At 45.1% G+C, this 57,671-nt stretch carries 39 protein-coding genes (2 of these 39 cut by a window edge); 15 read left to right on the plus strand and 24 right to left on the minus strand.

Features of this window, described 5'->3' with window-relative positions:
• Positions 1–1,982, minus strand: the 5' portion of a protein-coding gene (locus tag DN752_RS05245) for a glycoside hydrolase family 2 TIM barrel-domain containing protein (RefSeq protein ID WP_245949466.1). Its footprint begins 574 nt before the window's first position; 1,982 of the gene's 2,556 nt are visible here — the first part of the coding sequence; its start codon is at positions 1,980–1,982; its stop codon lies off the left edge, out of view.
• 5 nt (positions 1,983–1,987) lie between these two features.
• Entirely contained in the window at positions 1,988–4,519 is a 2,532-nt protein-coding gene (locus tag DN752_RS05250; RefSeq protein ID WP_112782978.1) for a glycoside hydrolase family 2 TIM barrel-domain containing protein, read from the minus strand.
• A 39-nt stretch (positions 4,520–4,558) separates the two neighbouring features.
• Here DN752_RS05250 and DN752_RS25125 point away from each other — a divergent pair, with 39 nt between their 5' ends.
• Positions 4,559–4,693, plus strand: a complete 135-nt coding sequence (locus DN752_RS25125) for a hypothetical protein (protein WP_262511694.1) — start codon at positions 4,559–4,561, stop codon at positions 4,691–4,693.
• A gap of 151 nt (positions 4,694–4,844) precedes the next feature.
• Here the strand turns inward: DN752_RS25125 and DN752_RS05255 are convergent, their stop codons facing one another.
• The 7 genes from DN752_RS05255 to DN752_RS05285 all read right to left on the minus strand — a co-directional run bounded on the left by DN752_RS05255 (position 4,845) and on the right by DN752_RS05285 (position 15,727).
• On the minus strand, positions 4,845–6,620 hold the full coding sequence (locus DN752_RS05255) for an arylsulfatase (protein WP_245949467.1): 1,776 nt from the start codon (positions 6,618–6,620) through the stop codon (positions 4,845–4,847).
• Positions 6,621–6,627: 7 nt separating this feature from the next.
• Positions 6,628–9,111 (minus strand): beta-galactosidase GalB, encoded by a 2,484-nt coding sequence (galB, locus tag DN752_RS05260; protein ID WP_112782980.1) that lies wholly within the window; start codon positions 9,109–9,111, stop codon positions 6,628–6,630.
• A 178-nt stretch (positions 9,112–9,289) separates the two neighbouring features.
• A complete protein-coding gene (locus DN752_RS05265; protein ID WP_211324140.1) occupies positions 9,290–10,279 on the minus strand; it encodes a LamG domain-containing protein in 990 nt (329 codons plus the stop codon).
• Between the two features lie 562 nt (positions 10,280–10,841).
• The gene (locus DN752_RS24395; RefSeq protein ID WP_162633122.1) at positions 10,842–11,123 is read right to left on the minus strand and encodes a hypothetical protein; all 282 of its coding nucleotides are present in this window, start codon (positions 11,121–11,123) and stop codon (positions 10,842–10,844) included.
• Positions 11,124–11,457: 334 nt separating this feature from the next.
• Positions 11,458–13,755 (minus strand): FdhF/YdeP family oxidoreductase, encoded by a 2,298-nt coding sequence (locus tag DN752_RS05275; RefSeq protein ID WP_112782982.1) that lies wholly within the window; start codon positions 13,753–13,755, stop codon positions 11,458–11,460.
• A 26-nt stretch (positions 13,756–13,781) separates the two neighbouring features.
• Entirely contained in the window at positions 13,782–14,609 is an 828-nt protein-coding gene (locus tag DN752_RS05280; RefSeq protein ID WP_317048522.1) for an alpha/beta hydrolase, read from the minus strand.
• Positions 14,606–15,727 carry a Zn-dependent alcohol dehydrogenase gene (locus DN752_RS05285; protein ID WP_112782984.1) on the minus strand — a complete coding sequence of 374 codons (1,122 nt, stop codon included), beginning with the start codon at positions 15,725–15,727 and terminating at the stop codon, positions 14,606–14,608. The genes DN752_RS05280 and DN752_RS05285 overlap by 4 nt, the downstream gene beginning before the upstream one ends.
• Positions 15,728–15,920: 193 nt before the next feature.
• On the opposite strand from DN752_RS05285, the gene DN752_RS05290 reads away from it, so the two are divergent.
• A complete protein-coding gene (locus DN752_RS05290) occupies positions 15,921–16,763 on the plus strand; it encodes an AraC family transcriptional regulator (protein ID WP_112782985.1) in 843 nt (280 codons plus the stop codon).
• A gap of 55 nt (positions 16,764–16,818) precedes the next feature.
• Here the strand turns inward: DN752_RS05290 and DN752_RS05295 are convergent, their stop codons facing one another.
• On the minus strand, positions 16,819–17,151 hold the full coding sequence (locus DN752_RS05295) for a hypothetical protein (RefSeq protein ID WP_162633123.1): 333 nt from the start codon (positions 17,149–17,151) through the stop codon (positions 16,819–16,821).
• A gap of 795 nt (positions 17,152–17,946) precedes the next feature.
• Between DN752_RS05295 and DN752_RS25130 the strand changes: the two genes are divergently transcribed.
• From DN752_RS25130 to DN752_RS05310, 4 genes are all read left to right on the plus strand, one after another.
• Positions 17,947–18,747 (plus strand): cytochrome P450, encoded by an 801-nt coding sequence (locus DN752_RS25130; RefSeq protein ID WP_211324142.1) that lies wholly within the window; start codon positions 17,947–17,949, stop codon positions 18,745–18,747.
• A 5-nt stretch (positions 18,748–18,752) separates the two neighbouring features.
• On the plus strand, positions 18,753–19,097 hold the full coding sequence (locus tag DN752_RS25135; RefSeq protein WP_211324144.1) for a cytochrome P450: 345 nt from the start codon (positions 18,753–18,755) through the stop codon (positions 19,095–19,097).
• 115 nt (positions 19,098–19,212) lie between these two features.
• A complete protein-coding gene (locus DN752_RS05305; protein WP_112782987.1) occupies positions 19,213–19,521 on the plus strand; it encodes a 2Fe-2S iron-sulfur cluster-binding protein in 309 nt (102 codons plus the stop codon).
• 8 nt (positions 19,522–19,529) lie between these two features.
• The gene (locus DN752_RS05310; protein WP_112782988.1) at positions 19,530–20,753 is read left to right on the plus strand and encodes an NAD(P)/FAD-dependent oxidoreductase; all 1,224 of its coding nucleotides are present in this window, start codon (positions 19,530–19,532) and stop codon (positions 20,751–20,753) included.
• 11 nt (positions 20,754–20,764) lie between these two features.
• Here DN752_RS05310 and DN752_RS05315 read toward each other — a convergent pair whose 3' ends face one another.
• From DN752_RS05315 to DN752_RS05335, 5 genes are all read right to left on the minus strand, one after another.
• Positions 20,765–22,543 carry an arylsulfatase gene (locus DN752_RS05315; RefSeq protein WP_112782989.1) on the minus strand — a complete coding sequence of 593 codons (1,779 nt, stop codon included), beginning with the start codon at positions 22,541–22,543 and terminating at the stop codon, positions 20,765–20,767.
• Positions 22,544–22,546: 3 nt separating this feature from the next.
• Entirely contained in the window at positions 22,547–24,364 is a 1,818-nt protein-coding gene (locus DN752_RS05320; RefSeq protein ID WP_112782990.1) for a sulfatase-like hydrolase/transferase, read from the minus strand.
• Positions 24,365–24,481: 117 nt separating this feature from the next.
• Positions 24,482–26,581 carry a T9SS type A sorting domain-containing protein gene (locus DN752_RS05325; protein ID WP_162633124.1) on the minus strand — a complete coding sequence of 700 codons (2,100 nt, stop codon included), beginning with the start codon at positions 26,579–26,581 and terminating at the stop codon, positions 24,482–24,484.
• 169 nt (positions 26,582–26,750) lie between these two features.
• On the minus strand, positions 26,751–29,537 hold the full coding sequence (locus DN752_RS05330) for a VPS10 domain-containing protein (protein WP_112782991.1): 2,787 nt from the start codon (positions 29,535–29,537) through the stop codon (positions 26,751–26,753).
• 130 nt (positions 29,538–29,667) lie between these two features.
• Positions 29,668–30,537, minus strand: a complete 870-nt coding sequence (locus DN752_RS05335) for an AraC family transcriptional regulator (RefSeq protein WP_112782992.1) — start codon at positions 30,535–30,537, stop codon at positions 29,668–29,670.
• Between the two features lie 168 nt (positions 30,538–30,705).
• Between DN752_RS05335 and DN752_RS05340 the strand changes: the two genes are divergently transcribed.
• The 9 genes from DN752_RS05340 to DN752_RS05380 are packed head-to-tail and all read left to right on the plus strand — an operon-like array spanning position 30,706 to position 41,418.
• On the plus strand, positions 30,706–31,788 hold the full coding sequence (locus DN752_RS05340; RefSeq protein ID WP_112782993.1) for a mandelate racemase/muconate lactonizing enzyme family protein: 1,083 nt from the start codon (positions 30,706–30,708) through the stop codon (positions 31,786–31,788).
• Positions 31,785–32,546 (plus strand): SDR family NAD(P)-dependent oxidoreductase, encoded by a 762-nt coding sequence (locus tag DN752_RS05345; protein ID WP_211324146.1) that lies wholly within the window; start codon positions 31,785–31,787, stop codon positions 32,544–32,546. Before DN752_RS05340 ends, DN752_RS05345 begins: the two co-directional genes overlap by 4 nt.
• A gap of 4 nt (positions 32,547–32,550) precedes the next feature.
• Positions 32,551–33,486 carry an aldo/keto reductase gene (locus DN752_RS05350; protein ID WP_112782995.1) on the plus strand — a complete coding sequence of 312 codons (936 nt, stop codon included), beginning with the start codon at positions 32,551–32,553 and terminating at the stop codon, positions 33,484–33,486.
• Positions 33,483–34,505: a zinc-binding alcohol dehydrogenase family protein gene (locus DN752_RS05355; RefSeq protein ID WP_112782996.1), complete on the plus strand. Its 1,023-nt coding sequence runs from the start codon at positions 33,483–33,485 to the stop codon at positions 34,503–34,505. Before DN752_RS05350 ends, DN752_RS05355 begins: the two co-directional genes overlap by 4 nt.
• Positions 34,506–34,521: 16 nt before the next feature.
• Positions 34,522–35,784: an L-fucose:H+ symporter permease gene (fucP, locus tag DN752_RS05360; protein WP_112782997.1), complete on the plus strand. Its 1,263-nt coding sequence runs from the start codon at positions 34,522–34,524 to the stop codon at positions 35,782–35,784.
• A gap of 2 nt (positions 35,785–35,786) precedes the next feature.
• Positions 35,787–36,479 carry an L-rhamnose mutarotase gene (locus DN752_RS05365; protein WP_112782998.1) on the plus strand — a complete coding sequence of 231 codons (693 nt, stop codon included), beginning with the start codon at positions 35,787–35,789 and terminating at the stop codon, positions 36,477–36,479.
• Positions 36,480–36,484: 5 nt separating this feature from the next.
• On the plus strand, positions 36,485–38,008 hold the full coding sequence (locus DN752_RS05370) for an alpha-L-fucosidase (protein ID WP_162633125.1): 1,524 nt from the start codon (positions 36,485–36,487) through the stop codon (positions 38,006–38,008).
• A gap of 33 nt (positions 38,009–38,041) precedes the next feature.
• Positions 38,042–39,589 carry an alpha-L-fucosidase gene (locus DN752_RS05375; protein WP_112783000.1) on the plus strand — a complete coding sequence of 516 codons (1,548 nt, stop codon included), beginning with the start codon at positions 38,042–38,044 and terminating at the stop codon, positions 39,587–39,589.
• 11 nt (positions 39,590–39,600) lie between these two features.
• A complete protein-coding gene (locus DN752_RS05380) occupies positions 39,601–41,418 on the plus strand; it encodes an arylsulfatase (RefSeq protein ID WP_112783001.1) in 1,818 nt (605 codons plus the stop codon).
• Between the two features lie 404 nt (positions 41,419–41,822).
• Here DN752_RS05380 and DN752_RS05385 read toward each other — a convergent pair whose 3' ends face one another.
• From DN752_RS05385 to DN752_RS05425, 9 genes are all read right to left on the minus strand, one after another.
• Positions 41,823–42,617 carry a glycoside hydrolase family 16 protein gene (locus DN752_RS05385; RefSeq protein WP_211324149.1) on the minus strand — a complete coding sequence of 265 codons (795 nt, stop codon included), beginning with the start codon at positions 42,615–42,617 and terminating at the stop codon, positions 41,823–41,825.
• Between the two features lie 194 nt (positions 42,618–42,811).
• Positions 42,812–45,976 carry a glycoside hydrolase family 2 TIM barrel-domain containing protein gene (locus DN752_RS05390; RefSeq protein WP_112783003.1) on the minus strand — a complete coding sequence of 1,055 codons (3,165 nt, stop codon included), beginning with the start codon at positions 45,974–45,976 and terminating at the stop codon, positions 42,812–42,814.
• A 243-nt stretch (positions 45,977–46,219) separates the two neighbouring features.
• Positions 46,220–47,500, minus strand: coding sequence for a glycoside hydrolase family 117 protein (locus DN752_RS05395; RefSeq protein ID WP_112783004.1), 1,281 nt, complete (start codon positions 47,498–47,500; stop codon positions 46,220–46,222).
• Entirely contained in the window at positions 47,497–49,818 is a 2,322-nt protein-coding gene (locus DN752_RS24730) for a family 43 glycosylhydrolase (RefSeq protein ID WP_211324151.1), read from the minus strand. The genes DN752_RS05395 and DN752_RS24730 overlap by 4 nt, the downstream gene beginning before the upstream one ends.
• Positions 49,819–49,877: 59 nt before the next feature.
• Complete coding sequence (locus tag DN752_RS05405; protein ID WP_211324153.1) at positions 49,878–51,647, minus strand: glycoside hydrolase family 2 protein; 1,770 nt, start codon at positions 51,645–51,647, stop codon at positions 49,878–49,880.
• Positions 51,648–51,672: 25 nt separating this feature from the next.
• Positions 51,673–52,803 carry a glycoside hydrolase family protein gene (locus tag DN752_RS05410; protein ID WP_211324155.1) on the minus strand — a complete coding sequence of 377 codons (1,131 nt, stop codon included), beginning with the start codon at positions 52,801–52,803 and terminating at the stop codon, positions 51,673–51,675.
• 60 nt (positions 52,804–52,863) lie between these two features.
• Positions 52,864–54,360: a sulfatase family protein gene (locus DN752_RS05415; protein ID WP_211324157.1), complete on the minus strand. Its 1,497-nt coding sequence runs from the start codon at positions 54,358–54,360 to the stop codon at positions 52,864–52,866.
• A gap of 54 nt (positions 54,361–54,414) precedes the next feature.
• Positions 54,415–55,872 carry a RagB/SusD family nutrient uptake outer membrane protein gene (locus DN752_RS05420; RefSeq protein WP_112783005.1) on the minus strand — a complete coding sequence of 486 codons (1,458 nt, stop codon included), beginning with the start codon at positions 55,870–55,872 and terminating at the stop codon, positions 54,415–54,417.
• 17 nt (positions 55,873–55,889) lie between these two features.
• Positions 55,890–57,671, minus strand: partial view of a SusC/RagA family TonB-linked outer membrane protein gene (locus DN752_RS05425; protein WP_112783006.1) — the 3' portion only. The gene runs 1,338 nt beyond the window's last position; 1,782 of the gene's 3,120 nt are visible here — the last part of the coding sequence; its start codon lies off the right edge, out of view; the stop codon is at positions 55,890–55,892.

Genomic DNA, 57,671 nt, shown 5'->3' on the forward strand with positions numbered 1-57,671 from the left:
TACCATATTGCGTGCTTCCAAGCACCAGGCTTCTTTTCTACTACCTTCTTTTCGTTTACGTCATACCTAAAAGTAGATTTATCCATCGTTTGGGTGACGATATGGATGACTGGCTCTTCGGTCCACAGGGATTTCATCATATAGTAAGCCCGCTTTTTGAAGCCTGCATAGTCCAGCAGTCCGCTTCTCGCGCCACGGATACGGGCTGCTGTACTCCCTTCACGGTGGTGCCCCTCGCCCATATAGTCCACTCCAGTCCACAGAAATAGCCCTGAAATAAACGGCCTTTCCATCACTGCTTTCCACTCATGCCACTGAGGCAGGTTTTCAGTTCCCATGATGGGCAAATCAGGGAAATTCTTGTGGCCATAATCATACATTACCCGTCTATAACTGAACCCAATGACATCCAAGGCATCGGCATAGCCGGTCACATAACTGGCCGAAGGCAATATACAGTTGGCCGTCACCACCCTTGTGGTATCCAGCTCCTTGGTCCAAGCAGAGAGCTTCTGCGCAGTAGCTCCAATAGTATGGTCCTTTGCAGGAAGTGAATCATAGCGGGCCTTGATTTGCTCAGGACTAAGTCGGGTAGGATTCCAAAAATAATTCCCTCCTGCATCGGCATCCCAGAATCCCGTAGCGAGCTTATTTCGGGGATAGGTCCATTCGATTTCATTCCCTATGGACCACTGAAAGATACTGGGGTGATTTCGATGTGCCCGGACGGTAGCTTTGAGGTCTTTTTCTGCATTTTCCTGAAAGTACGCTGCCGAGCCCCTGCTGATATAGTCGTCATGCTGCTCATTCATGTTCAGCCGCTTGTCTTTTGGATAATCCCACTCATCGTAAAATTCATCCTGCACCAAAAACCCCATTTCATCACATAAGTCCAATAACTCTTCAGCAGCGGGGTTATGGGAAATCCTAACAGCATTACACCCCGCCTCTTTCAGATAGGCCAGTCGTCGTCTCCATACATCTTTAGGCACTGCCGAGCCTACCAATCCACCATCATGATGCAGGCAAACCCCCTTTATCTTCATATTCTCGCCGTTGAGGTAAAACCCGGTAGCTGCATCAAAGTAAAACTCCCTAATACCAAAACTGGTAGCATACTCATCTTGCTTTTCCCCATCTACACTCACCGTAAGCGACAACTGATATAAATTAGGTTGGTCGATCCCCCATCTTTTTATATCGTGCAGTGTGATTTTCTTTTGATGGGTCTCCTTGCTTCCGCTGCTTTGGCTAATGCTCCATGATTCCTTCTTCACCACTTCGCCACTGGGGCCAGCTATTTCCAAAAGTAGCCTTGCTTCTTTCGTTTGGGGATGGTCATTTTTCAATTGATATTGCACCGCCAAGCTGGCTGTGTCACCATCGATCTCCGGTGTAGTGACAAAGACACCCCAAACGGGAATATGGAATTTTCCTGTCTGGATCATTTTGACGTTCCTATAAATTCCAGCCCCGGGGTACCAGCGGCTATCTGCATAGCGACTGCGGTCCACCTTTACAGTCAGGGTATTTTTTTGGCCAGGAGGATTTAGATAGGGACTTATGTCAAAATAAAACGGACTGTATCCATAGGCCTGATACCCCAGCAGCTGACCGTTGATGTAGGTCTTGCTGTGGTTATAGACACCATCAAAAAGCAAATACGAATTGATCTCATCTCCTTGTTCGGGAGAATAGAACTCCTTCTTATACCAGCCTATCCCGCCTGGCAAATAGCCCGTAGCCCCTTCTAAATGAAGGGTGTCGTAAGCTTGACCGATACTCCAGTCATGCGGCAAGCGAACAGCCTGCCAATCTTCGGATATTGGTTTTGATAGCATGTCCTCTTCGGACAATTTGAAGAACCAACCTTCGTTAAAGTCCATTTCCCTTTTTCCTTGGCCTTGGACAGGTCCCGCAAACCATATCCACAATACAGCCACTATCGAGCAGGCTAAGAAAATGTTGTTTTTAATTGTCATGGTTTTCATTTTTGGATAGTATACTTTTCTAGGTTTATCGTGAGGGGTTCACTTTCCATCCCTTCTGCAGTTACTTTTATTTGGACCGGCTGGTCTTCCCCATTCGGGGCAATGATCCCAAGAGCTCTTCCCTTGTAGGTATATAATGTCGGCTTATAGTGATCCTGGACGTTCTTTTCCCAACCATTATCAACCGCTACCAATGCTGCCCCTCCAGATACATGAAAGGTGATGGGCAAGGACAAATCCCTGATTTCATTACCATTACTGTCCAATATTTTAGCGGCAATATGAGCACGATCCTCCATGCCTCTCCCTAAATTTGCTACATCAGACTCCAGCACGATGCTTGTAGGAGGGGAATTGGTGGTCAAGTCAAACCGGGTCTCCTCCTTTCCTTCATCGTAACCAATGGCCTTTAGCTCTCCAGCCATGTAGGGGACTTTCCATTTTAGGATATGATCATCCAGGTTATTCGCCAAAGCTTGTTTCCCTAGGCTCTGGTCATTTAAAAAAAGCTCCACTTCTTCACAATTCGTATATACCTGAACGATTACCGTATCTCCAGCCGAATAATTCCAATGCTCATTTACAGGATACCACTCCCATTTTCGGAGCTCACTCCATACTGGTGGTGGCGTTTTTTGCATTTCAAAATCCCAATTGCCTTGGTTATCCACCGAGAACTCAGCATCCTCCTGCTTGGTGGTCACGGCATACACCTTTGGTGCTGGCTTCCATAATGTTTCGAAGAAATGCCCTCGGGGTGTTTTGAAGCCTGCAAAATCAAAAAATGATAGATTTAGGCCTTTTCTCGGCCAAGGCCCAGCTTCTCCCATATAAGCAAATCCCGTCCACGCAAATATCCCCATGATGTAGGGTTTATCCTCCACACTTTTCCACTCTTCATATGTCCCCCAGTTCTCCGAACCAATCAGGGGTTTGGTTGGGTAAGTGGCATGTGCAGGTGCATAGCACATCGCCCTATAATTAAGCCCCAACACATCCACTGCATCGCCATATCCGCTCACCATCGAGATCGAGGGACGGACACTCCCACAGGTCACCGCCCTGGTGGTATCCACTTCTTTTACCCATCGGCTAAGCTGCTGAGCTACGTAAGCAAGTGAATCAAATCCCCCTGTCACTTCATCAAAGGCTTCTTTTACCTTTGATGGCTCAAACACCGGCACTTGGGTATGCACATCCAGCTCGGGATTGAGTTGGTTAAACACCTCTGTGTATGCAGGAAAAGTCCACTCTATCTCATTGCCAATACTCCACATGACCACAGATGGGTGGTTATAATCCCGATGAATAAGGTCTTTAAGGTCCCTTTCTGCCCATTCCCAGAAGTGGTCGGAATATCCCGAAGCTATTTCTCCCTTAGCGGCATTGTCACCGAGATAAACCAGGCTCTTGCCTTTTGGTCGCTGCCATTCATCAAAAAACTCGCCCATCACCAACAATCCCATTTCGTCACATAAGTCCAACAACTCCGGACTATGGGGATTATGTGCCAGACGAATGGCATTCACACCAACCTCCTGGAGTCTGCTAAGCCGGTATTTCCAAGTATCCTTGGTCACCGCAGCCCCTAGTGCTCCTGCATCATGGTGGATGTTAACACCTTTTATTTTGACAGGTTTTCCATTTAGGACAAACCCCTTATCGGCATCCATGACTACCGACCGGATACCGAAGATGGTGCTGGTCTGGTCTACGATCTCTCCATTTTGTTTTACCTTGGCCACAAGCTCATAAAGATGGGGGCTCTCTATAGACCATAACAGCGGACTGCCCAACCTGGTCTTTGCATCATAGCTGCCTTTGTTGGGGGCACTTGAAAACTTCGAGATGGATTTTCCGGATGGATCAATAAGTTCGTAAAACACCTCTGTCAAGGAGTCTTTGTGTCGGATACCCTCCACCTTGGTGGCGACATAGATGTCTGCAGCACCATCCTTGAGTATGTCAGTAGTGACTTTATTACCCCATTGGGTGATGTGTATCGGGTGTTTTTTTACGAGACGGACGTTGCGGTAAATCCCCGAACCTGTGTACCACCTGGCATCTACATAGGAAGAATGGTCCACCCTGACCAAGAGCTCATTGGTTGCTTTTATATAAGGTGTCAGGTCGTAAGAAAAAGAGCTGTAGCCGTTTGGTCTATAGCCAAGTAAATGACCATTTATCCATACTGACGAATTGCAATACACCCCATCAAACTCAATGGAAATAGCCTTTCCCCTGTCTTCTTCAGTTACTTGAAACGCCTTCTTATACCAGCCTATCCCTCCGGGCACAAAACCTGTACTCGCCGCAGTATTGGATACCGAATACCCTTTTCGGATACTCCAGTCGTGGGGCAACGTGACCGATTGCCAGTTTTGCTCGGGAGGGTTTTCCATGTCACCCATCGCAAAAAGCCACGACTGATTAAAACGGATGGTTTCTCTATGGTGCTGCGCCTTGGACACAAAACATAAGCATAAAAAAAATGTCACCAACAGGAAACGACTTCTAGTATTAGGCATTTTGGTTCATTTTTTAGGGTTAATTAGGGTTTGGGTACTATGGCTTGGCAACTATCCCATGGGTCATTGAACCCAGAATATGCGCTAGCCGATCTACACCACGACGCACAGGTAGTGCGGCCTGAAATTGCTTCAGGCCACTACGAAGCGCCCAATGCAGATGGCGGATGGTAGCATTTACTTATTACCGGAGCCAAGTACAATATTGCTCAAAATGAATGGGATATGCTTTGCTTATTTTAACATAAAACTATGCTATCATGTACCTGATTATTATCCAATCTTTATTTTTAGAACAATAAAGGATAAAACACCGACTATAGCGCTACCTTATTTTTTCAAAGTACAAGTAATAAGCGGGGTAGAATTTTCCTGCTTTATCGATCAAGCGTGCTTCTAGGTCATATTTCCCTGGACTTAGGTCAGTGGTGAATACCACTTCCTTTGCATTAGTTGGAATAGCGGCCGTCTCTCTAAAACTTGCAAGGGACAGGTAGGCTTCTGAAAAATCATCTTTTGTACTGGCTGGTGGTGCTTTCTGAATTCGCCTTTGGTCTTCCGCTTGGGGAAAAGTGGCATTGATCGCCAAATCAGCCTCTTCAGCAAATCTCCTTAATTTGATTTGATAAGTTCCTTTTTCCATGACCTCCACTTTCCATACCCCTGCTGCCGGGCTAGGCTCAATGGCTCCAAACTGGTGCCAGGCCAAGCCCAAATCCCCCGTCAATATATCATGGGACATTAGCCGAACGGGGTTTTCATAAGGTGTCCCTACTTTGATATAGGCGTATTTTTCATCGGATTTTTCGGCAATTATCGACTCCCACCATTTTTCGTAGCCCAAGGCCAATCTCTCGGCCACTTCAGGATGATGGTCGATCACATTGGTAGTTTGCTTTAGATCTGTGCCCATATCATACAGGGCATCCCCGTTCACCAATCTCCACTTTTCGTCCATCACTGCATAATCCTTGTATTTGGTAAGGTTAACTTTCCGCTGCGTATCCACATAGAGCACCCGATTGGGCCATTCCGGTTTTTCGTCGGTCATCAGGGGCTCCAGGCTCTTTCCGTCCAATTTCTTGGAGGGAGTGTAGTTAAGATCAAGTAAGTCCACTAAGGTCGGAAGGACATCAAAATGCGCGGTCAACTGTCCGACGTCCTTTCCGCCTTGGATGCCTTTGGCTGGCCATTTTATGTAAAAGGGCACACGGTGTCCGCCTTCCATCACAGATCCTTTGGCTCCGCTCATGCCTGCATCATAGACCTTGTTTCCACCTGCAGTACCGTTGTCTGACATGAATATCAAAATGGTGTTTTCACTTAGCCCCAACAGGTCCAACTTGTCCCGTAATCGTTTAAAATTATCATCGATATTGGAAATCATCCCATAAAACCGCTGATGATTTTCTGAAAGCCCCGCTACGTCCTTATACATATCGAGATAGTCCTCTGGGCAATTGAGAGGGCCATGGGGAGCATTCGTGGAAATGTAGCAAAAGAAAGGGCTGTCCTTGTTTTCTTCAATAAATCGAAGCGCTTCCGAAAAGAAGACATCGGTGCAGTATCCTTCATATTCGGTCGGTACCCCATTATGCCAATAAGTATCATCAAAATAATCATTGCCCCAATAATCCGGCCCTTGGGTAATCCCTCCTCCCCCATGCCTCACTACTTCCTGAAACCCTCGGTCCATTGGCCTGAAAGGATAATTATCGCCTAGATGCCATTTTCCAAAATGCCCATTTACATAACCGTTCTGTGCCAAAACTTGGGGCAAGATCTCCTCGTCTTCAAACAGCAGGGACCTGCCTGAAATGGTATGGTAGACATTCAAGCGATTGGTATGTCTTCCTGTCATCAAGGCTCCTCTGGATGGCGCACAGGTGGTGGATACATGGAAATTGATCAGCCTTACGGACTCCTCATAAAACTGGTCGATAGAAGGGGTTTTCACTATTGGATTTCCTTCACAGCCAAGGTCGTTCTTGCCTTGGTCATCGGTAATGACGACAATAATATTGGGCTGCTTATCGGCTTTTTGGGCAAAAACAACCGTCGTAAAAAGGCTCAGTAAAAGGCACAGGGCAATTGGTCTCATGATCATACTATTTGGAGGATTGGGGCTTGGTAGAAATAGTTACTTGGGCTTTTTTCAAGGACTTGGAAGTAGCCGTCAGCTCGATATTTCCCGGTTTCTCTGTGGCCCGGATGATCGCTAAGCACATCCCATTAAAGGCCTTTCTGTAATCCGCCTGAAAAGGGGAAACAGACGTGGGGTCTCCATTATCCACCGCGATAAGCTCTCCTTCTCCCTTCACTTCAAACTCCACCAGGTTATCCGCTATAGGACAGGTATTGCCATCTTTGTCGGTCACCTTTACAGTCACATAAGCTAAGTCCCTGCCGTCAGCATCGATCTCTGTCCTATCCACATTCAGAGAGATACTGGCGGGTTTTCCGGCCGTATTGATCGTCTTTTCCTGAATTGCTTTTCCCTCCTTATAGCCCACTACTTTCAACTCACCCGCTTGGTACGGCACATCCCAGCTCAGTCGATATGGGGAAGCAAAGGTCTTGGGCTCATATCGTAAAAAGTCCACTATTATCGGTGTCTTGTCCTTTCCTTTTACCTTCTTGCCCAGTGATTCACCGTTCAAGAACAACTCTGCCTCATCGCAGTTGGTATAGCAATACACAGGGATAGTCTCGTCTTCCATTCCTTCCCAGTTCCAGTGGGGCAATAAATGGATCATGGGTTCTTCCGTCCATTGGCTTTGGTACAAATAAAACCGGTCTTTTGGGAACCCACATAGGTCCACCGCACCGAAATAGGAACTCCTTGCAGGCCAATCATCATTCCAATAACCATTGGTCGAATTATCCTTTCCTCCGTAAGGAGTCGGCTCACCCAAATAATCAAAACCTGTCCACATAAACTCGCCCATTACATAGGGGTTTTGCTCCTGAAAGTGAAACTCTATATCTGGTGGATAAGCCCAAGGTGGTCCTATCAAATCATAACTGGTCACCTGTTTGGAATCATGGGTAGTGTATTTTTTTATCGGCAGGTGATACACCCCTCTACTACTGGTCACACTGGACGTTTCGGAGCCATAAATGGGTAATTGCGGATAATTGCCCCTTATTTCGCTATATTTTGATGGTTTGTAATTTATCCCGGTAATGTCCACTTGCTGGGCCAGATTATGATCATAGGGGGCGGGGTAATAATTGAGACCAATAGTGGATGGACGGGTAGGATCGGTCTCCGCACACACTTCATGCAGCATTTTGGCCACCTTCCAGCCATTTTTGGCATCCCGCTGTTCTATGATTTCATTACCAATACTCCACATGATCACGGAAGGGTGATTCCTGTCACGCAAAATCATATCCCTCATATCAGTAGCTCCCCACTCGTCAAAGAATTTATTATAGCCATTGGCCACTTTTTCCATTTTCCATACGTCGAAGGCCTCATCCAACACCAACAGCCCCATTTCATCACATAATTCCAGCAGTTCCCTTGAAGGAGGATTATGGCTCGTCCTGATGGCATTTACTCCCATTGATTTCATGATCTGGAGTTTTCGTTCATCAGCCCTACGGTAAACCGCCGCTCCCAAGGCTCCATTGTCATGGTGCAGGCAGACACCGTTAAACCTTACTTTCCTTCCATTAAGGTAGAATGCATCTTTGTCAAATTTGATGGTCCGTATGCCGAAAGCAGTGCTGTATTCATCCATCACACGGCCGTTTTTATCCAGCACCGTAGTGATGGCTTTATAAAGATGGGGAGTAGCTAAATCCCACCTTTCCGGTGATGGAATATCAGCATATACCGCGGAGGATCCGGATGAATTTGCTGCGATGGTCACTTCCTCACTTACTTCCCCCACTTGATTTCCACTGGGATCAAAATAGGTCTGTTTCACGACTACTTCGGCAGGATCGCCAGAATCATTTTGGATAACCGTTTCATGCTGTACTACTGCTTTTTTATCAGTTACTGTAGGAGTGGTGATGTAGGTACCCCACTGTCCCACGTGGATTTTTTCGTCTACCTTTAGCCATACGGAGCGGTATATGCCAGCTCCGGGATACCATCTGGATGACAAGTCTTCTGGGCTTAGCCTGACTGCGATGACATTATCACTTCCATCATATTTCAGGTATTTGCTGATATCAAATTCAAAACCGATATAGCCAAAAGGACGATTACCGACCAATTCGCCATTAACCCAAACATGGGCATTGTACATAGCTCCTTCAAACTCCAGCCTTACCGCTTTGCCCTTGGATGCTTCCGGCATGGAAAAGTGCTTTCTATACCAACCAGTACCGTGAAAGGGCAATCCTCCGGCACGTGCATTGTACTGTTCATCAAATGGCCCTTCTATCGCCCAGTCATGGGGCAAATCCAACTTTCTCCACTCGTCATCATCAAAATCTGCTCGGGAGGCAGTTGCTGCATTGCCTTTATAAAACTTCCAATCTTTATTAAACAAAATATCCTTCGCCTGAAGGCGGTCCAACATAAAAAAGCTCAGAATAAAACTAAGTAGAGCTGTAGTAAATAGGTATTTCATAGTGATAAGGTTATATTGAAAAATGCAGACAGTCCAAAGGGCCTGCCCGCACTTTTGCTGAGGTAAAATAAGGTGGTTTGGTTTTCCACACGCTTAATTTTTTATCGAAAGCTAAAGCCTATCCTCCGTAAAACAGTCTCTGGAAAGTCACGCAGATAGGTCGGTCCCTGCATCAGGTTTAGGGCGCATCGTTCAGCTTCCAAGTTCTGATCCACTCATATTGGGTTTTCCTGTCGGAAACCGGTGCGCTGGCAACTGCCCCACCATTTGCTGGTACCGGATTCCAATCATACGTTTCTATGGCCATTTGCAAAAAGGCGGGCATGTCCCAGTCCACTTCTGGATGTATTGAATACACGTATTTCCCATCCAAAAAAAACTGGATTTCATCTTTGGACTTCCACCAAGCAGCATAAACGAAATACCTTTGGTGGTTTTCGGTAAAGGGCTTGACAGAATTCTGCAACTGTAACTTGTCCACACAGGTCGTCTGTCTATGAATGCAGTTGGAATGGAATATCCGGTCCCAGCCAGTGGCCCACTGGTCTGCATCTGGGCTGACCACTCCCACGCACTCCTGAATATCCAGCTCGAGCTTTTTATGGCAGTCATATTTGGTCATCAACCAAAACGTCGAAGACATCTCCGTCTTGTTGGCTTTCATTTTGGTTTCATAATACCAGCCCACCTGCCCGGGGTTTTTGGACCGAACGATGGCTCCTTTGTACTTAAATTCTTTACCGTTGATAGTTTGGGGCTGATCGAGCACCCCAACGGTCACCGTCATCTTCCCATTTTCAATAGAGACATTTTCTGGCTGGAACAGCCCAGGAGGCCTGCCTATCCAGTTCCATCCATTACCGACTGGCTCTAATTGCCATTTGGCGGTATCAATAGTGGCGGTCGAAAATTCGTCAGACATGTTGTCCACTGACTCCCACACTTTGCCAGAAGGGGTAATGTCTTCCCCTGACTGAAAATATGGCCCAGTGGCCATGGTCATGCTAACGACATCCTCTTCGTTGTCATGACCGTGCATTTCCTCCCCTGTAGAGGTACAGCCTACCAAACTTCCAATAATGGATGCCGAAAAAACGAAAGAAAGGATAGATTTGACCCGTCCACCGAAGACGGGTACACCAATGGGTAGTTTAATAGTGTTTTCCATGTTGTTTTGGGTTATTTATTAGGGTTTTTAATTTTCCAATACCAAAAAATGGATCAAGATTCACGCTTTAAATTTTCTGGATACAGACAATATTCAGGTACTAAAAAACTCGGACTGCACTTCAGTGCAAATTTTCCGAAATTCATCATACAGGTATCCAAAAAGGTCAAAATCGATTGGTAGTTTAACATGCTCATCTTTAGGTTATAATGTGTTGGGAATTATTGTAGCTTAAAATTCAGGTTAATTTCCCCTTTCCTTTACTTCAAATGTTCTTAGTATTAGATCAAATGTTCAGGCATTGTTTTTTCGGGTGTTTTTTTGACCCTAATTCCACTGCATCGAAAAAAGTAACATAAAGTAACTGACTTATTTGGCAACCACATTAAGCACATAGGAGGGCACAATAAGGAAAGTGTCCAAGAGCATTCCCCTCATGCAGGTTGTAAGTCCAGTTCAACACCTCCCTCTCTCTACCCATACAAAACCCACGATATAAAGGCTTTCCGAAGTTAGAGGAGATCATTGCCGTTTAGTTAAGAGTATCCCCGCTTTTATGTACCTATGTCGCCCTTTTTTGATTGACTTTGGCTGGGGAAACCTGATCATCTTGGTTTATTTTATCCTTTTCCTTTTTTCCATTGATGAAAAAAGAAAGAAAAAAATCTAGGCCGGTGGTATGCCTTTTAAAATGGGACATGGATTTCCCTTGCGACGATGACCCCTCACCCATTTTAATTTCCATCCGGTGGCTACGACCTAAAAGTGAGTGGGTCTCGCTGTTCCACGACGCGAGCCAACTCCCTTTCCTAACGGCCTCCACCACCTTCTGAAAAACAGACATACCAAGGGCCGTAATAAGGAAGCGATACCTTTTTGGGACTTATTAACTGAATCCGCCTTGCAGGTATTGGGCGTTAAGAAATTAAAAAGCGGGTGGGCAAAAAGGCAGGCTTGTTTGACGAAATACTAGTCAAAAAGAATGTTGGCTGCTAGAAGAGGAGGAGTTTGCCTGCATGAGGGAAGGTTTTAATTTTAGGCCAATAGATGCACAGCGGCGGGGTTTTTTGGTCACTTTTTTGACCTGCAGCAAAAAAGTGACAAAGGTGATGAGATGAATATCACGCTGGCAGTGCACAAACAACGTAAACGCTACCCACTGTAAATCATATATAACCTTACTTTTTTATAATATCCACCTCGATTGACTTACTGATTGGGGTATTGCTTTTATCAGCAAAATGTGCATTCGGCACCAGGATATTCGTTTCTGGGAAATAAGCAGCCAAATTGCCCCTAGGTATGTCATAAGGCACCACCAAGAAATTTTCCGCCTTTCGGACCTGACCATCGTATCGGCTTACCAAATCGACCCGGTCCATTTTCTCCAAGCCCTCCCTTTTGGCATCGCCATGATTCATAAAAAGTACCCGCCGCTCTCCAAACACTCCTCTATAGCGGTCGTTAAGGGCATAGATGGTGGTGTTAAATTGATCATGGGACCTAATGGTCATCAATAAATACTTAGCTGAGGTCAATTGATGGTTGGGAAGTTTGCAGATGCTAAACGATGCTTTCCCATTTGGAAGGCCTGAAAAATCTCCTTCCCTTGCGTTATTGGGCAAGTCAAAACCGCCTTGGGCAGACCTAGATGAATAGCCAGAAAAACCATCAAATACCGCAGCTATTTTTTCTCTGATCAATCCATAATCGGCTCCCAACTCCTTCCAGTCTATCGCCGTTTTGGTGCCAAAAAAAGCAGCCCCGATTCCGGCTATTATTTCCGGTTCACTTTTTAGCATTGATGATGAAGGAGCTAAACTCCCTCGGGAGCGATGAACCCTTCCCATGCTATTTTCCACGGTAACATACCTCTTCTTGTCTCCCTTTTGGTCCATTTCCGTACGTCCCAGGGTAGGTAGGATGAGTGCCGTCTTTCCCGTTACCAAGTGGCTCCTGTTTAGTTTGGTGCTGACCTGAACCGTTAAATCACAGTTTTGTAGGGCTTGTGCCGTATACTCCGTGTCGCTTGCTGCGGACACAAAATTGCCTCCCAAGGCAATAAAAACCTTGGCCTTGTTTTCGTACATGGCCTTGATCGAGTGCACCACATCCAATCCCTCTTTTGTCGGTGGATCAAAACCAAACACACGCTTGTACGCCGCATTAAGCTTAGTGGATACGTGATGGGTAATGCCCACCGTGCGGTCTCCTTGGACATTACTATGGCCACGTACAGGACATGTCCCCGCGCCAGGCTTACCGATACTTCCTTTTAGCAACAATAAGTTCACACATTCTTGAATATTATCCACTCCGTTTTTATGCTGTGTCAGACCCATTGCCCAACAGACAATCACCCTTTTTCCATTTGCCAACCATTCCACGGCTTGGTCTACCTCGGCCTCGGCCACTCCGCACAGCTCCAAAAGGTCTTCCTGAGCATACCTGTTCAGGTCTACCAACATTTCCTCTAGGCCATGCGTATTCTTCCTGATAAATTCCCAATCAAAAACGGCCCTTTGCTCCTCATCGAGGATGGCTAATTTTTTAATGATCAGCTTTAACAAGGCCACGTCTTGGTTGATCCTGACCTGAAGGTACAGGTCTGCCAGTCCCGTGCCTTTTCCGAGCAGTCCAGCCATGTTTTGGGGATTCTTGAACCGTAACAGCCCTGCTTCTTTAAGGGGGTTTACCGCTATGATCTTCCCACCATTTTCCTTGCATTTTTCCAGTGCAGATAGCATCCGAGGGTGATTGGTGCCGGGGTTTTGTCCCAATATCATGATGACCTCGGCATGGTACATGTCTTCTAATGTCACGGACCCCTTCCCTATACCCAGTGTCTCTGTCAATGCCACACCAGATGATTCATGACACATATTGGAGCAGTCGGGCATATTATTGGTGCCAAAAGCCCTTATAAAAAGTCCATACAAAAAAGCTGCCTCATTACTCGAACGCCCCGAGGTATAAAATATGGCCTCATCGGGATGGTCCAGTTTTTTAAGGTGATCGGTAATTACGGTAAATGCCTCTTCCCAGGAGATGGTGCTATAATGGGAACTTCCTGGCTTCAGGATCATGGGATGGGTGAGCCTTCCGCTTTTGCCAATTTTATAATCTGACCATTGGGACATTTCCTCTACCGAAAACTGCTCTAGAAATTCCCTTCCCACTCTTTCGGTGGTGGCTTCCTCAGCAATGGCCTTTACACCGTTTTCGCAAAATTCACCAAGCTTACTTCTCTTTTCTGGGTCTGGCCAGGCACACCCGGGACAGTCTATGCCTTCCTTTTGGTTCAATTGGATAAGCGTAGAGGACGTCCGGGCAAGGCCCATCTCCTTCAGCGCATGCTCCAAGGCTACTTTAATGGCCGGCACACCCGCCGCAAACTCCTTAGGGGCACTGACATCCCCTCCATCAGGCTCCACGGGTCCTGTAATAGATACTTGTCGATATGGGCCTGGCTTCATTGACTCTTGGTATTTTGAATGGTAATTTAGTATTCTCTTGGCGCTTCTGATGCGCGGCTTAGTAGCGTATCAAAAAACAATAATGTATCCCTTAAATGGCTGTTCCAATAGGACCATTCATGCCCCCCCGAAAACTCCTGGTAATCATGCTTGACCCCAAGCTCATCCAGTTGCCGATGGAGTAACCTATTCGCCGATAACAATTCATCATCCACTCCACAATCAAACCGCAAAGGAGGAAGGGTATCCCTGTTCTGCTGCATCAATTTAAACACATTTCCTTCACCAGCCAAGGAATTTCTGTCTGTCCAGCTTTCCTCGGCAAACAGGGTCATTTGATCAATATCCGTTATGGAACTATGACCTGATATCCCGCTGTACCGCTCACCGTACCTCGCTCCTATATTCATGGCGCCAAAGCCACCCATGGAAAGCCCGGCGATAAAACGGGGAGAATGAGGCGAAAAGCATTCGAAATTTTCTATGGCCGCCAGAGGTACTTCCTCCGAAATCCATTTGTCGAAACTTTTGCCATGGTGTGTCAAATAAGCCGATCCATCCCCCCACAAACCATCCGAAGGCATTACCAGTCCCATAGGAGCTATTTGGTTTTGCTGGATCAATTCCTCCAGCACCAAATGAGCACCAGCCTTAAGCGCCCAGACCCAAGCGCTCCCATAGACACCATGGAGCAAGGTGACCATCGGAAGGTCAGTGTACTTCCCCTCGGGCACATACAAACAGATGTCGGCCCTTCCTTCTAGATTTTGGCTCTTTACCGTCAAAAAACGAAGGCCATCCATCGAATAGGCATCGGAATTTTCGGTTGTTCTAAATTGTGATTTTTTCATCATTCAAAAGTTACCACACCTTTTGCATTTTTCCCTTCTATCATATCAGCCATTGCTTGGTCCAGCGCTGAAAGCGGATAGGTATTGGTGATCATTTCGTCTAGCATCAGGTCACCTTTGGTATATAAGCTAAACAATTTTGGGAAATCGATGGCTGGCCTGCATTTCCCATAAAGAGGATTGATATAGATCTTGTCCCATTCAAAAAGCCGCATATCTATGGTAATCTCCTCCTCGATCCCACTTACTTGTACAGCCGTACCCGCATTTCTTATCATCGCCAAGGGAGCCGCTCCCAAGGCTGGAATGGCGGTGCATTCAAATGCATAATCAGCACCTCTTCCCCCAAACAGTTGCTTTACCTCTTTCGCCACTTGGGTCAACCCTTGGTCTTCTTTTGAAGCTTGGATGGTATCCGTTGCGCCAAACTCCCGGGCCATCTGAAGGCGCTGGGGATTGATATCCACCGCCACAATATGAGAGGCTCCAGCGATCTTACATGCTTGGATGACATTCAGACCAACCCCTCCGGTACCCAAAACCACCGCCGAACTCCCGGCCTGAAACCTTGCGGAATTCACCACAGAACCATAGCCCGTCATCACGCCACAGCTCAGGATACTCGCCGAAGTAAATGGAATCGATTTGTCCATTTTTACACATGCGCTGGATTTTACCAACGTGTATTCCGACAAGGTTCCGATATTAAATGACCTCTCTATCGCTTGCCCCTTCCAGGTAGTGGAAGAAAGTGTGGCATGTCCAGGAGTGTATCCATTTCCCCCCGCTGTCACGGGAGAGTTGTTCTCACAGATGTGTTGATTACCTTCTTGGCATTGAAAGCAGTGCATACAAGGAGTGGCCCAGTTGAGCAGTACCGGATCCCCCTTTTTGAGGCCCGTCACACCTTCTCCACAGGCCACTACCTCTCCAGCTCCCTCATGGCCCATGACTATGGGTTTTCCCCAAGTAAGGGAATCATAATCAGTATGGCACAATCCTGCCGCTTTCATCTTTACCAATACCTCATCAGCCCCTGGTGCTCCCACTTGGATATCACTGATTATAAACGCTCCATCTCCTGTGGCTATTGCTGCCTTGGACATTATACTGTTGTTCATCTATCACACTGTTTTTAGTTCCTGTTTTACTTGAGCCAAATCGGAGTGTTGGCCTTACGCTGCTTCTCGATTGAGCAATACAAACTTGCCATCTATACACGGCATAATCTTCCCTTATTTTGACCATATTATACACTATTATGTTACCAAATAAATATTTACCTATATTTGAAGTACCTTTTAGCATATTCATATGAAAGCAATTCTAGAAAAAGTCCTCTTGGAGGAGCAGGATCCAGTTCTCTCCTTCAGTTATAATAAAAAGGACTTCGAAACTCCGTATCATTTTCATCCCGAGTTTGAGCTGACATACATCATGGAGAGTTCTGGGATCAGGTACGTAGGAAACAATATATCTGACTATCAACCTGGTGACTTGGTAATGCTGGGCAAAAACTTACCCCACTGCTGGAAAAATGAACGCAGTGAGCACCAATCAAGCAGGTCCCTTGTCCTCCAATGGAGGGAAGAAATCATCCCTGAACTACCTTGGTTTGAAAAGATCAGGCAACTACATAAAGATGCCGAAAGGGGCTTGTACTTTTTACCAGACGCCAAGGAGGACATTTTAAGAGCTATGCAGGCAGTCCTTCACAGTACAGGCTTGGACAAGTACCAGGCAATGGTGGGGCTTCTGGACCTGATGACCAATAAAGGCCAATTCAAAAAACTGGCCGGCTCATCTTACAGCTCCGACCTTAGCCATGACACCAACGACAGGCTCCAAGCAGTCCAGCAGTACGTCAATAACCATTACCAAGAGAAAATCAAGCTAAAGGACATCGCTGATCATTTACATATGAGTGAACAGTCATTTTCCAGGTTTTTCAGCAAGACTTGGAAAAAACCCTTTTTTGTGTTTCTCAATGAGTACAGGATCAATATCGCCAGCAGAGTGATCTTGGAAACGGACAAGCAAATGACAGAGATTGCTTTTGAGTGCGGCTATGAGAGCTTGGCATTTTTTTATAAGCAGTTTAAAAAATTCAAAAAACACACTCCTCTGGAATTCAGAAAGATGTTTCAAAGGATCTGAATCACTCCATGACATCTTATAAATTAAGATTAAACCCGGAATCAATGCCGTTTAGTTAAGGGGATTTCCTTCTTTTCATATACCTAAAAGTCCTTTTTTTGATTGACTTTGGCGGGGGAAACCTGATCATCTTGGTGGATTTTATCCTTTTCCTTTTTTCCCCCGAAAGCCTTCGGGGCAGGCTATTGATGAAAAAAGAAAGAAAAAAATCTAGGCCGGTGGTATGCCTTTTAAAATGGAACATGGATTTACCCTGCGACCGAGATCCGTCACCCATTTTAATTTCCACCCGATGGCTACGGCCTAAAAGTGAGTGGGTCTCGCTGTTCCACGACGCGAGCCAACTCACTTTCTTAACGGCCTCCACCATCGGCTGGAAAACAGGCATACCAAGGGCCGTCATATGGAAACAACACCTTTTTTGGCTCAGGGGGACTTATAGTTCTGGCTCAACTTGGTTACTTAAGAAAATATACCACTACATGGAATAATGATGATAATTTATCCATAAGAAACTTATTAATCGGATCCGCCTTGCAGGTATTGGGCGTTAAGAAATTAAAAAGCGGGTGGGCAAGAAGGCAGGCTTGTTTGACGAAATACTAGCCAAAAAGAATGTTGGCAGCTAAAAAAGGAGGAGTTTGCCTGCATGAGGGGAGGCTTTAATTTTAGGCCAATAGATGCACAGCGGCGGGGTTTTTTGGTTACTTTTTTGACCTGAAGCAAAAAAGTAACAAAGGTAAAGGGATGAAAACCACCTAGGAATTTAGCTAGAAAAATAACTGCCCAAGGGAAAAATATAGAACCCATATTTTCCAGACACACACTAACTAAACGGCATTAAACCCGGAATATGCATTAGCCTATCTGTCACGACCTGGAACTGCTTCAAAATCAGCCGTTTCACTTTAGTTTTCGGCATTACCGTAGCGGTGCTACGCTAATGCCTCCAAACTAACTGATTTTCTTGCAATTTCAGCTCTCACTACGATTCCTAACGCATAATCCGGGTTAAATATATTCTTTTCGGTCATCATTACATATATATCAAATCATTTACAAACATAATAGCATATAAATCAAACAAAAAACAGGAAGAAGAGAAAGCGTATTCTTCTCACATTTGTATAACAGCAATTAACCTATTGCATTATCCTAAGGTGAAACCCGAAAAGGCAAAAAAATGGAGAAGTTTGAATTACCCGATCCCTTTGAGGGAGCCAGAGAGCAACGTGGATATGGAAAAGTAGAGGACCAGAATGACCCTGTCACCATGTTATTGAGGCTGAGAGACGTTAGAAAAACAGCCAAGAACACACAAACCTTCCAATCTGGTGCACAGCCTGGCCGAATAGTCGTACCCTCTGAAGTAAACATCCGAAGTACACGGCAGATCCCCTTTGAGGTGGATCCTCCCATGCACCGTCCATACCGGGACTTATTGGAAGATTGGTTTAGAAGGCCTGAAAAGGACACCTATAAAGCCCAACTTAGTGAAATAATCAGAGGGCTTGTACAGGAGGCCAGGTCCAAGACCCAAGTGGAAATAGTCAATGACATTGCCCTAAAACTACAATCCCGCGCATTGACCTTGCTCCTTAATGTGCCAATGGAGGAAGCAGAAACGTGGATATCATGGGGGACGCATGTATTCAGAAGCGAGGACAATCCCGTGGACGGGGATAAAGCAAAAATCCTCTACGACTATATCGACAGTCAAACCGAGCAAGCCCTATCCAACCCGGGAGATGACCTGTACAGTATTTTGCTCAATAGTGAAATAGAAGGCAAAAAGCTCAGCAAAGAAGAGGTAAAAGGGGTCATGATCCTGACATTCGCCGGTGGCAGGGATACAGTAATCAACGCTGTCACCAATACTTTGGCCTATCTGTCCAGCAATCCCAAAGCCCTTCCTGCCATCAAGGAAGACCCAACCATGCTCAATACAGCCGTAGAGGAATTGGTCAGGTACTTCTCCCCCTGACACATATGGGAAGAGTGGCTACCGAAGATACTGAAGTATGCGAACATGCGATCAAAGCAGATAGTAGGGTCTCCCTATGCTGGGCTTCTGCCAATAGGGACCCAAAGACTTTTGAAAACCCGAACACCATCGATCTGGAAAGAAAACTAAACCCTCATGTGGGCTTTGGCTTTGGCATCCACAAATGCCTGGGAGCCACCCATGCACGGCAGGTTCTCAGGACACTACTATCCGTCTTGGCCGAAATGGACGTGAAACTGCAAATGGTCAAAGGAGATAGTAATATCGAAGATTGGGGGGAATTTAAAAGAAAAGTAGGCTATGACCGATTGGAGATGAAATTCTCTTAATCCTTCAAAAAGCTATTGACATGATCTGTTTCATTGGCCATATGGACTCACTGCCGAAACAGACCTGTACTTATCCATCACTACCTATATCATCACCAATACCAGCAAAAACTGTATGAAAAAAGTCACATATATCACCCAAAAAGAAGAAGCAAAAACAGCAACTGCCAGCTCTGGAAACCTTATGGAGCTGGCCATAGCCAACAATATCGAAGGCATCGAAGGTGATTGTGGTGGTGTGTGCAGCTGTGCGACCTGCCATATCCACCTTACTCCTGAAGATTTCGAAACAGTCGGTGGCCCTGGCGAAATAGAAGAGGAAATGCTGGAGCTGGAAGACAATGTGTCCCCCTACAGCCGATTGGCCTGTCAGGTACCTATCTCATCACTACCTGACCAGATCACCGTCAAAGTAGCCAACTGAACCGTACCATGAGCAAAACAGCTGTCATTATCGGTGCCAGTCATGCTGGCGTCAACTGTGCCTTTGCACTGAGAAAAGAAGGCTTCGAGGGGAAGATCCAGTTAATCGAATCGACCGACCTGCTTCCTTACCACCGTCCGCCCTTGTCTAAATCTTTCCTCAATGAGGATAAAGATATAGCTGACTATTGCCTAAAATCAGCAGAAGCTTATGCGGAAGCGAAAGTCGAGTTGCTGTTGGGCAGACGGGTCCTGCATATTGATAGCCAACATCATGAGGTCCACTTGGAAGGTAATCACAGTATCCATTACGATTACCTCGTATTGGCCACGGGTGCCTCAGCGGTAATTCCCGCCCTTCCCGGTATGACCGTGGGTGAAGGGATATTTCCCCTCAGGTCTGCCGAAGATACGCTTGCCATAAAATCCTTCCTCAATGCTAAGTCCCAACTGGAAGTGGTCGTTTTGGGAGGAGGTTATATAGGACTGGAAATGGCCGCTTCCCTTCGCAAAATGGGCCATCAAATAACCCTCTTGGAACGGGAAAAAAGAATCCTGGCCAGGGTGGCCGCAGCCGAAACATCATCCTTCTTTACTGCCCTTCACCAAGAATCAGGGGTAAAGATACATACTGGCCAAAACATCAGCAATATCGAACACCTCCACGATGGGAGATACCAGCTTGACTCGGATACAGGCGATAGCTTTGTAGCCGATATGGTCATTGTAGGTGTGGGGGTAAGTCCGAACACAGCCTTGGCCCAAAACATCGGCCTAACTATTGAAAATGGCATTTTGGTGGACGCACATTGCGAAACCTCTACTCCTGACATATTTGCCATTGGGGACTGTGCATCATTTATCCACCAACCTTCCTCCAAGGTCATTAGACTGGAGTCGGTACAGAATGCAGTGGACCAAGCCAAAATAGCCGCAGCAAACATTACGGGCAACCCTGCTGTTTACAACAGTATTCCCTGGTTCTGGTCTGACCAATATGAGACCAAATTACAAATAGCCGGCCTGAACCATGGCTACGATCAAGTAGTACACAGAATAGAAAAAGAGCAGCCTCAAAAACAAGCTGTCTGGTATTTCAAAGAAGGGAAACTATTGGCCGTCGATGCCATAAACCATGCAAAAGCTTATGTACTGGGTACCCGGTACTTAAAAGAAGCCAGACAACTCCATCCTGACGAACTTGCCAATCCTGAAATCCCTCTCAAAAAGTGACTGCTCATGCCTCACTCTAGTTTGGAAATGTAGGTGTAGTACACTCCATACGATGCTGCACCTTCTACAAATTCATTCACCAAAAACGTCTTCCCCTTCTCCAGATAAACATCAAAATCCACCGCGATCATTGACGCATCTATTTCCTTTTCCATCATTTGGTTGGCAATGGATATTTTTACTTTTTCTGGTTTTATGGGCAAATAACTGAATTGACCTTTTGGGTTTTGGTCGGGAGTGCCCCAAATAGTCCCTGGGCATTCCTTGGGCCACCGGTAACAGGATATCCTATAACGTCCCTCCGAGGCTACCTGAATGGCATGCTTATTATTGGTGTTTTTCATTCCTTGGGCTACTTGTTCACTTTTCCATATCCCACTGCTCTCCCCTATCGCATGCTGGATGGTTAACGTAACTTCTTGCTGATCCGAATGGCCAATTATATTCACAGGTATTTCCCTAAACGCACTTTTTTGGGAGGCCTGCTCGTAAAAAGCCGCATTCTCTGCCAATAATCGAGCTTTGACCTCTGGAAAATCACCAGAAAGATCCTGGGCTTGATAGCGATCTTGGCTGACATCATACAAGGACCTGCCATCTACCAGCCTCCACTTTCCATTGATGATACATGTACCGGTCACTGGTCTGGGCACTCGCCAGTCTTGGTTATGATGAATAAAAAGTGTCTCATCGTCTATTTCATCCTCCCGTCCGGTCAACAACGGGGAAATGTCCCTGCCATCAAGTGGCTTATCGTTCGGTATCTCCAAGTCACATAAGCCTGCCAAGGTCGGTATCAGGTCGACATGCTGTGAAGGACTGTTGACATCTGTTCCTCCCATAATGCCACGATCAGGCCATCGAATAAAAAAAGGCACGCGATGCCCACCCTCTGTTGGATGGCCCTTTTTGCCCCTAAAACCCATATTATACCCTGTTTTACCGTCGGGACTGATGCCAGCGGCACTTCCATTGTCGGACATATAGATCACGATGGTATTTTCATACAAGCCTTCTTCCTTCAGAAAAGCCTCCAATTTTCCCATATTCTCATCTATATTGGCGATCATCCCATAAAAATTAGCGTTTACGATTTCACCTTTTTCTTCCAAATCCCGATAGGGGTCTGCATATTCATCCGCTACGATATGGGGAGAGTGGGGGGCATTGGTGGCGAGGTAAACAAAAAACGGATCCTCTTGATGCGACCTGATATAGTCCATGGTTTGGCCAAACCAAACATCCGTACAATACCCTTCAAACTTTTCGGGTTCATTATTGACATAATACGTATCATCAAAGTAACTATTGCCCCAATAATCCGAAAGCTCCCCGACACCTCCAGCTTTATGGTGCACTGCAAACTGAAAACCCATATCAGTAGGTCTCGAAGGATAATTATCCCCCAAATGCCACTTACCAAACATGGAGGTCTGGTACCCATTGGCCTGAAAGATATCTGCCATGGTGCTGGTATTGGGAGGCAGCATGTCCCTTCCTTTATAGGTGGCCCAGGTACCATTGTGAATGGGATATTGTCCCGTCATAATCGAGGAGCGGGTTGGTGTGCACAGGGGACTGACATGAAAATCAGTAAGCCGCACCGCCTCAGAATAAAACCGGTCAATATTGGGGGTTTTTAGCCATGGATTTCCATGACATCCCAAGTCTCCTATTCCTTGGTCGTCGGTAAGGATAAGAATCACATTGGGACGCTCATCCTCTTGGCCAAGGGCCGGATAGGTCACTAGACTAAATAGAATGATGGAGTAGCGTATAATAGCATTCATAGCTTAAGGGTTAATATTATCGTCTTTATGGTTACTGAATATGGTGGTTCCGTCTGCCTTCAGACCTCCCCAGTCTACTTCCACCCGGTCTTCACCAAGTACTTCGGAGACTAACAGTTTTCTCAATCGGTCAGCTACTTCTCTGTAGGCTGGATCAAAAGCCAGTTCATTTTTCTCTTTAGGATCCACACTGTAATGGTACAATGAAGGGTCTATATCTTCATAGGAAGCACTTTTTGCCCAATTCATCTCTTTGCCGCGGACTTTGTCGGGTCTGATCTGCATGGAAAAAAGGAACTCTTCTGTGCGGATGTATGCCCTTGGGCCTGTGACGGCATGACTCTCACCGATAATATATTCCCTGGCCGGTAGGGATTGGTCTGCTACCTTGCTAAGGTCATATCCATCGAGATAGGCGTATCTTTTTTGCTCCAAGTCTGCTCCTCCCGCAGCCAAAATTGTCGGAGCAATATCTACAAATTCGCTAAAATCATGGACCACTTTTCCTGCTGGAAAAGCTTCCTTGTCCGATGAGATCACCACCACTGGATTATGGGTATCCACTTCCCAGGGGCTAAACTTGGAAACCGACCCGTGGTCATTCAGTTTCCAGCCATGATCACCGCAGACCAAGAAGATCATCCATTCTTGGTTGTGCTTTTTGCTATAGGATTTAAAATCGGCTACTGCCTCACCAATTAAGGCATCCCCGTAAGCACAAAAAGCATAGTAATCCTGTGTCATCTTTTGTTTTTCTTCTTCTGAAAAATGATCTGAATACCCATTGGTAACTTGTCTTTTTATTTGGTCGGGCAACTTGTCCCACTCCTCTTCGTCAAAATCAGGGATATTGTAATGCTGTTTTTCAAAGCGTTTTCTATAATCCTCAGGAGGCAAGACTGGCGTATGCGGAAAATCAAAACCTAAATTACAGAACAAAGGCTTGTCGGGATCCACTCCTCCAAAAGTCAAATCGCCCATGCTAAACTCACCATTCGGAGCCGCCAAATAGTTTGCCAAAGCCTTGACATAATACCCGTCCCTTGTAAACCCTGCCTCACGGGGACTTACCCCCGAAAGGATCATCCCTGATGCGATGGACTTGCCTTTTTTTTCATTATAATGCCTCAGCAGGTCGTATTTGCTTACCGTAGCTAGGGCCGTTCCTGAAGGGCTGTACCCCTGCTCTTCCATCTCCAGTGAACAATATTCCACCTCTCCTTCCGAGTTCACAAAAAACTCCACGCTTCTGAACGGTTCATCGAGCCGCTGTCCATTCATTTGAAAAATCCAGTCTTTGCCCCAATCACACAAGCCTTCCTTCGCCAAGGTTTTCGAATCGATACTCGTCTGATAGATGGGAGCAGGCACCATTCGGTTTTCACCTTTTGTTTTTAGCCTTACTCCCAGCTTACCAATGTGAAGCGTCTGATAGCCCAGGTCTTGCATCTGCTCTGGCAAAGTAGGTGATACATGGTCGGCAAGATTATTATGGTACTCAAATTCATACACGCCGGACTTATGTGGATACCTGCCAAAATGCATGGCTGCCCTTGATGGTGCACACCCGGGGGATTGACAATAGGTATTGATAAAAGTAGTCCCTTCGGCTACCAATTGGTCGATATTTGGCGACTCCACATACCCTAGCTCACTCATTTCACGATCATGCAAAATCCTATTGAAGGCCCTCACCGCATCATACCGCTGATCATCGGTAATGATCCACAGGACATTTGGAGATTGCCTAGAATCCTGTCCAAATGCCTGTTTTGAAAATACCGTTAATATCAAAACCAATGTATACAGTAACGTCTTCATACTTTATTTTTTTAAAACTTCAAAAGGTGACCATGTGCGCTTTATAAAAAGGGCATGTATGCTCACAGGAAACACACCCTTTCCGCTCTCTTGGGGCCTTCCTGCCACATCCAATTGCTAACGCTTGATGATCTTTCCATACCCTGCCACATCACCGATCTGGATATATGCTGTATAGAGCCCAGGAGAAAGTGTTCCCATATCGACAAGCACCTTTCTCGATAAAATCGTTGGTTCGGAGATTTGTACCTCAGTACCTTCTTGGGAATAGATATCCACCATGGGTGAGGCATCTACAAACTCTCCCTCCCACGATATGGACAGCGTTTTGCCAACTGGGTTGGGATAGAACCTAAATCCCTCGGAATTGAATTTGGTCTTGTTCTCCATTCCTACAATTACATTTTCCCGTGGATGTTCAAAACTATGTACTTGCAGTATCAAAGAACTAATATGTCCCTGCGAATCAGGGAATGTAACTTCCACCTGATTTTGGTCTTTTATAAATGCATAAGGAACGGGGATTTCGATCATGCCAAAAAAGTCATCGCGATTGGCTTGGTCATATCCTTTCCAATTGTCAGGGACCTGCACGATTTTATCGTTGACTTTGACTGTCGGCTGCTTGCTCTTATCGTGCTTTCGCCCTATGCTCATTCTTAGTACGGCATATCCATCAGCCTTCTTCTCTACCCCATCAAAGGAATAAATAACAGGGGCATTTGCCGAAATAGCTTCTAGGTAATTTTCCGTATAATATTTTTTGGAGACCATGGTGTTGGCCACTTCAGGGGCCGCGTTCATGTCCACTTCCAGCACCACTGTCTCTCCTGCGATGAGACGTAAGGATTGCGGTAGACTCTCCCACTGTTCGATCAGCATCTCGTGGGCTTTATCTGGATAGATTTTGAGACTTTTGGCTGTAATCTGATTGATTTCTGGAAGAGAAATACCTTCCAGCATCACATCTTGGGGTAGATCATCCAAGTTATTAAAAGCAAGGTACAGTACATTGCTGTCCTTAAATGCTTGGACTTGGACGTCTGGATTATCCGATTTTATCCAGACCCGTTGGCCCTTGACGTTTTTCCAAAGTTCGTAAAAATTTACCCTAGGAGTATACTCCCATCCGGCGGGGTCAGGCTCTCCTATATTGGTTGGCTTCCAAAGCACCGCCTGATAGGGCTGGTAATTGTTTGCTTCATTGATGTGCCATTCTGCCTTTCCTGTGATAAAAGGGATAGAAATCTCCATCAAGTCTTCCCTCTCCAGCAGGCCGAATAATATATGGTTTATGGACCTTATGGTCTGGATACTGGCCAAGTCACTGTAATTTTCACCGTAACCTTTTTCTATGGCACCATATTCGGAAATGGCATGGGGCTTTACCTTGTTCCATTTGATATAGCTATAGTTTTCGATCAGGTCAAGGATAGCTTCCGCATTACTGCCACTTCTTTTGTTATCCTGCCCTTCTACATTCACACCATCATATAGGTGTGTGGCAAAAGCGTCCATATGCTCTCCTGCCACATCCATAAACATCTTCATGTTTTCGTTCCAATGGCCAAAGTCCTGAAGCTCCAATGAAGGCCATGCACTGGAATACCCTATCACCTTCATATTTGACAAGGCAGGGGATTGGTCAAATCGCTCTCCCACTTTTCCATATAGCGCTGCCATCTGCTTTTTGATGCGGATATTTTCTGCATTGTCCCAGCCGCCTTCGTAAAAATCCTTGGCATGTACAAAAGGCTCATTCATCACCTCAAAAAATTCCGGCCTTGCCTCCTTGTCCACCCAATAAGTAAAATAATTCACTGCCCAATCTGCCGCTACTTCCACATCCATTCCGTCCACAAAAACATTATAAGGGTGCTCTGTACCTATTTTCCGTGTGACCGGCAATAGTGACACCTCGCCGGATTTTGGTGCTGGATATGCTGCCACCTCCCCGGTTTGCTGTTTTGCGGCAGAAAATGCCGCCCAAAATCCCCTGCCCTGCCCTACGCCATACTCTTCATACAGTGCAGCATGTTCAGGGTCATTTCCCGAAGAGTGGATAGTAAAGTATTTGCTGCGATCCAACGTACTGATATCATTAATGTACCGCTGACAGGTGGGGTCAAATGTGACTTGCGTTTGCGCTAGACATGACAGGGATGACGAAAAGAGAAAACACCCCACATAAAGGGCATATCGTAATTTTGTGAACATAGGTTATTTTGTTTTGGTTATTGTAGTTGGTTAAACCACAAGCAAGTTGGTCTTCATAAAGGTATTTACTCCATGGAACTAAAACTTGTCTCCATGTTTTGGGCTGTACCACTTATGTTTTATTTGGGGAATTTGGAATTGGCATAATGCATGTACCAGTATTACTTCCTCACTCCACCGTAACTACCACATAATCCGTAGCGCCGGTCAGGCCTCCGGTAGTAAGCCAGATTTTTGTCTGGCCCCTGCTGTGAAGGGTAACAGTACCGTCAGTACCCACAGAGGCTATGGCTTCATTTTCGGAATAAAAGGCACGTTCCTTACTTCTCCAACCGGCCTCTAATACTTCTACTTCCACGGAGTGGTCGGTCCCCGCTTTTCCAGAAATCGTCCTTGGGACAGCTTTTATTTTTTGAGTGGCGTTTGGGACGTTGATACTTCCTTCGTAAAAACCACTGCCTAAAGTCGCCAGCCAGATTTTGCTAGCATCAGTAAGGTCAAACTTCACATCTTCTATCCGATGGGGAGCAGTAATTCCCCTATTATTCTTATGCCATGACTTTCCCCTGTCCCAGCTAATATATATCCCGGGGTTTTTGGCCTCATACCCCACCGAAACCACCAGTAATTTAGGGTCGAATGGCGAAATATCGATACATTCCACTCCTCCGATCGGAAACATTTGTTGCCAAGTAAGTCCATAGTCATCTGAATACCATAACCCCTGCCCTCCCGTATGGTGGCCAGTGGTAATGTACATTCTACCCGTAAGGTCAAACTTGATAAACTGCACCCCTTCCACTTCAGCAGGCAATTTTACCTCAGACCAGTTTTTCCCACGGTCAGAGGAATGGTAAAGTCCTCCTTCAGCAATAGGGGAAAAATAGGCCTTGTCATTTTTCTGAGCAGCAATAAAAAGTGATTTCCTGCTTTCGTCCCTAGGATCAAATTGTACGTCGTTGATCCGCGCAGGAACGGGCAATCCATTGTTCCTTTGCTGGAAGGTTTTGCCAAAATCTTCTGAATAGAAAAAACCTCCTTGGTCAGCTTTTTCCCGATCCACAATCCGGGTGATTCCTACATACATAAACTGGTTGTCTATAGGATCTATGGTAAGGCCATTCGTGTAAAAATCATCCTTCCAGCGTTTGGTCGCCGGAGTAGCTATGCCGTAGTTTTCCCAAGTATCCCCACCATCCGTACTGCGAAAAACACACTCTTTATGCGCTTGGCGATTGGAAGTAGCGTAAAGGGTTTGGGGATCGTAGGGATCATAAACTATATTACTCACCGTTTCTTGTGTACTGGGGACATATTTTACCGCCATGACCCCATCCACCCTTTCGCCAGTGGGTATCCACAGCCGGTGTTCTCCCGAACCAAATAAAGGAACTGCCGTCCTACGATCCTGTGCTATCGTCAGACCGGGGAGGTTGGAATTGCCATGACCTACCAAGCCACCCTTAGGTGTTTCGGTTTCGTCCATCTGTTGCCAACTTTTACCATGGTCAGTGCTCAGCATGGTGCTGTGGTCGGATATGATCATTACGCTACCATCCGGTCCCACATCCAGTGCCCGCATGGACCTCAACGCATAATCATCCCCGTGCCGCATGTGTGGTGAAAAATGGCCGACCACCATATTTTGACTGATCGGCTGCTCCCTTGAGGCCCAATAAACACTGTCCTTGGCCCAAGTCTCCCGATAAAGTCGCGCTGTACTTGTCCAGTTTTTTCCGAAATCGGTAGTGGCCCACAAGCGACCTGGCATAATCGAGTTTCCTATCTGTGGATCTGCAAAACCTACATACACCGCACCATCACGACTCGGATCCGCACTGACCATATTGAATCGTTGCAGGGCACTTTTCGGAAGCTCGGGATATTGCTTGGTTACTTCATCGATAGGAAGATCAAACCACTTGGAAAGATACTGGTAATAGTTTTTGGGCACGCCCCCCGAAAGTCGGTTAATGTCCAGGCCTAAATTTCCATTTATTTCTTCCCAAGTATCACCCGCATCATCAGAGTAAAAAACCCCTCCAGAGCAGCTTGTGGATTGTCCAGATGGATGGTACTGCACTTGGTCAAGGACATAGAGCACAAATCGCCCAGTAGATTGGTCAAAATAAAAGTCCATGTCCATGATGATATTGTTGTCCAATTGACTTTCGCCAATTTGGGTCCAGCTATCTCCACCGTTTTCAGAGCGATAGAGGCCATAGTTGGAAGCCGCAAAAACCACTTGCGGATCTAGTGGGTTGACAATAATCCTTCCTACTTGGGCTTTTGGATGGAGTCCTTTATTCACCATTTCCCAGCTACTTCCTGCGTCCGTGGTCCGCCAAACCATTCCCTGGTAATCAGAAGGAATGCCATGAGGCGCTGAAGCTTTGAGGTCTTTATAACAAGACAGCCACTCCTGACCACGCACATTCGTCCCTCCCCCTACAAACCATTTGTGGCTATCGGTGGGATCAATGGCCAAAGAAGCCACTTTCTTCTTCCACCTGTCTATATCTTCCCCATCCTGGCCTACCTTATACCACGGACAATTTTTCACTACTTCCCAATTTCTTCCTGTGTCCTTGGTGATCCATAATTCAGAAGATGAAATCGCCAGTCCCATTTTGGGGTCTGAATACGAATAATACAAATCCCGCAAGTGGTAAAAGGTACCATCTCCATCTTCATCGGTGATTCCATACCACCGCTTGCCGTTATTTTCAGACTGGTAAGCATTCCACATATCCGGGCACAACGCCACCGTTCCGGGGATAGTGGGATGGTACCTGAGCAGGTTGGCAAATCCAGCATTCCCCGGCCCAAATTGCCGCCAGGTGATTTCATCTCCGGAAACGACACGTTCAGTTTTCAGCTTATGGATATTATCCTGATAGACCTGAGCCTGAAGCAAGGTAACATGAAAAAAAACTACTACGAATAGAATCCTCATAACATGGTTATTTGAACCTAAATCTAGTATGGATTAACTCCGATGGCTGATCCTTATATCCAAATTTGTAGCATACATGTTTTTTGGAACCCGTAGCACTCCTTAGCCTGAAGCAGGAGATATGGAGCAGCTATTTTTCATTAGCTGTCGGAATGTTTCGGAACTGCTTACGGTAATTTTGGGGAGACATTTGCTTATATAAGTTAAATTGGCGATGAAAAAATGACAAATTATTAAACCCGGATCGATAGCCAACCTCAGAGACGGACAACTCTGTTTCGATAAGCATTTGACTAGCAAGAGTGATCTTGTACTCATTCACGTAATGGGTAAAAGTTTTGTCAAAAGTCTTTTTAAAAAACCGACAAAACGCTTCTTTGGAGAGCGCAAGTCTATCTGCTATCTCATTAAGACGTATTTCTTCTAAAATATTGTCCTTGATATAGCTATTTATCTGATTGACACGTTGACTCTCTTTATTGGAGAGCGCCTTACCAAAACCCGGTCCAGCAAGCAGGGAGGTACTGGAATCATTGGCAAGGGTATTTAGAATCCGTAGAAAGGACAGCAATCTGTCAAAAGGACGCTTATTTACTAGATCAATAAACTCCGCTTCCATCGCTATTGATGTTTGGTGATCAAATGCAATTCCATAGGAAGAATTCATCAGTAATTTACGGATATTCGAAAATTCTGGCAAATCCAACCAATACTTCAGCAAGGATTCATCCCATTGGATAATAATGCATTTTACACACTTTCCATTACCTCCTACAGTTTTCCAAGAATGCGGGACATTCTTTCCGACGAGCACTAAGTCCCCCCGGTAAAAGGGGTACATCGAATCACCCACATACCTAATTCCAGTTGATTGAACCATATAGGTAAGTTCATACTGTGGATGAAAATGCCATTCTGCCTTGAACTGGGGCTCTTCAAAAACCTTCACTTTAAATGAGCATTCAGAAGAGGTGGTCACTTGCTTTAAATGAGGTTTCATAAGAAACGATTGATTGATTCTATCCAAAAATGACAATTATTAACTAAAACTGAAATGACAAATGGTAAAAATATCAATATAGTACACTACATAAACAAAATGCTATACTGATCTTCGTTCAGGAAAATTCAATTTTGCATATAACAATCTAACCATAATACAAATCGAATGAATGACCTAGCCATTAGGGAAGTGAAATTTTTCAAAGCCTCTTCCGAACTCAAAAAGCCCATAGCGGACTCTACGCATTCGCTAACCGAAATCTCCTTTATTGTCTTGAGAATTCAGCTGGAAAATGGAGTTATTGGGGAATCATACCTATTATCCTTCCAGTATTCTCCAAATGCGATTATAGGAGCGCTGAAGGATATAGTTCCCTTGATCAAGGGCTTCAAGGCTTTTGAAACAGGAATGGTTTATCAGAAGTTGGAAAATCTCTTTGAATATTTTGGCAACCAAGGCCTACTTCGTTGGGTACAATCAGCCATCAACATCGCTATGTGGGATGCTTGGGGAAAAGTACAAGGTCAACCTGTCCAAAAGCTACTAGGAGTAACCAAAAAAAACGTAAACATCTATGGGAGTGGCGGTTGGCTCTCCTACAGTATAGATGAACTCATACAAGAAGTAACGGATTATGCTGACAGGGGATTCAAAGCGGTAAAGATAAAAGTCGGTTCGCCAAAGGTTTCCACAGACCTGAATCGCTTGCGAGAAATACGGGAAGCAGTAGGTGACAAAGTAGACATTATGATGGATGCCAACCAAGGAATGGATCTACCATCTGCTATTAAATTGGCCCAGAATGCTCGTGACCTAAACATCCACTGGTTTGAAGAGCCAGTGCACCACCAAGACTTCCAAGCCTATCAAATACTTAAAAACCAGACTGGCATCTCACTGGCCATGGGAGAAAGAGAATTTGACACACTCCCATTGAGGGAGTTGGTTACCCGAAATGCGCTGGATATCTGGCAGCCGGACATCCTCAGGATTGGTGGAGTTGAAGCATGGAGGGAGAGTGCCGCTTTGGCCCATAGTTTTCACCTTCCCGTGCTACCTCATTACTACAAAGACTATGACGTGCCCCTATTATGCACCATACCCAATGGGGTCGGGGCAGAATCGTTCGACTGGATTGACCCGCTGATTGACAATCCCATGGTCATTCAGGATGGGTATGCCAAACCGCATGATTTGCCTGGTTGGGGTTTTAGTTTTATTGATGACCGATTAACAGAAATCAAATGAGCAAAAATGTTTTTTCATTAGAAGGGAAATTGGCCCTTGTGACAGGCGGTGGAACAGGAATAGGGTTGGGTATTGCCCAGGCTTTCGTGAAAGCGGGTGCACAAGTGGTGATTACAGGACGTAGAGAGTATGTTTTACAACAGGCCGTAGAACAACTCGGAAACAACACCGTGTATGTGGTCAATGACATCACCGATAAAGAGGCCATCCCATCTCTAGTAGCAGAAATAGAGCAAAATGTAGGTGCCATTAATATTCTGGTCAACAATGCAGGAATCCACCACAAGGCGATGGCTCAGGATACTTCTGACGAGGATTTTGAGCGAGTCATTCAAACCAACTTGTTGAGCGTCTTCAGTTTGACCCGAGAGTGTGCCAAATACATGCTGGAACGAAAGAGCGGCTCGATCATTATGATTGGTTCAATGGCCGGGCTTTTCGGTATTGACAGAGTAGTGGCTTATGGCTCCTCCAAGACAGCACTGACAGGCCTTGTCAATGCTTTGGTTACAGAGTACTCGACCAGTAATGTACGTGTCAATGCAATCGCTCCTGGCTGGATCGAATCCAAAATGTTTATAAATGCAATTAACAATGACCCTGAAAGAAAAGCGCAAATCACGAACCGAATAGCCATGGATCATTTCGGGCAACCTGAGGACATAGGCCATGCAGCGGTTTTCTTATCATCTGAGGCAGCAAGGTATATTACCGGTGTAGTGCTCCCAGTGGATGGAGGTGCCACAGTAAATTTCTAACATCATGAACAGCCCCACTTACATTGACGATTATTTGACCAGCAAGGCTTTTGATGGACAGAGCCGGCTAGTCTACGGAACATCAGGCCTAGGAGGCGTTTGGGGCTCCGTGCAGGAGTCCGAATCTATTGATGCGGTACTATATGCACTGGAACATGGTGTTTCCGTCTTCGATACAGCCCCATCCTATGGAAATGCCCAAGAAATCCTTGGTCGAGCACTTGCTCAGTGGAAAGGATCCCGGCCATTCGTAAGCACAAAAGTAGGTCGACTAAGAGGAGAAGACGCCTTTGATTTCAAGTTGGACTTTTCTAGTGAGGGGATGACCAAAAGTCTGGAAAACAGTTTGACCGCCCTTGGACTGGATCACGTTGACTTGTTATTCCTCCATGAGCCACAACTGGTACCCTTAGAAAATATTGACTCTACTCTTGACACTCTAAAGCGCTTCAAAGAAGAAGGACTAGTCAAAAGAATTGGTGTGGGAGGAAATCCCACCGTTGCATTTCTGCCTTATATCACCAAAGACAACTTTGATGTGGTCTCGGGTTTTTTGAAAATGGACGCTTGTAACCTGTCCACATTTGAAGGAGATATTCAACTACTTAAAAAAGAACACATTGCCTACTATGCAGCTTCTGCCCTTCATTTTGGTCTATTGGGCAACCGATATGAGCAATGTCTAAAAGATGGTGCAGATGGAAACTGGATCATCCAAGCAGATTTAGACAATGCCAAGGCTGTCAAAAAAATCGCTGATGAGCAGAACATGCCCCTGTCCTCTCTAGCACAACGCTATTTATTTTCCATTGAGGAGGCGGACCGTGTAGTGGTAGGAGCCAGAAACCTTGGACAAATAACTACCACCATCGAAGATTGGAAGCAGGGTAAGCTCCCAAAAGTTGTTTTTGACCAAATCACAAATACGATCTTAAAATGAAAACCATCAGACTGAACGAACCAGGAAAATGGGAAATGCTTGACGTCCCAAAACCCGCTGCAGAACAGTTGGCTCCTGGAAATGCGTTATTGAAAGTAAAAAAAATTGGTGTCTGCGGTACAGATTTACATGCATTCAAAGGTACCCAACCATTTTTCCAATACCCAAGGATTCTAGGACATGAGCTTGCGGTGGAAGTCGTAGCGGTCGGTGAAGCAGTGGACAATGTCAAGGTCGGCGACCACTGCTCGGTAGAGCCCTACTATAATGACATCATCGGTCAGGCCGTTCGCCGAGGCAAAACCAACTGTGGTGAACACCTTAAAGTATTGGGTGTACACGTAGACGGTGGCATGTGTGAATACTTTACCTATCCAGCTAAATTTTTGCACACTTCATCAAAGCTCTCTGAAGACCAGCTAGCTTTAATAGAACCATTGGCCATAGGTTGCCATGCGGTAGATAGGGCAAGAATTAAAGAAGAAGATATCGTTTTGGTAATTGGTGCGGGACCAATCGGACTTGGCACCGCACAGTTTGCTCAGCTTACAGGCGCCCGGGTCCTTGTTATGGATATTGATCAGAACAAACTTAAAATATGCAAGGAAATTACCGGTGTGAAAGAAACCCTTACAGCTGACAGTGATATAAAATCCAAATTACTGGAAATATTGGATGGTGACTTGCCAACGGTCATTCTGGATGCCACTGGCAGTTCCAATTCCATGATGAAGACCTTTGATTATGCAGCTGCTGGAGGAACTATCGTCTTCATCGGCCTTTTTATTGGCGATATTGTATTTGACGATCCCACATTCCACAAAAAGGAAATCACCCTCATGGCCAGCCGTGCAGCCATGAGTCATGATTTTTCGAAAATCATCCAGCTGGTAGAAGAAGGTAATATCGACCCGTCTACTTATATCACGCACCGGCTCAAGTTTGATCAGGTACCTAGTGATTTTGAAAAACTCTATGCACATGGGTCGAACCTGATAAAAGCCATAATAGAACACTAAAAAATAACACACAGCCATGTCCCCCAAAAAAGCAAATAATAGTCGGTTTCTGGTGCCACTCATCATCGTGATGACGCTGATGTTCTTCTGGAACTTGAGCAGAAATATCAATGATGTATTGATTCCTCACCTCAAGCGGGCATGTCAGCTTACTGACTTTCAGTCTTCCTTGGTACAATCGGCCTTTTTCGGGGCATACTTCCTCATGGCTTTACCTGCTGGCTGGTACATTCAAAAAAAGGGCTATCGCATGGGCATCATCACAGGGCTGTTCATTTCGGCACTTGGTGCTTTTCTATTCTTTCCGGCGGCAGAGACAAGGATCTATCCGCTCTTTCTGGTGGCACTGTTTGTCATGGCGGCTGGTTTTGCCATGTTGGAGGTGACCGCTTCGCCTTATATCACTAAGCTAGGTGACCCAGAAGGGGCTTCAAGTCGATTGAGCATGGCAGCAGCCATTGGCTCACTTGGGGCCACCATCGCACCTTCACTGGCGGCATTGCTGCTCCTGCACGAAGTGGATGTACCACAGGCCACCATCGAGGCTTTTACCCCTGTTGAGCTGGAAGCCTTTTTGTCTTCTGAGGCCGATCTGGTGAAGCCACCGTACCTGGTACTTGGAGGCATATTGGCTTTAACGGCCATCACGGTAGTTTTTATAAAACTGCCAAAAATCAAAGATGAGCAAGGGGGTGACAAAAAACCACTTATAGACATTTTAAGGTTCCGGCATACGCTATATGGCATAGGTGCTGAATTCTTTTATATAGGTGCTGAAATAGGAATCGTGAGCTTCATCATCCGGTACGCCAAGTGGTTTAGGATACCAGAGCTTACAGAGCAAAAATCAGCGCAGTTTATCACTGCATATATGGCCTTAGTGCTTATTGGCAGACTCTTAGGGGTGTATATTCTAAAACGATACAAACCCCAACAGGTATTGGTCTTTTCCTCAATCAGTGCATTTATCATGGTTACTGCAGCCATTTTTACCAATGGCTATTTTTCACTGGCCTGCTTATCCGCTGTCGGACTATTTACCTCCATCATTTACCCTATCATCTTCAGCCTAAGTATGCAGGACCTGAAGGAGTATACCAAGACAGGTTCATCAGTGTTCCTATTGGGAATTGTGGGAGGAGCTATCGTTCCGCCCGTTATGGGCTACATATCTGACACAGCAGGGATCAAGTATGCATTTATTGTTCCATTGATCTGCTATGTTTACCTATTGTTTTTTGCCGTGGAAGGTTATAAAGTGAAAATCAAAGAAGCTTAATTATGAACACCAAACAGTTCAGGAGATTTACCTATTTTATCCAGACCGCCCCCCGCAATATCAAGGCACTTTTTGAAAGTGCTGATTGGCAACGTCTTTTGGAGAAACCCGAAACGAAGGAAATACGCGACCTGAAAATCTACAGAAAAGGGATGGATTATTTTATCCTTTTGGACACCTCAGCGACTTTGGACGATAAAGCCCTCCTAAAAGCCCTGAACCGTATAAAAGCGTTTCAATTACTTCAAGAAAAATTGACCGCAAATGGCACCTCCTCTGCACAGTTGAGTAAGCCTCTTGAACGGATATTCGAACTGGAACAGCAAGACGTTTATTCTCCAGAAGAAGGCCAATTAAAAAATAGCATAGGAAAGCACAAAAGGTTTGTATGGACCTTGCTCTTGGAGCCAACCCTGATTGATGAATATAAAAGGGTGCATGCCATGGGTATGGCCTGGCCGGAAATCACCAATAACTTAAAAACCATCGGTGTGAAGGACATGGAAATTTACTTACATGAAAATCGTGCGTTCCTGATTATGGATACTGTGCCAGGTTTTGACCTTGAAAAGGTCAGCCCCACTTGGCAAAAAATGCCTCGTGAAAATGAATGGCAGGAATACGTGGCAAAATTCCAACAAACCAGTCCGGGGAGCTCTATTCAAGAAAAATGGCAAAGTATGGTCAAAATTTAAACGTTATGATCAAAAACACAAGTATCATCATCTTACTTTTTTTGTCGCTAAGTTGTACACAAAACGCAGCAAAAAAAGAAACAGAAAACGAAGACTTCCCCCTATATACTCCAACCTGGACTTCCCTCCAACGTCATCAAACACCACAATGGCTTAAGGATGCAAAGTTTGGCATTTACACTCATTTTTCTTTGGAAAGTATGCAATTCAAAGAAGGGAATGGAAACAAATACAAGCATGAACTTATTGATGAATTCACATTTGAAAATTTTGATGCCAAAAAATGGGCAGAATTATTTGAAAGGTCGGGGGCCAAATTTGCCGGACCAGTAGCATGGCATGGCAGTGGGATGGTGCACTGGGACAGCGATATAACCAAACTTGATGTAGTTGATATCGGACCCAAACAGGACGTAACTGGTTTGTTAAAAAAAGAAATCACAAAAAGGAACATGAAATTTTTGATGTCGTTTCATCCTGGTTATTGGTATAATGCTCTTCTTGACAATGAGAACCCTGGAAGAGAAATGCCTGAATTCCAAGAACTATATGGCCCAGCCCATGACCAAGCTATCACTAGGTTCACCCCATGGAAAGACCATGTAGAAAAACAGTCAAAGTATTCAGCATCATATAGGAATTTATGGCTGAAAAAAATGAAAGAAGCCGTCAATAAATATAGTCCGGATATTTCCTGGACGGATGTTTCCTTTGGGGGTACAGTATGGTCCCATAATGTCGGGAAATTCAAAAACGGAAAAGCCATTTCGGACAGTCTATATTTTAATGGTTTTGACGAAAGGAGACAAAGGCTTTATCTAAGCCATTTCTTTAACAATGCTCTTAAGCACAACAAAGAAGTAGCGTTCGTCTACAAAGAACATGATATTTCTCCCGGAATTGGCATGAGAAATTTTGAAAACGGGCTGATAGACAAACTGGCATATGATACGTGGATGACAGACATCGATATATGTCATCCGGTAAGTTGGTGGTACAAGCCAAACATGGACATAAAAAAGGCTGATTTACTTATAGACATGTTAGTGGATGTAACGTCAAAAAACAGAATACTATTATTGAATGTCCCTCCTAAACCCGACGGTACTTTTGCGCAATTCATAAAAGATGAATTATATCAGGTTGGAGATTGGCTAAAGCTAAATGGAGAGGCCATTTATGGTACCATGCCATGGAGTATTTATGGTGAAGGTCCTTCTATTTTACCACAAACTGGACATTATTCAGAAAAGAAAGACAATGCCAGTTACAATGAACTGGATTTCAGGTTTACCCAAAAGGACAACCTATTATACGCTATCTGCTTGGGTATTCCCAAAGGGGAAGTTGTTATTCATTCACTGGGCAGCAATGCAAGATTATATCCAGGTGATATCCTATCAATAGAGCTCCTTGGTAGTGATGCTGCCATTCAATATGAACACAACCCCTATGACCTAACGCTACAAATGCCAGATGATTATCATGGTAATTTTGCCTGCGTTTTCAAGATTCACCGAAAGCCCTGAACTCCCCACTACATAACCTAAAATTGACATTAAATGAAAAAAATAATTCCGCTCTTAATACTGTCCTTGACCCTAGCCTGTCAGTCTAAAAATCAAAACAACCTATCCAAAGAAGGCACTCAAATGGAAATGTACGAGGAAAATTGGGAAAGCCTTAAAAATTACGAAATTCCACAATGGATGAAGGACGCTAAGTTTGGCATCTTTATTCACTGGGGTCCCAATTCAGTAGCAGAACGTTATACTGATTGGTATCCAAGATGGATGTACTTGGATTCTGGTATTGTGAACCCTCAAACCAATAAAGTGGTCAACAACAACGCCCACCCGGCCGTGGCCTATCACAGGGAGAAGTTCGGTGACCAAAAGGATTTTGGCTTTAAAGACATGATCCCCCTTTGGACCATGGAAAACTTTGATCCTAAAACGTGGGTAAATCTTTTCAAGCAATCAGGAGCGCAATATGTCATACCGGTAGCAGAGCATCATGATGGTTTTGCACTCTATGAATCTACCATTACTCCTTACAATGCCGTGGATATGGGGCCCAAAAGAGATGTTTTAAAAGAGCTAACGGATGAGATCAAGAAACAAGGACTCATCTGTGGAGTAAGCTCACACCTAGCGTTCAACTACAACTACTATAATCAACAACCCTATTTTGACACGGGAAACCCACGATACGCAGACCTATATGGTCCTCCCCATACTATGGGGGATTCGGTAAGTACCGAATGGCTGGCCGATGTATGGTGGCCCAGAACAAAGGAAATCATTGACAACTATCAACCGGATATTCTTTGGTTTGACTTTTACCTCGACCGGGCCGAATTTGCCCCATACCATAAAAAGCTGGCGACCTATTATTATAACTCCGGCATTGAAAGAAATAAATCAGTGGTTTTACAAACCAAGAACCTGCACTATAAATCTTATCCCGAAGGCACCCATATGCTGGACCTTGAACGCAGCAAAATGGACTCCTTGCGAAGGGACTATTGGCAGACTGATACATCCATAGGCAAAAACTCGTGGTATTACTCAAAGAATTGGATACCAAAAGACGCGGGAAGCCTAATAGCAGACCTTATGGATATTGTAAGTAAGAACGGATGCCTTTTACTTAATATCGGGCCTAGAAAAGACGGTATCATCCCAGAAGATCAGAAAAAAACACTTTTGGAAATTGGTCAATGGCTGGAAATAAATGGAGAAGCGGTTTATGGTTCTACCTACTGGGAAGTTTATGGAGAAGGGCCGACCAGAACTGCGACCGGCCACCTATCAGAAAACAAAAACAAAGGCTTTACCCAAGAGGATATCCGCTTTACTACCAATGAAGACGCACTTTACGCCACCGTACTTGTACCTCCTACAGAAGATGTGCAGATAAAATACCTAACAAATTCTAAAATTGACATCTCTTCCATCCAACTATTGGGCTATGATGGTAACATTGAGTTTGAGCAATCAGCAGGCGGGACATCCATCAAGTTACCTAAAGATACTGATTTGAAACATGCATTGGTTTTTAAAATCATTAAAGCAAAACCGCAGACCAATAACTTATCAGCGCATTAAACAAATATGATATGGAGAGTTTATGCTACGACACCTACAAAAGCTTGTTAGCTATACTTCTATCCTTGACAATTGGCTCATGCTCCTCTAAATTACCGGATCCTAAACGTCCCAATGTTATTATCATCCTCACAGATGACCAAGGATATGGAGACCTTAGTTGTCATGGCAATGAATACATTCAAACACCCCAATTGGATAAATTATATAATGAGTCCGTTCGGTTTACGGATTTTCACGTTGATCCGACCTGTGCCCCTACCCGTGCCGCACTGATGACTGGTAAATACTCACATGGTGCAGGTGTATGGCATACCATCGCAGGGGGCAACCACCTGCGCGCAAAAGAAATGACCATGGCTGATGTTTTTAAATCCTCAGGATATCAAACTGCCCTATTTGGAAAATGGCATTTGGGATCCAACTACCCCTATCGTCCAATGGACAGAGGATTTGATGAATGGATCGGCCAGGGAGACGGTGGTACGGGCACTACTGATGACTGGTTTGACAATGATCGCGTAAACGATCATTATTGGCATAATGGCGAACGAGTACAAATAGACGGTTTTGCCCCGGATGTCTTTTACAATGCCGCAATTGATTTTATCAAAAAAAAGAAGAATACGGATGCCCCTTTCTTCGTGTACTTGCCCACTTACCTACCTCATGCCCCCCATACCCTGCCTGACACGTTATTAGCTGATAACTCCTCCCCGGACGTCTCAACCCACGTTTCTTACTTTTATAGTGGAATAGAAAGAATAGATGCCAATATCGGTCGCCTAAGAGAAATGCTAGAAGAAACCGGACAAGCGGACGACACCATTCTCATATTCATGAGTGACAATGGAGGAACAGCAGGCGTCCCATTGTTCAATGCTGGAATGCGAGGACACAAGGGGCAAGTATATGAGGGAGGCCATAGGGTTCCATTTTTTCTTCATTGGCCCAATGGACAAATAAGGCATGGCTCGGATGTAAAAGACCTTACTGCGCACATAGACCTATTCCCTACCCTGTTGGATCTTTGTCAAATAGACTTGGAAAAACAACCTTCATTCGATGGCCGCAGTTTTAAGGAGCAGCTGTTTATCCCTGAAAAGCCTCTTTCCGATCGAACGGTTTTTGTAGAAACCCAGCGGACAATTACATCGAAAAAATGGGTAAACACAGTAGGAATGAACGGCAAATGGAGATTGGTCAATAACCAAGAACTCTATGATATATCAAAAGATCCAGCACAAACTAACAATACCATTGCTGACCACCCTGAAATTGTTAAAACAATCCAGGATGACCATGTGAATTATTGGAAAAACGTAAGTCCAGGCGATAGGGACAAACCAGTCTATATTGTAGGCCATGAAGCAGATCCTGAAACCTATTTAACATCCTCGGACTGGCACTTGTCAAAAACGCCTTGGACCCATGCTCAGGTTGCTTCCGGGCCATCAAATATAGGCACTTGGGAAATCAATGTTTCAAGGAAAGGAATCTACAGGTTTGAGGTTAGGAGATGGCCAAAAGAGGCCAATGCGCCCATTTCCGGCATTCCAAGATTCCATAAAACCATTGATGCATGGGATAAGAATGGGGGAATTGACAAACTTATTTACGGAGACCAAATGAAGCCTTTACCTGTAAAAACCATTCAACTTGAAGTGGGTGGATACACTGAGGCGAAGGCCGTCGATTCAAAGGACACTAGTCTGACATTTGATGTCGAACTAATAAAAGGTAGAGCCACCGTAAAAGCCATTATGCTGGATAATGAAAATCAAGTCCTGGCTGGAGCTTATTACCTATACATTACACCCTATTTATAAAACCCTGACTGAGGATTTATGGGCTCTTAGCTCCTCACAGAAACCACGGGAATCTCAGAAAAGCGCTGTTTCATTCTGGGTTTTCTGTGCCTTCCGCGAGAAATAACAACTACTGTCAAGAAAGCGTATAATCAAATTTCCTTTTATCTTTTCAGTTAACAAAGCATTCCTAACCATTTCTTTACAGATCAATTGCCCGATCAACTACTAACCTGAGCTCGACTTATTTTTAGCATTAAAAGCGTCATACGCGAACCCTTTTTAGGTGGATGTGGGTTGGAAAAGGGTATGGCAACTCGCCGCGGCGAGCTGCCACGGCTTCCACTCCCTCAAATCTCCCCTAAGCCTCGCAGTGCATGTTCCGACCACTGTACGGAAACGGTTTTCTAATCGAATTGAGGTTACTATTTATTTTGCTGATAATACCTCACCCAATCGATTTTCATGCTGGTACCGTCTATGGCGTCCGTCACTGTTCCATGCCACTTGATGATTGCCAGGCTTAAAAAGATGGGTGCTTCACTAAAACTAAATTCATTGACTACCCTCCGAATTTCTTTTCCATCCAAATAGAATACCAGTTCCTTTTCATCCCATAACAATCCGAATGTGTGATATTCACTCGAGAAATCGATATTTTCAAAAGTGAATGCTTCTGGGTTTCGCGTGCTTATTTTCTTACCACTTTCCGTCAGCACCAAATCGGTGTGATTATGTATATTCGTATTCACCATATTAGGATAATGACCTTCATTTATATCTAGCTCAAACCGCTTACCTTCAGTTGGAGAAGCTCCCTTTGTCATCAACCAAAACGAGTTGTTTGTCGCTTCTGCTGCCGCATATTTATAGCGACATTCAAAATAGCCGTATTTAAACTTCCTTTTGGTCCAGATACTTGCTGAAGTCCATTCCTGTCCTGCCTTGTTCTCTTTCTTGTTTTTAAGATACAATACACCGTCCTTAACTTCGGCATTTTCACGCCACCTACTACAGAGTATATGTCCACTTGGACCATTTTGGGCTTCCCAATTTTCATCTAGCCGTGCATCAGGATATTCAAAATCATCTTCCCATACCAGTTTGAATTTTTTCTTCACAACACGCGGCACCTGTGCGGATACACTCACAGTGATCAAGAAGAGCATAGAACTTAAAACCAAGATCAGCGGACCATTTTTGGGTCTATTATTTTTCATATTCATCATCTATTTAAGCAATTAATTATTCTTATAGCACTTTACCCAACATGCTGGGCGCGATCGCATAACGTCTTGTGCCTTCAAATTTGCACAGAAGCAACAGATCAAACCTGTATAAAATAAGAGTTTGAGAACCCCAACACTATATCTAATGGGGTATAAAATATAACCTAAAATGCTTTGCAACTTATTCATAGATTCAAATCTGCTCTTACAAGCTCCGACCAATTGCTTTCGCCCATAGGCGTATTCCTTGAAACTTGTAAGTATTGTGTCCCTGGCTTATCCAGCTCAATAGACATCATCCCGCGGACATTAGATCTGAAAGTCTTATCCAGATTCTCAGGATCCTTGCCATACCTCACTGTGTACTCACCATCGGTAAAATCACTTGAATACCCTATCACCAGCTGACCATCAGTAATAAATGCATCCCAAACTATCGGTGGCAATACCTTTTCCGTCATGGTTACTTTTACAGTCTTCGAAGGCTTGCTTTCTCCCTGATCATTGATCGCCACAAGGGCTAGTTCATAAGTTTTCTCAGTACCAAGATCTCCGATATCTACAAAATCAGCAACCGTCTTCTCTGATTGCATTACCTTAGCACCATCAGTGTAAGTCACATAGTATTCTGTAGCGTTTGGCACCTGATCGAACAATACCCTAGCTGCATTTTTGCCCGCTATCACCTCACGAATCTTCGGTGCAATGGCACGCTTAAACGAAATGGTTTTTTCTAAACGTGTATATCCTGTTGGCGCCTTTAAGCGGAGCGTGAGGTCAAGAACAGCTGAAGGCAAACCAGTCCATGTAAGCTCTTCAGACCATTCCTTATCCTGCGGCGCAAGGTCGGGAAGCTGTAAGGCATTTTCAAAAACAACTTTACCAGTAGCATCTCTAAATGCATACTCCAATCGGTAGTCCCGCATGGTGTAACTTGGGTAGTCTTTGGCATCGCGAATAGACATGCTGACATTAGCCTTACCGTTGGTAAAGTCTACATCAGATACCTCTATACCTTTCACTGGTGAGTGCTCTCGCTGTATGCGATCAAAAAGCCGCCTTTTTTCCCTCCAGGTGGTGATGACTCCCCACACTCTGTTTTCTTCCGCTGTGGTACCCGCATAAGCACTTCGGTAGTCATTAAAGGTCCACATGGAGGTACCAATCACAAACTCATTTTTAAACCTAAAATGATCCATCCATTCGGAAAACACCTCTTTATCACCGTCCAGCGCAGTGGAAGGAAAAGGATCAAATCCAAATTCTGATATAAAGATTGGTTTGTCTGGCCATTTGGTTCTCAGCGCATCCAATATCTCCTGAGGCTCTCCCTGCCACCGGTACATATTGTGCATGATCATGTCCACAAAGGTATTGGGATCTGTTTGAGGGGTATACTCTTCTTTTTGGCCAGAATTGCTCACGCAGGTCACCAATCGGTACGGATCCAACTCTTTTTTTACATATTCGATCATCTCCCGGCCATATTCATAGTGATTATTGAGCTCATTGCCCACACTCCATCCGATAATGCTGGGGTGGTTGATATCGCGCTCGATCATTCCTTTGAGCCAGTATTTAGCAAGCAGGTAGTTTTTCTCGTTCACCTCCACCCCATGTGCTTCTCTCAACATCACATAAGGCTCGTCCAACATCAGGATTTCTTCTTCTGCCCAATTTAGGTTTATACCTTGTTCCTCTTCTAGTTTGGCTACCGGATAGTAGTTGGCACGGAATTCATCATTGTCCAGGTCACGTACATTGATCTCTTCAAAAAGCAGGATACCCTTTTGATCACAGAGCTCAATGAGTTTTTCGTTTTGTGTGCCATGCATGATGCGCATAAAGTTGGCTCCGGACTCTTTCATTAGATCCACGTCTCTCTCCAATACTTCCAGAGGCTCAGAAGATCCCCAATAGCGGCTCTCACTTACCCGATTAAATCCCGCCAGACGAACGGCCTCCCCATTAAGCAAAAGCTGTGAATCAGTCAGCTGAACCTTACGGATACCAAACTGATCGACTTGTGTACTCAGCACTTGGCCACTTTCAGAAATCACCGTTTGAACCTGATACAGCTTGGGATTATCAAAGTGCCATAGCTCTACCTCACTGGCATCTAAGGAAGCCGTGAGCGTTATTTGATCCGTGCTGTGAGGAGCAAGTAAAAGCTCTCCGCTCAAAGTAGCTAATTCATCAGCCCCACTCCTAACTGATGATTTCACAGGAATGGATCGCTCTTGGTTGGAATTATTCTCTACTTTTACCTTGAGAGTAAGCTCAGCAGTACCAGACTGTAAATCTGGATCCGCATGCATGTACTGATGGTCGATTCGTACAGTATTGGCTTGCGTGAGGGTCACGTCCCGGATGATTCCACCCCAATTCCATGTAGCACCTACAATGGCACTGTTGTCAGCTTGTACAGCGATAACATTTTTACCCTCAAAATTCAGCGCATCGGTCACGTCAAACTCAAAAGGCGTAAACCCTCCACGGTTCATTCCGATATACTGACCATTGAGATACACCTTTGACAGGTGATACACACCTCCAAATTTCAGGTAATAACGCTTACTATTTGCCTTTTGCCAGCCATCGGGCAAGTCGATATGCTTGCGGTACCAGCCAATCCCGGTATAGTTAGAAAAGTCATTGATCATGCCCCAGTGTCCCGGAACGGTGAGGTCATCCCACTCAGAATCATCAAAATCTTTCAAATGGACGCGATCAGGCTCTGACTTGGCTCTTAAGAACTCTTCCTCAGAAATTTCCCTAAACATCACAGCATCTGCCGCCACAGCACCGCTCACAATAGCCGTAAGTTCCACATAATTGTCATCAGCCTGATTGAAATCATATATCCCTAGACTCACCCACTCACCACAAACGACACGCTGACTTTGGTATTTGGTCGTGATGCCATCAGCATGCTGTATGTTGTATTGGGCAGTCAGGTGGGATGAAAAAGGAAATATGGTAAACACTTCGTAGTAACCGGATTTTTTAAATTCAGGATAAAACCTAACATACGAGCTGTCCTGAACATTGCCGTTATTAAGGTCAGTCAGGGAAAAGTAATGCTGCACATAATCCTCTTGGTAAAACCCGGAATTCCGTTCACCTTTTTTTGAGACCTTCCAGCTCCCTTTCATTTCGACATTCTCATCTGCATTATCAATGACAATATCTGATTCGCGTTCTTCTATATTGAGGTAATTGGAACCCTCGCCATAAATCGTGTAAAACTTCCATTTGCCATTTAGTGAGATTTCTTGACTCCTCACCTCCTTAGGGATAAGGCAGGTAAAAAAGAATACAATGGGTAGATATAGAAATAGTTTTTTCATGATTAGTAGTGGTTTAGTCCGGCTTATGCATTAAGAAACCGTGACAGCCTGTTCCTACTGATGTCCGGAAGGGCTGAAAGTGCAAGAAAATCAGTTAGTTTGGAGGCATTAGCGTAGCACCGCTACGGTTATGCCGAAAACTAAAGTGAAACGGCTGATTTTGAAGCAGTTTAAGGTCGCAACAGATAGGCTAATGCATATTCCGGGTTTAAGTAATTGACTGGTGGATGGGCTTCCACAGGCCTATTCCTTTTGTAGTTTCAAATTTTGTTCTTCAATCCGCTTTCTTTGATCCTTGGACAATCCCTGACGGTAATAAACGTCCAAGTCATGACGGATACCCGTTTCCTTCATCTGCGGATCGTCCACATCCAAGCTCAGGTCACAATCAAACCGCGTAAGGATGGAATGGGGGTTCACGCCATAGGTTCCGGCATTTACAAAATGTGAAAGGCCCCAAGTGATTCCGCGACCATAGTCCGTATTGGTATAAGCACCCGGCACAAATGGCCCAGCCGCTACAGGCACCAATTCGCCAATTGAAGCAATTTCAAAATTGACCCAATCTTCAGCGTATTGGATGGTAAAGTGCTCGGTGCCGTCCTTTGCCACAATGGCGCCTAGGCCTTCTTTGAAGGGAAACATCGTCACCTCATGTCCAGAGCTTGTCAATGGATTTAGAGGATGTTTTTCAAAGGGGCCAAGCGGATCTGTCCCAGTGACCAATCCCCCGCCAACCCAAACCGGATTCGGTCTGTTAAATGCGGATTTATAATAAATGTAAATTTTACCATCATGCACCAAAGGGTATGGATCGTGGATGGCATATTGATCCCAAGATCCTTCCGGGCCATTTTCGATCACCACTTTGCCCGAAGCCGTCCATGGACCATCTGGCGAATCCGCGTAGGAAACGGTCACGGGACAATAATCCCCCCGTTTTCCACTGGCCTCCATAAAACCTTGATAGTAGAGATAATATTTCCCCTTCCATTTAAGAATATCTGTAGTCGATACCGACCGCCAGCCCACCTCGGGCTTAGGAGGTCGCGGCACAGCTACTCCCTGCTCTTCCCAGTGAAACCCATCCTTACTGGTTGCATACCATATTTCAGCCAGGTCCCAATCAGTCGAAGGAATAGTATCATTGCTTTGATCGGCATTGCTTGCGCCCACAGGAATAACTGGAGTGTCCCTCTTGGTGTACCACACATAATATTGGCCATTCTCAAAGATCACCTTGGATGGATCCCGTCGAGAGATCGTTCCATCATGGCCGTTATAATCAAACCCCTTAAGCTCAGTATATTTGAACTGGGAGTATAATTCATTGTTTCGTGGATGGATAGCGCTATAATCATGAAAACTCCGCTCCATGGCCGCACTTAACTGCCGGTCTTTAGTATCTTCAGTGATGGTATAAGGAAATGGACTTTGTTCCCTATTTTGACTTGCAGTATTTTTATCAGGAGATTGACAAGCGACCAAGGTCATCACACCCGCTATTAGCATATTTTTGATCATTTATTCTGTCGTTTATTGGATTCTTCAATGCGTTTTCTTTGTTTATCTGTCAGCCCAAACTGAAAATAAATTTCCGGAGACAATCGATAATTATGGTCTTTCATTTCGGGATCATGTACATCCAAACTTAAATCACAATCAAACCGATACAGTTCTGAATGCCACCTGTCATTATTTTTGCCCCTAAAATTTATAAAGTGACCGATTCCCCAAGTAATCCCTCTTCCATTTTTGTTGTCAGCAAAAGCATCGGGTATATAGGCATTTGGTCCCGTAGGCATAAACTCGGTTATGGACATTACTTCAAAATTGACCCAATCTTTAGCGTACTGAATGGTAAAATGCTCACTACCATCTCTTATGGTCAATGATGCCACTCCTTCTTTCCATGGGAAAAAGCAAATCTCGTGGCCTGAGTTTTGAACGGGATTTAATTCATGCTTTTGAAACGGCCCAAGTGGATCTTCCGCAATGGCCAAGCCTATGCCACTCCATACGGTATGTGGTCGGTTAAATGCTGCTTTGTAATACACATAGATTTTTCCATCATGTATCAATGGCGTAGGTGCCTGAATAGCAAATTGGTCCCATTCTCCCTTTTTACCTGTAGGAATGACCACATCATCTACATGAGTCCATGGCCCATCTATACTGTCAGCATAGGCCACTCCAACAGGACAATAGTCTCCCCTAACCCCACTGGGTTCCGTAAATGCTTGGTAATACAAATAATATTTCCCCTTGAACTTCAAAATATCCGGGGTGGCCACTGCCCTCCAACCCGGAGTGGGATACGTTGGACGAGCAACTGCCACCCCTTGCTCTTCCCAGTGAAAACCATCCTCACTGGTTGCATACCAAATTTCCCCCAAATCCCAATCGGTAGTGGGTATGGTATCATTCCAAACCAAACCGTCTGCCGAGGTTTCCATTATTTTATAATCATTTGAAAATCTTCCTACTGGAGGAATTGGTGTATCACGCTTCGTATACCACACATAATACTTCCCGTTTTCAAACAAAATCTTGGAAGGATCCCTCCTGGTAACGGTAGCATCGCCATCATTATAATCGAAACCTGTTAATTTGGTATACCGAAATTGGCTGTATAACTCATTTTCCGCATTTACATGGGAAGAGTACTGGTTAAAACTCCGATCGATTGCTGCACTTAACTCGTAATCATCTGAATACTCCGTCACCTGATAAGGGAATGCTTTAGTCTCTGGTAATGGGGCCTTCAAAGGAAGAACCACCGAATACGAATCCTCACTTTCTTCTGGCAATACAGCAACTATCATTGCCTTAGGTATCCCCCCTTCCATATAAAACTTAGGCATATCTGCTGTACGTTTGGTATGCGTGACGGTTCCGTCCATCCAGTTTATCTTACCCGCTTTTATTGCCAAAAAATTCTGGGCAGGTTGCCAGTCCAATCCCATATCATCGGATTCAAACAACATCGTACTTCCCTCAGGATGGTCCGACCATACACCTCTTGAATCTTTTGCCAAACAATAATAATTCCCGTTATAGACCCACTCCAAGTGGTCATCAATTGCAAAAGAGGCTGTAGGGTGGGTGATAAATGGAATGTCGGTATCGACAAATGGACCTTCTGGTTCCCTGCTGACAGCTGTAACGTGTACTACCTTTCCCCCTCTCTCACTACCATCATCCTTAACATATTTATAGGTCATTAAAAATTGTCCATCAAGTCGTTTGGAAACTACTGGTGTGGAGACCATTCTCCTTCCCTCTACCACATTTATCAGTGGCTGATCAAAACGTTTCCATTCTCCATTCAGGTCATCTGCTATCGCAAGGCCAATACGCTGATTGTTTCTGTTGACCCACCATTCCTCATCCTCAGAGATGGATGGCATACGATCTGGTGAAGTATCATCCCAATAACCGCTGCCCTTGTTCCCCATATAATAAAGGTAATACTTCCCTTCATGTTCCATCACATGGGGATTATGCGTGCAATCGCCATCCCAATATTGCTTTCCCCGAGCAGGCAGCACGACATTTCTAAACTCATAAGGACCTGTCAGTTTATCGGAAACAGCATGAGCAATCTCAGAGTGTGTCACCCAGCCATGGTGCCCTCTACTTTTCGGCCAACGGGAATAGATGGCATGATACTTACCATCCTTGCCCTTGACGATATTGGTTCCCCAAACATTATAATTCTCCTCACTGATAATATTTGACTTGCTCCATTTTTCAGGTAACAGCTTGGTGAAATCCAAACCATCTTGTGCCATGGTACTGGTAGATAAAAATAGCGCTGCCAGCACGAATACCTCTCTCATTATTTTCATTTTTCAACAATCTTCAACATTGTTTTTGACTATATTATCTGAAACAAAACCTATTTCTCCCAAAATGAGAAAACCTCCTTAAGTTGTCCATAGGCTTTTTTCCTTTCTCTACGTTCATTGACCACGCCCCACTCCCTAAAGCCAGAGGCAGGGGTTCCTTTGTATTTGCTGCGGTAGTCATTATAACTCCAAATGGAAAAACCCGTGACATACGGCAGGTCCTTTAAGCCTTTTAGTTCGGTGACTAGCTCTTCACTTAATTCCGCAGCAGGGGCAGGCCCTATTTGGCTTTTACCGATTTCTGAAATGAAGATGGGCTTACCCGGAAATTTCTCATGGGTCTTCTGTGCAAGCTTCACCGCCTCGCCGTAGGAATTCATGGAGATAAAATCCACTTTTTCATAAGGTTCTGTTCCCACCTCACCTTGGCGGTAGGAAGTAATCGTCACATAAGTCTTCAGTCTAGAAGCGTCAAGTTTTTCTACATAATCGAGCATGGAATTGACATACTTATATTGGGCAGTGGTCATGGATTTTTCGGACCATTCTCCTTTAGGATCACGGAGCTCGTTGCCTACGCTCCAGGCAACTATACTAGGGTGGTTATAATCCCGTTCCACCATTTCTTTGAGCCAATGTTTGGTCAGTGGGTTATCAGGGAAAGCCTGAGGATCATCATCGCCCCACACAGGGATTTCCCCTACCAGAAGAAATCCAATACTATCGCAGAGGTCAAGCAGGTCTTCTGAATAGGGCGCATGCATCAGGCGGGCAAAATCTCCCCCAAGGTTATACTTGATATCCATCATGTCTTTACGCACCAAGGGATCCGGTTCGGTATTGCCATAAGCAGGGTGATCGTGCACACGGTTTACGCCATTCAGGCGTACCGGTTTATTGTTAAGGAAAAACTGTTCTTCCCTGACTTCAAACTTCCTAATCCCAAACTTATCTGTATCCAGGTCTACTGTTTTGCCATCCACGGTCACTTGACTGGTCAAGGAATAAAGGTTCGGCGCATCAATACCCCACAATTGGTAATCGGCCAAGCTCCTATTGAATTTTATTTCCGAAAAGACCTCCTCCCCAGGCGCCACATCTTTGGTCGCATAAACTGTATCCTGCTGCTGATCAATCGTGGTCCTTATATCAGCTGTGACGGTTTTGGAACTGTTATTTTCCAGTTTATACCTAATGGCAAATTGCACTTCATCACGCTCAAAATCCGGTATGGCAGAAATATGTTGGCTCACAAGCCTTATCGGTTCATGCGCCTCTAGGCTTACCTCTCGGCTTATGCCTCCCCATGGCCACCAAGCTCCGCGGTTATAGGAGTTATCTGCCATCACGACCAATGAATTGTTACCATCACGGTCTATAACATCCGTCACATTGAACCCAAAAGGGGTATAACCTCCCACATGCTCACCTAAGAATTGTCCATTTAGCCATACTTTGGCTGTTTGGTAAACAGCACCGAAATGTACCCTGACATGTTTGTCTGTCCAGTCTTCAGGGATGTTAAACTCCTTGCTATAATAGCCTTTCCCTACAAAATCAGCGTAACGGTCCCTGGTATCCCAGTTACCCGGTACATTTAATGTGTCCCATGAAGAATAATCAGCAGTTAGCAATTGGTCTTTTCCTATCTCATTGGAAGCCAAAAAATGCCAAGTCCCATTTAATGAAATGACCTCTTGGTATTGCCCAAAGGGCAACTCCTTTTTCCCACAAGAAACAAAGGACAAAACTAGGAATAACAAACACAATTGTTTCATTTTTTTGATCGGTTTTAGCGTGACGATAGCCTGTCTGTTCATGATGCTGAATGTTTCTTTAGTCCACTCACGGAGCATGCTTGACAATGGACAATGGAAGCTGGACATTGAAGGAATGGCGGACATTATTCGCATCAATGGTATCAGCGGCGCATAGCAACGCTACCGGTTCTCCTTTTTCCATAAACAACTGAGGGCGCTCCAAATGGTCCAGCTTGGTAGTCGAGCCATCTTCCCAAGTGACCGTACGGTCAGATACTTCAAAATACTTCCCTTTTTCCCACTTAATACCATCCTCCGAATCGTAATGAACCAATGAAAAAAGCCGTTCACTGCCTTTGAACTTTATGCGCTTGACAATAGCTCGGTATTTCCCATCTTGAAACCAGATGTACGGGTCCTCAGCGGGAAAGCGTTCTCCTTCGAAAGTAAACACAGGATCGGGATATTTCTTAAAAGGCCCTGTAGGCGAATCGGCAATGGCGACCATATGTACCACTGGTCCACCTCCCGGAAGTGGTTCTTTTTTCCCTACAGTTTTGTAAACCATCAAAATCCTGCCGTCCTCCATTTGACACACGGAAGGATTGGAAGTCATCAGTGCATCATGGGCAGTGCTGTCCGAAGCGATGTCCAACACAGGCTGGTCAAGTCGCTTCCATGGACCGTTTGGACTATCGGCCACGGCCACTCCTATTCGTTGGTTATTGCGGTGTACCCAGTTGATCTTCGGTTTTCCAGGAGTACTTACTATTTCTTTATCGCCCTTATTGCCCATATAGTACAGGTAGTACTTTTCACCTATCTTATATACAGTGGGATTATGGGTACATGATCCATCCCAGTAATTCTCCCCTCGATCAGGAAGGGCTACCTCCCTATGTTCAAAAGGGCCAAATGGGGATTCGGAAACCGCATGGCCGATCTGGGAATAGTTGACCCATTCCCAGCCAATATTTTTGGGCCAAAACGAATACATCATATGGTATAAACCATCCTCACCTTTCACCAGTGAGCCACCCCAGATGCTTGCTGTATCACTGGAAAATGAAGAATGCGCCGCTATTTTGCCAAGCTTTATTTCGAAATCAGGTGCTTTTTGCTTGAGCTTACCATCCGACTGCCCACATCCATAAGCCAGCAGGATGATCGCTCCCATTAGCACCTTGATTGGTATAATTGTTATTTTACTATCCATCTTTCTTCTATTTAATTGATTCTTTAAACAACGCATCTCCATGCGCTTTGCCCGCCTTGATCAAAAAGGGTGTGGCTCGTCATTTTCCGTGCTTCTGAATACATATGGTTTCCACTGTTCATATCGCTTTTGCCATTCTTCCAGTGTTCTTGTTGGGTAGGTGGAGGGTAATCCACCCATCCTAAATTCCTGCGATACTCCTTGGTCTTGGATGGACTTCCTCCATGCATAAAGCTCGCCCAGCAGCTGGTCCTTGATCGCTCCATAGGCTTTGTCATAAGCAAGATTCTGGAGCTCATAGGGATCCTTGGAGATATGGTACAGTTCGAACTCTGGCTTAGTGGGAGCAAAGAATTTTGCCTGATCTTCGTTCAGTTTTCCCTCTAGGTACATGACACTCATCTCCGCCAGCATGGGATAGTTGTCTTCTTTATATCCGCTATACTGTAGCCAGGCTCTTTCAGGCATAAGGTTATGGATAAGTTTGTATTCCTTGGACCGGATGGTGCGCATAGCATCATGTGTGCTGCCCATCCTGTCCCTTGCTGCATAAATGTATTGGCGTGGTGACAGAGCATCTGAAAACAGGGACCTCCCCTGCAATTGGGTCTTGGGCCTCGCTCCTGCCACATCCAGTATGGAGGCGGTTACATCTATACTTTGTACCAAGTCGTCGCTCACCTGCCCAGTGCCGACCACACCGGGCCACCGCATGATCAGGGGCACTTGAATCCCCGGGTCATATAAGAACTGTTTGCCGCGAATGTGGCACCTTCCATTGTCCCCTATCAAAATGACCAAGGTGTTTTCTACAAGACCTTCATCCTCCAACCTGCTGAGTATCTCTCCAATTTCCCGATCGCAGAGCTGCATCTGCTCCAGACCGTTTGCCCAGTCACGTCTGGCAAATGGGGTGTCCGCATAGTACGGAGGAAGCACCACCTCTTCGGTGGCAATAGGATTTAAGGGATCCCTTTTCCATTCACGGTGGGTACCGGTAAGTGTTATTTGGGCAAAGAAGGGCTGCCCCTTCTTACGGTCTTTCCAGTCATCGCCCATAAACCCCAAGTCACCTTTAAAGTTGGCATCGGTTTTAGCAGACTTCATCAATGCGGTATAATAGCCCGCTTCTTTCAGTAATAGTGGCAGGGGCTTTATACCATGAGGCAATACTTCTTTATCCTTCTCGGCTGTTCGGTGTTGCTGGGCACCGATGTAATTTTGATGAAACCCAGTAATCATCGCTGACCGGGACGTAGAGCATACAGGACTGGTGCAAAAGGCATTGGTATACCGTGCTCCTTGACTGGCCAAAGTATCCGTAAAGGGAGTCTGGATGCCCTCGGTCCCATAGCAGCCGAGATCAGTACTCCAATCCTCCAACATGATCCAAACGATATTGGGCCGAGGAGCGGCTTTTTCACCCTGCGCCATACTTGCAGAAGCGGTCAGCATTAAAATGCTCCACAAAACAACCTGGATGACTACAAGCCCCTTGGTTACCTGATACTGAAGCCAGGAAGCAACTACTTGGTTATATAAATTAATTGTACCCATAAACTTATTATCCGGATTCATTGGTAATTTAACTACTGATCATCCCAACACGCCTTATTTCCATGGTTCATTTTGGTCTAAATTGGCGTTAGTAAGCACTTCATTTTCTGGAATCGGAAAAAACCGGTGCTTGGGTTGGACCGGACGTGTTGGAAACCAATAATTGGTAACTTCTCCAATCTCCAAAAACTCCCCTGTCCTGGTCATATCAAACCAACGGTCCGCCTCAAATGCCAACTCCCATGATCGTTCTTGCATAATGGCCGCCAAGTACTCCTCCAAGGTGATCGCAGAAGGAAGTGGGCCTAGACCTGCCCGATCCCTTACCGCATTTACCATTTGAAGTCCTTCCCCTTGGACCTGACCACTTGCTCTTGCGCTGGCTTCAGCATAAATGAGCAATATATCAGCATACCGTAATATCGGGAAATTGGTCTCGTTTCTAGCACCATTGGCCATAGGGTCGGCATATTTTGCGATGATCACCCTTTCTTTCAGGTTTGGGTCATTATCCATGGTATGGAGAACTCCTTGGCTGTCCACAAAAGAGGTATCCATTAACTGCTTCCGCAAATCTCCATCTGCATAAGAATGATAAAACTGCTCAAATGCAAAGCTGGATCCCCAAGCGGTAGCGGCATAGACGCCGTTTGACCCTGCTGGTGCCAAATAGGAGGTGAAATTCTGGGACTGGAGATTTGGACTACGCGAAAATTCTACCGCAAAGATATTTTCCACCCTATTGGCATTTTCACGGCTTACGTCCCAAAGTTCCCCTGGGCTGTCCACCAGCCGGTAAGTACCGTCATCCATCACCGTCTTGGCCATGTCCCTTGCCTCTGCATACTGTCCATTATAAAGATATACTTTTGCCAATAATCCTTGGGCGGCTCCTTGTGAAGCCCTTCCGCTCACCTCCGGAATTCCTGGATTTAAAATATCCCCAGCTTCCTTTAAGTCTTGGATGATCTGGGCATAAATCTCTGAAGAAGGGTTCTTTGGTGATTCAATATCAGCTAGGCTGGCAGTCGGAAGGACTTTAAGGGGCACTTCTCCAAAAGTCTTTACCAAATTAAAGTAAAACAAGCCTCTCAGGAACTTGGCTTCTGCAACGATCTCTTCTCTACGTGCTTCATCCATGTCGATCAGCGGAACGTTCTGGATGACCAGGTTGACATTATTGATACCATTATAGCTTTCGTTCCAAAACTGCTCTACTTGATCGTGGGTAGCATCGTAAGTGAATTCGGTCAGCAAATTCCGTCCCACCACTGGCTTGGGAAACATTTGGTCTGCCGAATAATCACCAAGCATCCAAATGGACTGCCCGTACATGCCGGGTTTGGTAAGTGCTCCATAAGCAGCCGTGATGGCTGATTCAGCATCCTCCGCAGTATTATAATATTCATTGATCGTCAAAAAACTATAGGGTGTTTCTTCTAAATCACTGCAAGAAAACAGTGTCATTGCCAAAATAATGGCGCTCACAATGCGTTTGGTATAGATATTCATGGCTTTTTGGGTTATGATTAAAATGATACTTGAACACCGAGCAAATAAGATTTTGCCCTAGGGTAGGGATCTCTGTCAATCCCAAAATTGGTGACATTATTAACACCAGTGGTATTCAGCTCTGGGTCATATCCTGAGTAATCTGTCCAGGTGACCAAGTTGGTGAGACTGGTATACAGTCGGAGTCTTGACAACCAATCTATTTGGGAAACTTCGAAGCTGTATCCCAACTGGATGTTCTTTAGCCGAACGAACGACCCATCCTCAATATACCTACTGCTCTGCAATATCCTTCCACTTTGGGACGGCCTGATATATTCATTGCTGGGGTTTTCAGGTGACCAATGGTTGACCACCGCTGCCAGTTGATTGGTTCCAAAAGTAGCTGACTCCAATCGCATTCTTCTGTTATAGAAGACGTCGTTGCCTATATTGCCTTGAAGAAAGACGGACAAGTCGAATCCCTTGTAGCGAAAGTTATTGGTGAACCCAAAAATATAGTCAGGATTGGGATCTCCAATGATCTTACGGTCAGCTGCACTAAAAGCCCCATCTCCATTAATATCGGCGTATTTTGCATCACCGGGCTGTGCTGAAGGCATGTGACTGTTGGCAATATCGTCGGTAGTCTGCCATACACCATCCCAAACATATCCATAAAAAGTCCCAACCGGATAGCCTACTTTCAGTAGACTGGCATTGGCAAAAGCCCCAACACCACCATCACCAGTAGGAATCACCTCATCTACTTCTCCGGTAATTTTAAGGATCTTGTTTCGATTGCGGGAATAGTTTGCCGATACCTCCCAAGTCAACGCCCTGTCTATGACCACGGCGTTCAGTCCCAGCTCAAATCCTTTGTTCTCGATTTCGCCAAAATTCCCAAATACCGTATTGAAGCCGGAAGAAGCTGGAATCCTACGGGAAATCAACAAATCCTCAGTCCTCTTATGGTAATAATCAAATGTTAACATCAACCGGTTGTTCCAAAAACCTACATCCATGCCGACATCGGCTTGGTTGGTACGTTCCCACTTGATATCTGGATTGGCCACTCCAGTGGGGCTTATTCCGATATTCAATTCGTTTCCGAAATTATAATTGCTCCCACTGGTCAATCTCGGAAAAGACTGGTAGAGAGGAATATTGGCATTTCCGGTGACCCCATAGCTCACCCTTAATTTCAGGTCACTGATCAGCTCACTATCTATTAAGAAGGCTTCTTCTTTTGCCCTCCACGCCAAGGCTGCAGAAGGGAAAAAGCCCCATTTGTTGTTTTGCCCAAACCTACTGGATCCATCAGCCCTTCCGGTCAAGGTAAGTAAATACTTGTCCAATAGGATATAGTTTACCCTACCTGTCCAGGAGTCTAATCTCCAGCTGGATTTATTGGATGAAATGTTTCGGTTGGATACCAATCCCAAGTTGTTGTTCACCAAAAGGTCGGTGGACAGTTCGCTACCTCCTGCGAGGGAGTTGGTGCCTGTATACCGCTGTGTGGAGAACACCCCAGTGATATTGAAGTCATGTGCCTCACCGATTTTTTTGGAATAATTCAGGACACTTTCGTGGATCAGGGAGTTTTGATCCAAGTTCCCTATTCCTGCCACTCCACTGTTGATCCTCCCTAGGGGCACGTCTGTGCCTGTATAGCTATCCTTACGGTCGTGAAAAACATCCACCCCAATATTACCTCGGTAAGTCAGGCCTTCTGCTATTTCCACATTGACATAAAAATTGCTGAGCAGCCTGGTATTGGTACTTCTATTGAGCACTTGCGTAAGTGCCAATGGGTTGGC

The sequence above is a fragment of the Echinicola strongylocentroti genome, from assembly GCF_003260975.1.
GTDB lineage: Bacteria > Bacteroidota > Bacteroidia > Cytophagales > Cyclobacteriaceae > Echinicola > Echinicola strongylocentroti.

What these genes read in the sequence shown, in the direction of transcription:
- DN752_RS05250 (WP_112782978.1), bottom strand. Translation starts at nt 4,519, where the DNA reads ATGCCTAATACTAGAAGTCGTTTCCTGTTGGTGACATTTTTTTTATGC.
- DN752_RS25125 (WP_262511694.1), top strand. Translation starts at nt 4,559, where the DNA reads ATGGCTTGGCAACTATCCCATGGGTCATTGAACCCAGAATATGCGCTA.
- DN752_RS05255 (WP_245949467.1), bottom strand. Translation starts at nt 6,620, where the DNA reads ATGAGACCAATTGCCCTGTGCCTTTTACTGAGCCTTTTTACGACGGTT.
- galB (WP_112782980.1), bottom strand. Translation starts at nt 9,111, where the DNA reads ATGAAATACCTATTTACTACAGCTCTACTTAGTTTTATTCTGAGCTTT.
- DN752_RS05265 (WP_211324140.1), bottom strand. Translation starts at nt 10,279, where the DNA reads ATGGAAAACACTATTAAACTACCCATTGGTGTACCCGTCTTCGGTGGA.
- DN752_RS24395 (WP_162633122.1), bottom strand. Translation starts at nt 11,123, where the DNA reads ATGTCTGTTTTTCAGAAGGTGGTGGAGGCCGTTAGGAAAGGGAGTTGG.
- DN752_RS05275 (WP_112782982.1), bottom strand. Translation starts at nt 13,755, where the DNA reads ATGAAGCCAGGCCCATATCGACAAGTATCTATTACAGGACCCGTGGAG.
- DN752_RS05280 (WP_317048522.1), bottom strand. Translation starts at nt 14,609, where the DNA reads ATGATGAAAAAATCACAATTTAGAACAACCGAAAATTCCGATGCCTAT.
- DN752_RS05285 (WP_112782984.1), bottom strand. Translation starts at nt 15,727, where the DNA reads ATGAACAACAGTATAATGTCCAAGGCAGCAATAGCCACAGGAGATGGA.
- DN752_RS05290 (WP_112782985.1), top strand. Translation starts at nt 15,921, where the DNA reads ATGAAAGCAATTCTAGAAAAAGTCCTCTTGGAGGAGCAGGATCCAGTT.
- DN752_RS05295 (WP_162633123.1), bottom strand. Translation starts at nt 17,151, where the DNA reads ATGCCTGTTTTCCAGCCGATGGTGGAGGCCGTTAAGAAAGTGAGTTGG.
- DN752_RS25130 (WP_211324142.1), top strand. Translation starts at nt 17,947, where the DNA reads ATGGAGAAGTTTGAATTACCCGATCCCTTTGAGGGAGCCAGAGAGCAA.
- DN752_RS25135 (WP_211324144.1), top strand. Translation starts at nt 18,753, where the DNA reads ATGGGAAGAGTGGCTACCGAAGATACTGAAGTATGCGAACATGCGATC.
- DN752_RS05305 (WP_112782987.1), top strand. Translation starts at nt 19,213, where the DNA reads ATGAAAAAAGTCACATATATCACCCAAAAAGAAGAAGCAAAAACAGCA.
- DN752_RS05310 (WP_112782988.1), top strand. Translation starts at nt 19,530, where the DNA reads ATGAGCAAAACAGCTGTCATTATCGGTGCCAGTCATGCTGGCGTCAAC.
- DN752_RS05315 (WP_112782989.1), bottom strand. Translation starts at nt 22,543, where the DNA reads ATGAATGCTATTATACGCTACTCCATCATTCTATTTAGTCTAGTGACC.
- DN752_RS05320 (WP_112782990.1), bottom strand. Translation starts at nt 24,364, where the DNA reads ATGAAGACGTTACTGTATACATTGGTTTTGATATTAACGGTATTTTCA.
- DN752_RS05325 (WP_162633124.1), bottom strand. Translation starts at nt 26,581, where the DNA reads ATGTTCACAAAATTACGATATGCCCTTTATGTGGGGTGTTTTCTCTTT.
- DN752_RS05330 (WP_112782991.1), bottom strand. Translation starts at nt 29,537, where the DNA reads ATGAGGATTCTATTCGTAGTAGTTTTTTTTCATGTTACCTTGCTTCAG.
- DN752_RS05335 (WP_112782992.1), bottom strand. Translation starts at nt 30,537, where the DNA reads ATGAAACCTCATTTAAAGCAAGTGACCACCTCTTCTGAATGCTCATTT.
- DN752_RS05340 (WP_112782993.1), top strand. Translation starts at nt 30,706, where the DNA reads ATGAATGACCTAGCCATTAGGGAAGTGAAATTTTTCAAAGCCTCTTCC.
- DN752_RS05345 (WP_211324146.1), top strand. Translation starts at nt 31,785, where the DNA reads ATGAGCAAAAATGTTTTTTCATTAGAAGGGAAATTGGCCCTTGTGACA.
- DN752_RS05350 (WP_112782995.1), top strand. Translation starts at nt 32,551, where the DNA reads ATGAACAGCCCCACTTACATTGACGATTATTTGACCAGCAAGGCTTTT.
- DN752_RS05355 (WP_112782996.1), top strand. Translation starts at nt 33,483, where the DNA reads ATGAAAACCATCAGACTGAACGAACCAGGAAAATGGGAAATGCTTGAC.
- fucP (WP_112782997.1), top strand. Translation starts at nt 34,522, where the DNA reads ATGTCCCCCAAAAAAGCAAATAATAGTCGGTTTCTGGTGCCACTCATC.
- DN752_RS05365 (WP_112782998.1), top strand. Translation starts at nt 35,787, where the DNA reads ATGAACACCAAACAGTTCAGGAGATTTACCTATTTTATCCAGACCGCC.
- DN752_RS05370 (WP_162633125.1), top strand. Translation starts at nt 36,485, where the DNA reads ATGATCAAAAACACAAGTATCATCATCTTACTTTTTTTGTCGCTAAGT.
- DN752_RS05375 (WP_112783000.1), top strand. Translation starts at nt 38,042, where the DNA reads ATGAAAAAAATAATTCCGCTCTTAATACTGTCCTTGACCCTAGCCTGT.
- DN752_RS05380 (WP_112783001.1), top strand. Translation starts at nt 39,601, where the DNA reads ATGGAGAGTTTATGCTACGACACCTACAAAAGCTTGTTAGCTATACTT.
- DN752_RS05385 (WP_211324149.1), bottom strand. Translation starts at nt 42,617, where the DNA reads ATGAAAAATAATAGACCCAAAAATGGTCCGCTGATCTTGGTTTTAAGT.
- DN752_RS05390 (WP_112783003.1), bottom strand. Translation starts at nt 45,976, where the DNA reads ATGAAAAAACTATTTCTATATCTACCCATTGTATTCTTTTTTACCTGC.
- DN752_RS05395 (WP_112783004.1), bottom strand. Translation starts at nt 47,500, where the DNA reads ATGATCAAAAATATGCTAATAGCGGGTGTGATGACCTTGGTCGCTTGT.
- DN752_RS24730 (WP_211324151.1), bottom strand. Translation starts at nt 49,818, where the DNA reads ATGAGAGAGGTATTCGTGCTGGCAGCGCTATTTTTATCTACCAGTACC.
- DN752_RS05405 (WP_211324153.1), bottom strand. Translation starts at nt 51,647, where the DNA reads ATGAACAGACAGGCTATCGTCACGCTAAAACCGATCAAAAAAATGAAA.
- DN752_RS05410 (WP_211324155.1), bottom strand. Translation starts at nt 52,803, where the DNA reads ATGGATAGTAAAATAACAATTATACCAATCAAGGTGCTAATGGGAGCG.
- DN752_RS05415 (WP_211324157.1), bottom strand. Translation starts at nt 54,360, where the DNA reads ATGGGTACAATTAATTTATATAACCAAGTAGTTGCTTCCTGGCTTCAG.
- DN752_RS05420 (WP_112783005.1), bottom strand. Translation starts at nt 55,872, where the DNA reads ATGAATATCTATACCAAACGCATTGTGAGCGCCATTATTTTGGCAATG.